Source organism: Streptomyces sp. CC208A (assembly GCF_030010625.1).
In the GTDB taxonomy this organism is placed as follows: domain Bacteria; phylum Actinomycetota; class Actinomycetes; order Streptomycetales; family Streptomycetaceae; genus Streptomyces.
On record NZ_JASCXN010000004.1, the window covers coordinates 1 to 57,671 of the forward strand.

Annotated in this window: 51 protein-coding genes, 1 tRNA gene, 1 pseudogene and 1 riboswitch (1 of these 54 running past the window's edge); of the genes and pseudogenes, 25 read left to right on the top strand and 28 right to left on the bottom strand. The window is 71.6% G+C overall.

Annotated features, from left to right (window positions below; all coding sequences use genetic code 11):
* The 11 genes and pseudogenes from QK442_RS06155 to QK442_RS06205 form a co-directional block, all read left to right on the top strand.
* A pseudogene (locus QK442_RS06155) lies at positions 1 to 477 on the top strand (hypothetical protein); the annotation flags it as partial.
* A gap of 120 nt (positions 478 to 597) precedes the next feature.
* The gene (locus QK442_RS06160; RefSeq protein WP_282692807.1) at positions 598 to 1,113 is read left to right on the top strand and encodes a hypothetical protein; all 516 of its coding nucleotides are present in this window, start codon (positions 598 to 600) and stop codon (positions 1,111 to 1,113) included.
* Positions 1,114 to 1,815: 702 nt separating this feature from the next.
* On the top strand, positions 1,816 to 5,691 hold the full coding sequence (locus QK442_RS06165; protein WP_282692808.1) for an SGNH/GDSL hydrolase family protein: 3,876 nt from the start codon (positions 1,816 to 1,818) through the stop codon (positions 5,689 to 5,691).
* Between the two features lie 70 nt (positions 5,692 to 5,761).
* Complete coding sequence (locus tag QK442_RS06170; RefSeq protein WP_282692809.1) at positions 5,762 to 6,124, top strand: hypothetical protein; 363 nt, start codon at positions 5,762 to 5,764, stop codon at positions 6,122 to 6,124.
* 237 nt (positions 6,125 to 6,361) lie between these two features.
* Complete coding sequence (locus QK442_RS06175; RefSeq protein WP_282692810.1) at positions 6,362 to 6,892, top strand: hypothetical protein; 531 nt, start codon at positions 6,362 to 6,364, stop codon at positions 6,890 to 6,892.
* 117 nt (positions 6,893 to 7,009) lie between these two features.
* Positions 7,010 to 9,253 carry a glycoside hydrolase domain-containing protein gene (locus QK442_RS06180; protein WP_282692811.1) on the top strand — a complete coding sequence of 748 codons (2,244 nt, stop codon included), beginning with the start codon at positions 7,010 to 7,012 and terminating at the stop codon, positions 9,251 to 9,253.
* A gap of 51 nt (positions 9,254 to 9,304) precedes the next feature.
* On the top strand, positions 9,305 to 9,742 hold the full coding sequence (locus QK442_RS06185; protein ID WP_282692812.1) for a hypothetical protein: 438 nt from the start codon (positions 9,305 to 9,307) through the stop codon (positions 9,740 to 9,742).
* Positions 9,743 to 9,962: 220 nt separating this feature from the next.
* Positions 9,963 to 10,499, top strand: a complete 537-nt coding sequence (locus QK442_RS06190) for a hypothetical protein (RefSeq protein ID WP_349239633.1) — start codon at positions 9,963 to 9,965, stop codon at positions 10,497 to 10,499.
* 299 nt (positions 10,500 to 10,798) lie between these two features.
* Positions 10,799 to 11,470 carry a response regulator transcription factor gene (locus QK442_RS06195; protein WP_282692814.1) on the top strand — a complete coding sequence of 224 codons (672 nt, stop codon included), beginning with the start codon at positions 10,799 to 10,801 and terminating at the stop codon, positions 11,468 to 11,470.
* A complete protein-coding gene (locus tag QK442_RS06200; RefSeq protein WP_282692815.1) occupies positions 11,467 to 12,825 on the top strand; it encodes a HAMP domain-containing sensor histidine kinase in 1,359 nt (452 codons plus the stop codon). The genes QK442_RS06195 and QK442_RS06200 overlap by 4 nt, the downstream gene beginning before the upstream one ends.
* Before the next feature lie 83 nt (positions 12,826 to 12,908).
* Positions 12,909 to 14,540, top strand: a complete 1,632-nt coding sequence (locus QK442_RS06205; protein WP_282692816.1) for an alpha/beta hydrolase — start codon at positions 12,909 to 12,911, stop codon at positions 14,538 to 14,540.
* 284 nt (positions 14,541 to 14,824) lie between these two features.
* On the opposite strand, the gene QK442_RS06210 is transcribed toward QK442_RS06205, so the two are convergent.
* Positions 14,825 to 16,210, bottom strand: coding sequence for a cystathionine beta-synthase (locus tag QK442_RS06210; RefSeq protein WP_282692817.1), 1,386 nt, complete (start codon positions 16,208 to 16,210; stop codon positions 14,825 to 14,827).
* A 130-nt stretch (positions 16,211 to 16,340) separates the two neighbouring features.
* On the opposite strand from QK442_RS06210, the gene QK442_RS06215 reads away from it, so the two are divergent.
* From QK442_RS06215 to QK442_RS06225, 3 genes are all read left to right on the top strand, one after another.
* Positions 16,341 to 17,453 (top strand): SGNH/GDSL hydrolase family protein, encoded by a 1,113-nt coding sequence (locus QK442_RS06215; protein ID WP_282693112.1) that lies wholly within the window; start codon positions 16,341 to 16,343, stop codon positions 17,451 to 17,453.
* Positions 17,454 to 17,584: 131 nt separating this feature from the next.
* Positions 17,585 to 18,805 (top strand): acetyl-CoA C-acetyltransferase, encoded by a 1,221-nt coding sequence (locus tag QK442_RS06220; RefSeq protein WP_282692818.1) that lies wholly within the window; start codon positions 17,585 to 17,587, stop codon positions 18,803 to 18,805.
* A gap of 354 nt (positions 18,806 to 19,159) precedes the next feature.
* Entirely contained in the window at positions 19,160 to 19,996 is an 837-nt protein-coding gene (locus QK442_RS06225) for a hypothetical protein (protein WP_282692819.1), read from the top strand.
* 14 nt (positions 19,997 to 20,010) lie between these two features.
* On the opposite strand, the gene QK442_RS06230 is transcribed toward QK442_RS06225, so the two are convergent.
* The 3 genes from QK442_RS06230 to QK442_RS06240 form a co-directional block, all read right to left on the bottom strand.
* A complete protein-coding gene (locus QK442_RS06230) occupies positions 20,011 to 20,340 on the bottom strand; it encodes a hypothetical protein (protein ID WP_282692820.1) in 330 nt (109 codons plus the stop codon).
* 80 nt (positions 20,341 to 20,420) lie between these two features.
* Positions 20,421 to 21,323, bottom strand: a complete 903-nt coding sequence (locus QK442_RS06235; RefSeq protein ID WP_282692821.1) for a Bax inhibitor-1/YccA family protein — start codon at positions 21,321 to 21,323, stop codon at positions 20,421 to 20,423.
* Between the two features lie 180 nt (positions 21,324 to 21,503).
* Positions 21,504 to 21,589: transfer RNA gene (locus tag QK442_RS06240), tRNA-Leu, on the bottom strand.
* A 459-nt stretch (positions 21,590 to 22,048) separates the two neighbouring features.
* Between QK442_RS06240 and QK442_RS06245 the strand changes: the two genes are divergently transcribed.
* Complete coding sequence (locus QK442_RS06245) at positions 22,049 to 22,819, top strand: ABC transporter ATP-binding protein (protein ID WP_282692822.1); 771 nt, start codon at positions 22,049 to 22,051, stop codon at positions 22,817 to 22,819.
* A gap of 162 nt (positions 22,820 to 22,981) precedes the next feature.
* A complete protein-coding gene (locus tag QK442_RS06250; RefSeq protein ID WP_282692823.1) occupies positions 22,982 to 25,513 on the top strand; it encodes an FtsX-like permease family protein in 2,532 nt (843 codons plus the stop codon).
* A 54-nt stretch (positions 25,514 to 25,567) separates the two neighbouring features.
* Here QK442_RS06250 and QK442_RS06255 read toward each other — a convergent pair whose 3' ends face one another.
* The 9 genes from QK442_RS06255 to QK442_RS06295 form a co-directional block, all read right to left on the bottom strand.
* Positions 25,568 to 26,860, bottom strand: coding sequence for a cyclopropane-fatty-acyl-phospholipid synthase family protein (locus QK442_RS06255; protein ID WP_282692824.1), 1,293 nt, complete (start codon positions 26,858 to 26,860; stop codon positions 25,568 to 25,570).
* 173 nt (positions 26,861 to 27,033) lie between these two features.
* Complete coding sequence (locus QK442_RS06260) at positions 27,034 to 28,422, bottom strand: NAD(P)/FAD-dependent oxidoreductase (RefSeq protein ID WP_282692825.1); 1,389 nt, start codon at positions 28,420 to 28,422, stop codon at positions 27,034 to 27,036.
* Between the two features lie 370 nt (positions 28,423 to 28,792).
* Positions 28,793 to 29,707: a Ppx/GppA phosphatase family protein gene (locus QK442_RS06265; RefSeq protein WP_282692826.1), complete on the bottom strand. Its 915-nt coding sequence runs from the start codon at positions 29,705 to 29,707 to the stop codon at positions 28,793 to 28,795.
* The gene (locus QK442_RS06270; protein WP_282692827.1) at positions 29,704 to 30,306 is read right to left on the bottom strand and encodes a DUF501 domain-containing protein; all 603 of its coding nucleotides are present in this window, start codon (positions 30,304 to 30,306) and stop codon (positions 29,704 to 29,706) included. Before QK442_RS06270 ends, QK442_RS06265 begins: the two co-directional genes overlap by 4 nt.
* Before the next feature lie 22 nt (positions 30,307 to 30,328).
* The gene (locus tag QK442_RS06275; RefSeq protein WP_282692828.1) at positions 30,329 to 30,799 is read right to left on the bottom strand and encodes a septum formation initiator family protein; all 471 of its coding nucleotides are present in this window, start codon (positions 30,797 to 30,799) and stop codon (positions 30,329 to 30,331) included.
* 93 nt (positions 30,800 to 30,892) lie between these two features.
* Complete coding sequence (gene eno / locus QK442_RS06280) at positions 30,893 to 32,179, bottom strand: phosphopyruvate hydratase (protein WP_282692829.1); 1,287 nt, start codon at positions 32,177 to 32,179, stop codon at positions 30,893 to 30,895.
* 321 nt (positions 32,180 to 32,500) lie between these two features.
* A complete protein-coding gene (locus tag QK442_RS06285; protein ID WP_282692830.1) occupies positions 32,501 to 33,223 on the bottom strand; it encodes a transglycosylase family protein in 723 nt (240 codons plus the stop codon).
* Between the two features lie 4 nt (positions 33,224 to 33,227).
* A riboswitch (cyclic di-AMP (ydaO/yuaA leader) is annotated at positions 33,228 to 33,404 on the bottom strand.
* A gap of 264 nt (positions 33,405 to 33,668) precedes the next feature.
* Positions 33,669 to 34,796 (bottom strand): transglycosylase family protein, encoded by a 1,128-nt coding sequence (locus QK442_RS06290; protein WP_282692831.1) that lies wholly within the window; start codon positions 34,794 to 34,796, stop codon positions 33,669 to 33,671.
* Between the two features lie 142 nt (positions 34,797 to 34,938).
* Positions 34,939 to 36,225, bottom strand: a complete 1,287-nt coding sequence (locus QK442_RS06295; RefSeq protein WP_282693113.1) for a cytochrome P450 — start codon at positions 36,223 to 36,225, stop codon at positions 34,939 to 34,941.
* Between the two features lie 122 nt (positions 36,226 to 36,347).
* On the opposite strand from QK442_RS06295, the gene QK442_RS06300 reads away from it, so the two are divergent.
* Positions 36,348 to 37,559 (top strand): globin domain-containing protein, encoded by a 1,212-nt coding sequence (locus tag QK442_RS06300; RefSeq protein WP_282692832.1) that lies wholly within the window; start codon positions 36,348 to 36,350, stop codon positions 37,557 to 37,559.
* A 201-nt stretch (positions 37,560 to 37,760) separates the two neighbouring features.
* Here QK442_RS06300 and QK442_RS06305 read toward each other — a convergent pair whose 3' ends face one another.
* The 3 genes from QK442_RS06305 to QK442_RS06315 form a co-directional block, all read right to left on the bottom strand.
* The gene (locus tag QK442_RS06305; RefSeq protein WP_282692833.1) at positions 37,761 to 38,720 is read right to left on the bottom strand and encodes a nucleoside triphosphate pyrophosphohydrolase; all 960 of its coding nucleotides are present in this window, start codon (positions 38,718 to 38,720) and stop codon (positions 37,761 to 37,763) included.
* An 87-nt stretch (positions 38,721 to 38,807) separates the two neighbouring features.
* Positions 38,808 to 39,497, bottom strand: coding sequence for a SurA N-terminal domain-containing protein (locus QK442_RS06310; RefSeq protein WP_282692834.1), 690 nt, complete (start codon positions 39,495 to 39,497; stop codon positions 38,808 to 38,810).
* A gap of 131 nt (positions 39,498 to 39,628) precedes the next feature.
* Positions 39,629 to 40,642 (bottom strand): glycosyltransferase family 2 protein, encoded by a 1,014-nt coding sequence (locus QK442_RS06315; RefSeq protein WP_282692835.1) that lies wholly within the window; start codon positions 40,640 to 40,642, stop codon positions 39,629 to 39,631.
* Positions 40,643 to 40,778: 136 nt separating this feature from the next.
* Here QK442_RS06315 and QK442_RS06320 point away from each other — a divergent pair, with 136 nt between their 5' ends.
* The gene (locus tag QK442_RS06320; protein ID WP_282692836.1) at positions 40,779 to 43,214 is read left to right on the top strand and encodes a YfhO family protein; all 2,436 of its coding nucleotides are present in this window, start codon (positions 40,779 to 40,781) and stop codon (positions 43,212 to 43,214) included.
* Between the two features lie 114 nt (positions 43,215 to 43,328).
* A complete protein-coding gene (locus QK442_RS06325; protein WP_282692837.1) occupies positions 43,329 to 43,619 on the top strand; it encodes a hypothetical protein in 291 nt (96 codons plus the stop codon).
* On the opposite strand, the gene QK442_RS06330 is transcribed toward QK442_RS06325, so the two are convergent.
* The 3 genes from QK442_RS06330 to QK442_RS06340 all read right to left on the bottom strand — a co-directional run bounded on the left by QK442_RS06330 (position 43,612) and on the right by QK442_RS06340 (position 45,148).
* Positions 43,612 to 44,202 (bottom strand): hypothetical protein, encoded by a 591-nt coding sequence (locus tag QK442_RS06330; protein WP_282692838.1) that lies wholly within the window; start codon positions 44,200 to 44,202, stop codon positions 43,612 to 43,614. The genes QK442_RS06325 and QK442_RS06330 overlap by 8 nt on opposite strands.
* Positions 44,199 to 44,708 carry a hypothetical protein gene (locus QK442_RS06335; protein WP_282692839.1) on the bottom strand — a complete coding sequence of 170 codons (510 nt, stop codon included), beginning with the start codon at positions 44,706 to 44,708 and terminating at the stop codon, positions 44,199 to 44,201. Before QK442_RS06335 ends, QK442_RS06330 begins: the two co-directional genes overlap by 4 nt.
* A gap of 80 nt (positions 44,709 to 44,788) precedes the next feature.
* Complete coding sequence (locus QK442_RS06340; protein WP_282692840.1) at positions 44,789 to 45,148, bottom strand: hypothetical protein; 360 nt, start codon at positions 45,146 to 45,148, stop codon at positions 44,789 to 44,791.
* Positions 45,149 to 45,312: 164 nt separating this feature from the next.
* Between QK442_RS06340 and QK442_RS06345 the strand changes: the two genes are divergently transcribed.
* From QK442_RS06345 to QK442_RS06365, 5 genes are all read left to right on the top strand, one after another.
* Positions 45,313 to 46,155, top strand: a complete 843-nt coding sequence (locus QK442_RS06345) for a helix-turn-helix transcriptional regulator (RefSeq protein WP_282692841.1) — start codon at positions 45,313 to 45,315, stop codon at positions 46,153 to 46,155.
* Positions 46,137 to 46,343, top strand: coding sequence for a DUF397 domain-containing protein (locus QK442_RS06350; RefSeq protein ID WP_282692842.1), 207 nt, complete (start codon positions 46,137 to 46,139; stop codon positions 46,341 to 46,343). The genes QK442_RS06345 and QK442_RS06350 overlap by 19 nt, the downstream gene beginning before the upstream one ends.
* An 89-nt stretch (positions 46,344 to 46,432) precedes the next feature.
* A complete protein-coding gene (locus QK442_RS06355; RefSeq protein ID WP_282692843.1) occupies positions 46,433 to 46,996 on the top strand; it encodes a dihydrofolate reductase family protein in 564 nt (187 codons plus the stop codon).
* A 191-nt stretch (positions 46,997 to 47,187) separates the two neighbouring features.
* Positions 47,188 to 47,526, top strand: a complete 339-nt coding sequence (locus QK442_RS06360; protein ID WP_282692844.1) for a hypothetical protein — start codon at positions 47,188 to 47,190, stop codon at positions 47,524 to 47,526.
* 137 nt (positions 47,527 to 47,663) lie between these two features.
* On the top strand, positions 47,664 to 48,362 hold the full coding sequence (locus QK442_RS06365) for an alpha/beta hydrolase (RefSeq protein ID WP_282692845.1): 699 nt from the start codon (positions 47,664 to 47,666) through the stop codon (positions 48,360 to 48,362).
* Positions 48,363 to 48,613: 251 nt separating this feature from the next.
* On the opposite strand, the gene QK442_RS06370 is transcribed toward QK442_RS06365, so the two are convergent.
* The 9 genes from QK442_RS06370 to QK442_RS06410 all read right to left on the bottom strand — a co-directional run bounded on the left by QK442_RS06370 (position 48,614) and on the right by QK442_RS06410 (position 56,970).
* Positions 48,614 to 49,393, bottom strand: coding sequence for an alpha/beta hydrolase (locus QK442_RS06370; RefSeq protein ID WP_282692846.1), 780 nt, complete (start codon positions 49,391 to 49,393; stop codon positions 48,614 to 48,616).
* A 72-nt stretch (positions 49,394 to 49,465) separates the two neighbouring features.
* Positions 49,466 to 49,729 carry a hypothetical protein gene (locus QK442_RS06375; RefSeq protein ID WP_282692847.1) on the bottom strand — a complete coding sequence of 88 codons (264 nt, stop codon included), beginning with the start codon at positions 49,727 to 49,729 and terminating at the stop codon, positions 49,466 to 49,468.
* Between the two features lie 51 nt (positions 49,730 to 49,780).
* Positions 49,781 to 50,719 carry a helix-turn-helix domain-containing protein gene (locus QK442_RS06380; RefSeq protein WP_282692848.1) on the bottom strand — a complete coding sequence of 313 codons (939 nt, stop codon included), beginning with the start codon at positions 50,717 to 50,719 and terminating at the stop codon, positions 49,781 to 49,783.
* 347 nt (positions 50,720 to 51,066) lie between these two features.
* On the bottom strand, positions 51,067 to 51,459 hold the full coding sequence (locus QK442_RS06385) for a hypothetical protein (RefSeq protein WP_282692849.1): 393 nt from the start codon (positions 51,457 to 51,459) through the stop codon (positions 51,067 to 51,069).
* 70 nt (positions 51,460 to 51,529) lie between these two features.
* A complete protein-coding gene (locus QK442_RS06390) occupies positions 51,530 to 52,165 on the bottom strand; it encodes a histidine phosphatase family protein (protein ID WP_282692850.1) in 636 nt (211 codons plus the stop codon).
* Positions 52,166 to 52,257: 92 nt separating this feature from the next.
* Complete coding sequence (locus tag QK442_RS06395; RefSeq protein WP_282692851.1) at positions 52,258 to 52,659, bottom strand: VOC family protein; 402 nt, start codon at positions 52,657 to 52,659, stop codon at positions 52,258 to 52,260.
* Between the two features lie 17 nt (positions 52,660 to 52,676).
* Complete coding sequence (locus QK442_RS06400; protein ID WP_282692852.1) at positions 52,677 to 54,230, bottom strand: serine/threonine-protein kinase; 1,554 nt, start codon at positions 54,228 to 54,230, stop codon at positions 52,677 to 52,679.
* Positions 54,227 to 54,862, bottom strand: coding sequence for a hypothetical protein (locus QK442_RS06405; RefSeq protein ID WP_282692853.1), 636 nt, complete (start codon positions 54,860 to 54,862; stop codon positions 54,227 to 54,229). Before QK442_RS06405 ends, QK442_RS06400 begins: the two co-directional genes overlap by 4 nt.
* Before the next feature lie 50 nt (positions 54,863 to 54,912).
* Complete coding sequence (locus tag QK442_RS06410) at positions 54,913 to 56,970, bottom strand: N-6 DNA methylase (protein WP_282692854.1); 2,058 nt, start codon at positions 56,968 to 56,970, stop codon at positions 54,913 to 54,915.
* Positions 56,971 to 57,186: 216 nt separating this feature from the next.
* On the opposite strand from QK442_RS06410, the gene QK442_RS06415 reads away from it, so the two are divergent.
* Positions 57,187 to 57,671 carry the 5' portion of a hypothetical protein gene (locus QK442_RS06415; protein ID WP_282692855.1) on the top strand. 259 nt of this gene lie beyond the right edge of the window, so 485 of the gene's 744 nt are visible here — the first part of the coding sequence; it begins with the start codon at positions 57,187 to 57,189; the stop codon falls past the right edge of the window.

The window sequence follows — 57,671 nt, forward strand, 5'->3', positions numbered from 1 at the left end:
ACTGCCCTCAAGGGCAAGCAGAACGGCAGGGCGGTCCAGGCCCTCGAAGGGAAGCCCGTCCCCGAAGGGGGATGCATTGGGGAATCACGGCGCCAGGTGCCCAGTCCGGACATCACCCTGGCCGAGGAGCTCTCCGGTCAGAGCTTCACCGCGTCGCAGGAGACCCCCGAGGTCAAGGCCTCAATGGCGGCGTGGTCGGCCTGCATGAAGGAACGCGGGTACCAGGTTGCCACCGTGTGGGACGCCGCCAACCTCACCGATCCCGCCTCCTCGTCCATCAGCGACGCGGAGAGGAAGACCGCGCTCGCGGAGATCGACTGCAAGCAGAAGACCGACCTCGTGGCCATCTGGTTCAAGGCGGAGCGGAAGATCCAGGAGACGCTCATAGCCAAGCACCAGGACGCACTGGACAAGGCCCGGGCCAATACCGTAGCGGGTCTGACGGCGGCACGGCAGGTCACTGCCACCACCCGCTGACCGACTGCGGCCCAACGCTCCTGTCCCGGCCACCGAACGGTGGCCAGGACATCACATCGTATCGCCCCGTGCACCACGCGCATCCCAGCAGAGATCCCCTATATGAAGGGTTTACATATCATGCGTGCATCACGACGTAACTGGGCTCGAATAGTCACCCCTCTCGCCGCCACCGCTCTCTTCTCCATACTCGTGGCGCCCGCGGCCACCGCCGCGTCCTCCACAGAGGCCGGCACCACCGCCACGGCCGTCACATGCTTCGACGACCCCTGCCTCACGGGGATCCGTGCCGCGACGCACCCGGACTACGACCGCCTCGTCTTCGACTTCACCTCCGGCACTCAGGTCACCAACACGTACACGAACACCACGGGCGAGTTCGTCCCGATGAGCGGCAAGGCCGAGTACCTGGACGTCAAGGGCACCTCGTACCTCTTCGTCACCCTGGACCCTGTCCATCCTGCCTCTGAGGCAGTCCTGAACAAGGCCCTGAACCTTCCCACCATCAAGGGCATCCAGCTGACGAGTATTCACGCGGCACGTGCTGAGTTCGGCATCTCCCTTGGCCCCTCGACCAGCTACAAGATCTTCCGCCTGACGCAGCCGGACCGCGTCGTCGTCGACGTCTACCGGTAAACCACCCTCCTCCTAGATGCCTGCCGCAGCACACCAGAAAACGGGCGACCGGGAGATCACCGACCCCTAAGCCTCGCTCACGACGCAGAGAATCCGCCGATCCGCCATGGCTTCTCCGCGGTCACATCCCACGTACAAAGCACCACGTACCGGGAGTGCCATGAATCAGATGTGAGCGTCCCCGAGGGGGTCACCGGATAAGCGCAATGCCTGGTTCACCTGTTCAGGAGCGAAGAGGGCGTGTCGCTTGCCGGATCGGCGAGGGGGAGGACTCGCCCGTTGCCGAGACAATGAGGAGCCGGGCGGGCTTTCCTGCTCCGGTTCCGATTGGTCCCCCCTCTCGCCCGAGCTCTTGAGGCTCCAGCGTAATGAGGCCGTCCGGAATCCAGCCCACGACGGGGCCGCTGCGGATGTCCGCGCCGCGGTCGACGAGGCCCGTTCCGTCCGCCCTCGTGTCCTGTCGGAGTGCCACGGCCTCGACCATGGCACTCCGATTCCCTATGCCCGTACTCGTGGCTGAGGGGCCCCGGTCTCTCCGCCGTTCCAGGAGCGTACAGAGAAGTGAACAGACAGACCCGTACACCCATACGACACATACGCGGCCCGGCCGCTCTCGTGGTGAGCGCCGCGTTAGCAGGAGGGCTCCTCCAGGCGGCCGGCACCGCGACGGCCGCGCCAGCTCCGGGTGACACGCCACGCGCCGTGTCACCATCCGCAGCATCCGGCCAGGGCTTCGCACCCCAGGGGGTCCCGGAGCCGGACAAGAACCTCGGACGGGGCTGGAAGACCTCCACGGACCGTCTCGTCACGACCGCGGCCGACGCCGGCGGGCTGCGTGTCCTGGCCGCGGACGGTTCCGATGCCTACAGCTGGAAGACCGTGGCCGTCCTGGCCGAGCCGGGTATGCAGGCGGACACCTGGATCGGCAACGAGTGCGTGATGGACCGCTCGCACGTGGCGGTCGCCTACGCCCCTCGTACCTTCACCAACCGTCCGGACCTGATGCTGGGCGGCGCGTTCACCGCCATCGTCGACATCGAGTCGGGCCGGGTGACCAAGCTCCCGTTCACCGCCTCCCTGGCGTACTTCGACCCGAGCTGCAACCCGGCGACCGGCACCGCGGTCTTCAGCGCCTTCCGGGACGACCGCAGCCGCCTGCTCACCGTGGACACCACCGGCGGTGTCGTCTCCGACACCGACGTCCTGGGCCAGGTGACCTCCGCCGTGCCCGTCGCGGACGGTACCGTCGCCGCGCGCGGCCGCAAGCTGGTGCACGTGGACCGCAAGGGCAAAGTGAAGAACCTCGCCACCACGTCCGAAGTGCCCTCCGAGATCCGTCCGTCGGGCAAGAGCCAGATCGCCTTCCTCGACCACCAGAGCGGCACCGCGTACGCCAAGCTGTGGCGCGGCGACCGGAACACCGTGGCGACGCTCGCCACCGGAAAGCTCGGCGACCTCGGCCTGAAGCAGGGCCGTGCTGGCAAGGTCTTCCTCACCGGCACCCCCGCCGCACCCCCGCGCACCGCGGGTACCGAAGTCGTCGCTCTCTCCGTGGCCGCCGACGCCGCTGTGTCCGGCGAGGGCCGCCTCGCCGTCGCCCCGGTCCTCTCCTCCACCGTCCGCCGGGGACTGGACCGGATCAAGGGAGCGGGGCGGAACTCCACCACTACGGAACCGTCCCGGCAGGATGCCGAAGACGCCCCGGCCTCTCCCGAGGACGAGCGGCCGGTGACGGTGACCGTCACGGCTGCGGCCACCGGCGAGGAGTTCACCCAGGCGGTACGGAACACAGGCCGCGCTCTGGGCAAGGACACCGCCTCTCCGGCCCTGTCCGGCACCATCACCGCTGCCCCGTCCGCCGCCGGCTCCACCACGTCGGCTGCCGCTTCCGCGGCCAACGACCCCGTCGACACCGATCGCTGGTGTTCCGTCCCTCGCAACGACGTGAACAGCCAGGCGCTGCAGCCCACCCCGAACCAGGTCGAATGGGCCGTCGACATGGCCATCCGCGGCGAGCTGCGTTCCCAGTGGATCACCCAGGGGGGCTGGCGCTCCCAGACGGGCCTGGGCGTGATCGATCCGCAGGGACTGTTTCCACGGCCGGAGCTGAAGACCGGTGGCCGCATCCCGGCCCAGGTCCTGCTCGGCGTCCTCGCCCAGGAGTCGAACCTCTGGCAGGCCGAATCCGGCGCGATCCCCGGCCAGATGGGCAACCCGCTCGCCGCCGTCGCCGGCTTCTATGGCCACAAGGGCACCGACTCGGACTCCTACTGGAAGATCCACTGGGAGAACTCCGACTGCGGCTACGGCATCGGACAGGTCACCGACGGCATGCGCATGGCCGGCCACGAGAAGCCCGGCGAGACCGCCCTGTCCCCGGTCAAGCAGCGGGCCGTCGCACTCGACTACACGGTGAACATCGCCGCCTCGATGTACATCCTCGCCGACAAGTGGAACGAGCTCCACACCGACGGCCAGAAGATCACCGTCAACAACGACGACCCTGCTAAGCCGGAGAACTGGTTCGCCGCACTCTGGAACTACAACCTCGGCTTCAACCCTCCCACCACCCCTGGCGCCCCCTGGGGCCTGGGCTGGTACAACAACCCGGCCAACCCCATGTACCCCGCCTCCCGCGGCCCCTTCATGGAGAACAGCCCCCGCGACGCCGCGACCCCCCAGAAGTGGCCGTACCCGGAGAAGGTGCTCGGCTGGGCCGCCTGGTCCATGGACACCGGCCGCTCCTACTCCACCAGCGGCCGGCAGGACTGGCCCGGCGAGCCCGGCTTCGCCTCCGCCGGCTTCCGGCCCGCCTGGTGGATCAGCGTCGGCGACCGCACGCGGATCAAGCCGCCGCTCAGCGCGTTCTGCAACACCGCGAACAACTGCGACCCGAACAACCCGCCGCAGTGCAGCACCGAGATCTGCTACATGCAGTACTGGTACCGCGGATACAACGTCACCTGGAAGAACGACTGCGCCAGCACCTGCGGCCACGAGGACATCAAGTACCAGACCCTGCGCACCGAACCGGGCCGCGGAACCCGCCTCCAGTACGGCACCCCCACCTGCGAGATGCCCAGCGGATTCCCGTCGAACGCATTCATCGTCGAATCCCTCCCGAACGGGACACAGACATGGAGCGAGTGCGGCCCCTCGCTGTCCGCCGGCTCCTTCCAGTTCAGCTTCAACCCGGACGCCGAGGGCAAGTACGAGGCCAAGGGCGACCTGCACCAGATCGGCGGCGGCTACGGCGGACACTTCTGGTACGCCCACACCCGTGACACCGCGCACCTCGGCGGTCCCGGCGGCCGGATGACCGTCACCGGCACCTGGACCCTGGGCCAGAGCTTCGACAAATGGGTCCGCGTCTTCGCCCACATGCCGGACACCGGGACGCACACCCAGCAGGCCCACTACGTGATCAAGGGCGTCGCGGGCGGCGACCGTCACCGCTACGTCAACACCCACTACAGCGCCAACACCTGGGTCGACCTCGGCGTCTACCACTTCACCGGAACCCCGAAGGTGGAACTGTCGAACACCACCGACGACGGCACCGCCGACGAGGACATCGCCTGGGACGCGGTCGCCTTCCAGCCCCTCCCCGGCAAGCCGAAGCACATGGTCGTCGCCATGGGAGACTCCTACTCCTCCGGCGAAGGCGCCGGCGCCTACTCCCCCGAGTCCAACACCTCCCACGGCACCAGCCGGTGGAACGCCTGCCGCCGCAGCGCCAACTCCTGGGCACGCAAGGTCGTCCTGCCCTCCCAGAGCGCCGGCATCGGCTGGCTCTCCGACGGTTTCAGCTCCGTTGTCGCATTCCAGAACGTGTCCTGCTCCGGGGCGATGACCAAGAACGTGGCCTACGTACCGTCCGGCAATGCTCCTCAAGCCCACGGTGAGGGCCAGTTCCGGGAAGTACGCCAGGTCGATTCCGGTGTCCTGGACTCGAACACCACGCTGGTGATGCTCACACTCGGCGGCAACGACGAGAGTGGCTTCGCCAACGCCATGACAGAGTGCGGAAACCTGACCAACTGCAGCAGCGACTCGACCTTCCTGCCCCGCAACAAGGCCATCGTGGACCGGATGATCCCCGATCTAAGGAGTGTTCTGGAGACCATCGCGGCGAAGGCGCCCAACGCGACGGTCGTGCTCATGGGGTATCCCGAACTCCTCAGCCGCACGGTCAAGTGCTCGGGATCGTTGTACTACGACATGACGGAGGTGGCCGCCCTCGCCGAACTCGTGAACTACGCCGACACGGAACAGCAGAAGATGGTGGATGGCCTCCGCACCGGACTGAAGCTCAAGATTCAGTACGCCAACCCCGTCAACGCGTTCGTGGGACACGGCGGCTGCGACGACCCGGAATGGATCAACAAGATCGTCATAGGCCCGAACGGTGACGGCGACTTCCACGCCGGAGACCCCGCCTCCGAGGCCTGCACATGGAAGTGGCTCGGCGGAGACTGCCTCAGCCGTGAGTCCTTCCACCCGAACAACTCGGGTACGACGGGCTACGCCCAGGTGATGAGCGGGCGCCTGAACGACATCGGATACAAAGGCATCTGAGATGACGCAAGAACCAAGCCCGCGTACCTGGCCGGCAACTCTGACGAGATGGCTGGCCGGGTGCGCGGGCGTGGCCCTCGGCGCGGCCGTACTCGCCTTCGTGGCGGTCGCCCTGGTGTTCAACTACGCCGTACCGGCGTTCTTCGACCGGCCCGATCCAGTTCCGGAGGAGGTAGTCGGCAAGCAGGTAGGACTGACCCGGTACCGCCTCGGCCAAGCGCTGGAGGACGGCACGCTGACCGACCAGGAGATCGCCTGGGCAGCGGGCGAGGAGTGGCGCGCGGAGCGGGACCGCACGCCACCGCGCATCGTGGTGAAGTACCCGGTACCGGGGGAGGACAAGTCCTACCAGTGCCATGCGTTCACGTTTCCAGACGGCCTGAAGACAGGAGCGCTCGTCACGAGCCAGAAACTGAACGACTGTCCCATCTGAGCGCATGATCCGGGCCACGGCAATGACCCCACCGACCACACCCGTACGGGAGAAGGCTGGTTCCACCCGTACGCCGGCCCGGTCAGCATCACAGGAGCGGGCGGTCGCGGCACCGCGACCGCCGGGGACGTCGGAAGGGCAAGCAGCCCCTCCGAACCGAGCTACGGAAAGCCCCACACCTCATTGCGGTTGGAGTACGTGTCCATTCGCCTTCCGGCATCAAGGAGACAAGACGCCATGCACACCACACGCCGCACCCTCGCCCGCATAGTGGCTCCGGCCACAGCCGTCGTCCTCGCCATGCTCGGCGCCGCCCCCATGGCCTCGGCGACGCCGTCCCAGGCAGCGGCCGAGACCTGCGAAGACATCTGTGTCAACGGCGTTCGCGCCGCCACCCACACCGGTTACGACCGCGTGGTGTTCGACCTGGGCACAGGCCCCCTGCCCACCATCGAAACCGCCTACGGCACGTCCCCCGGATACATGACCCCGGGCGGCGAGCCGAGGGAGATGCTCACCCGTGGTTCCTCATACCTGTTCCTCAGCCTCAAGAATGCCGAAAACGGGACCTACTCGGCGACGACCCCCCACGTGAAGTTGTTCAATCTGCCGACGGTCAAGGCGAACCAACTCCTGTTCACGACCGGATCCATCCTCGGGTACTCCCCCGAGATCGCTTTCGGACTCACCCTCGACGGTCCCGTCTTGCGTTACAACGTCTTCACGCTGACCCAACCGAACCGGGTCGTCGTCGACGTCTACCGGTAGCCCGGGGATGACCAACCGCACGATTTAGAGGATGTCTCACGTGCTGATTCCGTGAGACATCCTCTTAGGCTCCTTGCGATCGCGAGGAGGGACCGTTGAAAATTCGGAAGGGGATCGATGGCTGACGAGATGGTGCTTCGCGCCCAGAGGTTCATAAACACTACGTACGGTAACGGCGCCACGCTCGGCATTCCTAAACTGGAAGAGAACGGCCGTACCGGGTGGGTCGTGATGTACGCCCTTACGCGCGCCCTTCAGTACGAGATGGGCATCACTGCGCTTTCGAACAATTTCGGGCCGACCACGCTTTCAACGCTCCAGTCGAAGTACGGAAAGCTCGACGAGACGACGATCCCGTCGGCGAACTTCTGCCGGATCATTCAGTCCGCGCTCTACTGCAAGGGCTACGACGGAGGCGAGATCGACGGGACGTACAACGCCCGTGTCAGGGCCGCGGTGACGAAGCTGAACGAGAACATGGGCGTCAGCGTCACCTACCCGGGCAGTTCCCTTTGGCCGAAGGTGGTCAAGGGTCTGTTCAACATGGACGCATACGTGACCGTGAACAACGGCTCGGAGTCCATCCGCGCCATCCAGCAGTGGCTGAACGGCCGGTACGTCCTACGCAAGGACTACTACATCATCCCTTGCGACGGCCACCACTCACGCGATGTCGCCAAGTCGATGCTCCTGGCCGTCCAGTATGAACTGGGCATGGCGGACGGCGTCGCGAACGGGGCCTTCGGACCCGGCACCCAGGCCGGCCTGAAGAGCCACACCCTGACCCCCGGCTCCTCTGGCGTGTGGGTCCAACTGTTCACCGCGGCCATGGTGCTCAATCGCCGCCCGGTGCCGTTCTCCAGTGGCTTCACGACCTCGCTGGCCGACGGCGTCAGGACGTTCCAGTCGTTCGTGAAGCTCCCCGTGACAGGGCAGGGGGACTTCCAGACCTGGGCGTCGCTGCTGGTCTCGTACGGGGATCAGACGCGCCAGGGCGAGGCGTGTGATGGGATCACGAAGATCACCCCAGCCCGGGCCCAGGCGCTGAAGGCGGCCGGCTACAAGTACGTCGGCCGTTACCTCTACAACCCCTCGACCACCTCCCTGCCTGAGAAGGAGATCCAGCCCGGGGAGCTCGCGACCATCAAGGAGTACGGGCTGCGCTGCTTCCCGATCTACCAGACGTGGGCGCGCTCGGTCGACTACTACAGCGTCGCGCAGGGCGTCACCGACTGTCTGACCGCCGCGTTCAAAGCGGAGGAGCACGGCTTCAAACCCGGTACGCGCATCTACTTCGCCGTCGACTACGACGCGGTGGACGACGAGGTCACCTCGCACATCCTGCCGTACTTCCAGAGCGTCAAGGAACAGATGGACCGCCTCGGGAGCCCCTACAAGATCGGCGTCTACGGCCCCCGCAACGCGTGCTCCCGCATCTCGGCGAAGGGGTACGCGGACGCCAGTTTCGTGTCGGACATGTCCTCGGGCTTCTCCGGCAACCTGGGCTACGCCATGCCGGAGAACTGGGCCTTCGACCAGATCGCCACCAAGACTGTCGGCTCGGGTGGGGGACAGATCGAGATCGACAACAACATCGCCTCCGGCCGGGACACCGGACAGGGTGATTTCTACCCTCCGGCCGCCCAGAAGATGGACATCGGCTTCGACATCTCCCTGTGGTCCGCCATGCAGAAGGAGATCCAGGACTACATGGACTCCATCGGCAAGCCCGGTGGCACCGGGCGCATCTACACCCTGGCAGAGTGCCTCGAAACGATCCTGAGTCAGGATGCCACGATCACCTCGGCCTCCCGCCGGTACCGGATGCGCAAGGCACTCATCCAGACCTCGGCATTCTGGGAGTTCTGTCACTACAGCTACAAGGACGTGGTCGAGGATGCGAGCGTCGTCATGTACCACACAGGGGTCATACCGGACTGGGGCAAGGACCTGCCCGTCATCGAGAAGACGGTCGACAGCAGCACCGGCATCGCCAAGATCTCGGGCCGCACGTGCATTCTGTCGCGGAACAACTCGGTCCGCGTAGGGCTCCTGGAGGGCGACGTCCTCGACCCGACCTCCGACAGCGACCGTTGGGCCATGTGGCAGAAAGTGAACCAGGACAACGTCTTCAACCTGAGCACCGTCCCGCACCTGCACATCTGGGCGGCCGACGGTAAGCCGGGCGACCACGCTGAGACGCCGATCCGCCGGCCGGCCCTCGACTACGACGACACTGAGATCTACGAGATCCTCCGTCGGTATCAGGGCTTCGGCGACTTGGCGGAGGAGCATGCGAAGGAGCGGATGCCGCTCTACGCCATCTTCGAGAAGTACAACCGCATCGTACGAGAGGCATGACCGTCCGTGTTCACGGCAACCGACCCCTGGCAAGGGCACGATATCGGGGGGTTGTTCATCGCCCTGTTCGCCGGAGCGGCGACCCTGCTGGGCCTCATGGGGTACCTGTGCTCACGGCTCTCGCCGCAGATCCTCCGCGGCTACACGCCCGCCCGGGCCTGGCGGGACGTGTCCCTGGCCGCGGTCGCTGTGGGGACAGCCCTGTACCTGTGGGGGCTCCTCCACGTCCTCCTCACGGACGAGCAGGAGCAGGCAGAGGAGTGCGATCTGCGGCGTCCCGGAGACGTACCCCGTCTCGTCGGCCTCCGAGGGGACTTCGTCCCGCTGCGGCTCGTTTGCGAGACGCCGAACGGCCATGACTACAACGTCGTCATCCCCGACTACATCAACCCGTCCCTCACTGTCCTGCTGCTGCTCGCGCTCTTCGGCGCCGCGGTCTCCGGCCTCCTGCATCGCAAGCAGCGCATGTCCGCACGGAAGAAAGGCTGAGCCGTTGAGCAACTCCGGATTCACCCGTAGGCACACTCTCATAGCCGCCGCGGGTGTCACCGCCGCCGCGAGCCTCGCCTCCACCGGTCTTCTCGCGGCCCCGGCCGTGGCTGCTCCACCGACTCCCTTGAGGAACGACGCGCTGAAGGAGGCCCTGCGGAGGGCCGAGGCCCGGCACCGTCGCCTCGCCACCGGCCGCCCGTCCGCCAACGGATGGGAGATGCAGAAGGCCGTCGATGCCGATGGCGACATCGTCACCTGTACGGTGCCCGGCACCGGCCTGACCGTTGCCCTCCGCGGAGGAGACCCTATGACGGTCTTGGTCCATGTGATCCGCCGCTTCCACTACGAGGTCGACGCGCTTGGCAAGAACGGAGAACCGGACACACTCGCAGGGTGGACAGCACCATTGGCTGTACGGGACAGCCGACGCCCCGAGTCCAACCAGGCCTCCGGCACAGCCGTCGTCATCCGCCCGGGCTCCTACCCGGCAGGCGTGCGTGACGGGTTCACCGCGGGCCGGCAACTGATCATCCGCGACATCGTCGCGGACACCGAGGGCGTTGTTCGCTGGGGTGGCGATGACCGCCGCCCGTACGAGGGGCTGTTCTACCTCGACGTTCCACCGGAGGACGCACGCCTGGCAAGGGTTGCAGCCAAGATCCGCGCCTGGGCCGAGACCCCCGGCGCCGGCGCGGGCGCCCTCCCCGACGTGGCGGAACCCACACGTCGGAACCGGGCTGCTCGCTACCACTGAGAGTGCCGGCCGCGATGTCAGGAGACCCCTCGCCGTCGCCCGACGAGCTGGCCGAGTCGGGATCGCCGATGCCTGAGCCGACCCCGCTGGCCAATGCTGCGGGAAACGATCCCCGCAGGCATCTTGGCAGGCCCTGGCCAGCGCGTTTCGCCGACGCCTGCGCACTCTCATTTCCCATGTCTCAGAAGCGCCCTGCTTCGTTATTCATGGAAATAATAGTGCGCAGGTCAGAGGCCATGTCGACTCTCATCTTCGGCGGCGGCTCTCATCCGGGGTGTGCGGCCTCTAGGGTGTCCGGCGTGCGCGTACTGCTCGTCGAGGACGACGAAAACCTTCGGTTCGGGGTGGCCGCCGCGCTGCGGGCCGCCGGGTTCGCCGTCGACGAGGCGGGGGATCTGCCGCGGGCGGACGAGGCGCTGTTCGTCACCGCGTACGACTGCGCCGTCCTCGACCGGATGCTGCCGTCCGGGGACGCCGCCGGGTACGTCGAGGGGCTGCGGCGGGCCGGCCGTGAGGTGCCGGTGCTGTTCCTCACCGCGCGCGACACCGTGGCCGACCGGCTGGCCGGCTTCGCGAGCGGCGGGGACGACTACCTCGTCAAGCCGTTCGCCGTGCCCGAGCTGGTCGCCCGCGTCCGCAGCCTGTGCCGCCGCGCGGCGGTGGTACGGCCGCCGGTGCACCGCGTCGGCGACCTGGAGGTCGACACGGCGCGCCGGCACGTACGCCGCGGCGGGGTGCTTCTGACGCTGACGAGCAGGGAGTTCGCCGTCCTGGAGGTCCTGGCCGCGCGCGCCGACCAGGCGGTCACCCGCGCCGAGCTGATCGAGAGCTGCTGGGACGAGATGGCCGAGCCGCAGTCCAACGTCCTGGAGGTGCTCGTCTCCCAGCTCCGCCGCAAGCTCGGCGACCCGCCGCTGATCCACACCGTGCGCGGGGTCGGCTACCGGCTCGCGCCCGACGCCGCCCGGTGAGCGTCCGATCCCGGCCGGGGAGCGGCTGGCGCCGCCCGGTGGACGGCCGCCGTACGCGCCGGCCGCTCACCCCCACCGAGCGGGTGCTGCGGCTGCGGCGCCGGATCAGCCTGCTGTTCGCGCTGACCAGCGCCGTGGGCCTGATCGCGATGGGCGTGCTCGCCGTACGCAGCGACAGCGGCCGCTGGCGCGAGCAGCTCGACCACGCGATGGACGCGGACACCAGCTGGGCCCTCGGCCTTCTGGAGACCGACGAGGACGGGCGCCTGGACACGGCCGTCCTCGCCGACACCATGAACATCGACTGCCCGCCGCTGACCGTGCTCCTCGCCGACGAGGCCGAGGCCGAGGCCGGTCTCACCGTCCAGCACGCCCCCGCCAAGCCGTGCCTGACCGTGGGCCGCGAGGTCGTTCTGGAGGCCGGCCGTGCGGCGGTCCTGGCCGAGGAGCCGCGCGGCTTCGACCGGCGTACGGCGGACGGGGCGCCGGTACGGCTCTTCGCGCTGCCCTTCTACGCCGCCGAGGCCGACGGCGACGACGTACCCCAGGGCGTCCTGGTGGCGGCGGCCGACGCGAGCGACGCGCAGGCCGAGCACCGGCGCCTGGTGTGGCTCGTGACGGGCGGCTGCGCCGTGCTCGTCCTGCTGTCCGCGGCCGTCGGGCACGTCCTGTCCGGGCGGGCGGTACGGCCCGCGCTCGCGGCGCTCGGCCAGCAGGAGGCGTTCCTCGCGGACGCCGCCCACGACCTGCGTACCCCGGCCGCCTCCCTGCGCACCCTCGCCGAGACCGCGCTGCGCGGCGAGACCGACAGCGCGGACGTGCACCGCCGCACCCTGCGCCTCGCGGAGGGCATGGGGCGGCTCGTCGACGGACTGCTCACCCGGGCCCGCCTGATGTCCGGCACGGCCGTCCCTGCCCGCCAGCCGCTGCGCCTCGACCAGCTCGTCGAGGCGGTCGTCGAGGAGGCGGGCGAGGGCCGGGCGGCGGAGGGGCACCGGGTACGGGTCGAGGCCGAGGAGACGGTCGTGGTCGCCGACCCCGACCTGCTGCGCCGGGCCGTCGGCAACCTGCTCGGCAACGCCCTCACGCACGGCCACGCGCCCGGGGTCCCGGCGGACGTCCTGATCACAGTCGCCCGCGACGGCACGGTGACGGTCGAGGACTCCGGCCCCGGCCTCCCGCCGGAGGTCGCGGACGCCCTCTTCGAACGCTTCCGCAGCGGCTCGGGCTCCACCGGCCTCGGCCTCTCCATCGCCTCCTGGGTCGCCCACGCCCACGGTGGCACCCTCACGGCGGGATCGGGAGAGCACGGCGGGGCGCGGTTCGTCCTCCGCCTGCCGACGCGGGAGGAGTGAGGCCGCCCCCGCACCTCCCTCAGGAAATCCTCAGCATCCGCGCGTGATCCTTTCCCCGACCGACCACCCAAGGGGAGCCCCTCGTGATCCGCGCCACTGCCCGCCGCCGTCCGGCCCTCGTCCTCGCCCTCGCCGCCCTCGGCGCCACCTCCCTGGCCGCCTGCACGACCGGCCCCGGCGCCGGCCCGGACACGGACCGGCCCAGGGCCGCATCCGCCGCGCCCGACCCGGCAGACCCGGCCGACCGGCCCGAACTCCGCCGGTTCTACGGCCAGAAGCTCACCTGGAGGCCCTGCGGCGAGCTCCGGTGCGCCTCGCTCACCGTCCCCATGGACTACTCCCGGCCCGGCGACGGCAGGACCTTCGTCCTGCCGGTGGCCAGGGCCGCCACGGCCACGGCGGACCGGCGGATCGGCTCCCTCGTCTACAACCCGGGCGGGCCCGGCGAGCGGGGCGTCCAGGCCCTCAGGGACGGCCTCGCCGACGGGCTGGGGCAGGGCGTGCGCGAGCGGTTCGACATCGTGGCCTTCGACCCGCGCGGCGTCGGGGAGAGCAAGCCCGCCCTCACCTGCGTCCCCCCGGACCAGGCGGACGACGAGGAGGAGTCGGCGACCGCCGCCGTCCCGCCGCATCCCCGTACCCCGGCCGAGCGCGCCGCCGCCCTCGCCGACGCGCGGGCCACGGCCGAGTCCTGCCGGAAGGCCAGCGGCCCGCTGCTCCCCCACGTCGGTACGGCCGACGCGGCACGGGACCTGGACGTGCTGCGGGCGGCGCTCGGCGAGCGCCGGCTGACGTACGTCGGCTGGTCGTACGGCACGAGCCTGGGCACCTCGTACGCCGAGCAGTTCCCGCGCCGCGTACGGGCGATGGTCCTGGACGGCGCGATCGACCCCGCCCTCGACTGGCGGCAGCGCCTGACGAGCCAGGCCACGGGCTTCCGGGACGCGGTCGACACGTACGCCCGGACCTGCGCGGACGTCGTCGAGGAGGGCTGCCCCGGCACCACCCCCGAGGAGATACGCGCGCTGATCGACCGGCTCGTGGAACGGAGCCGGCGCGAGCCGCTGCCGGTCGAGGACTCCGAGGACGGACTCGACGCGGCCGGCGTGATCTCCGCCCTCAGCATGTCCATGTACACGCCGGAGGACCAGTGGGAGGACCTGTCCGCCGCCCTGCGCGCGGCGGACGACGGCGACGGCACGGAGCTGGCGGCGCTGGCCACGGGGGCGAGCGAGGAGGAGAACGAGGACACCCCCACCGAGCCCGCCGACGACTCCGGGTCTCCCGACGACGTCCCCGAGGACAACTCCGAAGCCGCCCTGATCGCCGTCAACTGCCTCGACGTCCCCCACCCGCGCGACGAACGGGCCTACTGGGACGCGCTCGCCCCCGCCGAGAAGGCCGCCGGTCTCTACGGCACCACCGGCCTGACCGGCGAACTCGTCTGCAAGGACTGGCCGTCCGGCCCTGACCGCCCGCACCGCGTGAACGCGGCGGGCGTCCCCCCGGTCCTCGTCGTGGGTACGACGGGCGACCCGGCGACGCCGTACGCCGAGGCGGTGAGCCTGGCCCGGCAGTTCCCCGGCGGCATGCTGCTGTCCCTCCGGGCGCCGGGCCACACCGCGTACGGCCGTGACGCCTGCGTCGACGAGAAGGTCGAGGCGTACCTGACCACCCTGGAGAAGGTCCCCGCCGGCACCATGTGCACCCCGTGACGGGCCGTCCCGGAAGTCCCGGGAGAAGTGGCGCGGGGACCGCCGCACCCCCATGCGCTGGGGGGCGGGACGACGGCGGTCCCCGCGGGGGACACGGGCCCGGGTCAGGGCCGGTCTCCGCGTCCGCGGCGTCTTCAGAGGTCCGGGAGCCGCTCCGGAGGTTCCTGTGACGCCGACGAGGAACACTCTGCCGGAGGCGTGTTAAGCGGGTGCTGCGCGGACGTGACGCCCTCGTACCGTTTGCGCCAACACCCGCGCGGGGTCCGCCGCCTCCGGCGGGGGGGCTACTTCGCGCCGCCGCCGGCCAGGAAGGCGAGCAGGTCCTGGCGGCTGACGACGCCGGTGGGCTTGCCCTCGACGAGGACGATGGCGGCGTCGGCGTCGCCGAGGACGGACATCAGGTCGGCGACCGGCTCGCCGGAGCCGACCTGCGGCAGCGGCGCGGACATGTGGTCCTCCAGCGGGTCCTCCAGCTTCGCCTTCTGGGTGAAGAGGTGGTCCAGGAGCTCCCGCTCCACGACCGAGCCGATGACCTCGGCGGCCATGACGTCGGGGTGGCCGGCGCCGGGCTTCACGATGGGCATCTGGGAGACGCCGTACTCGCGCAGCACCTCGATGGCCTGGCCGACGGTCTCGTCCGGGTGCATGTGGACGAGGGAGGGCATGACGCCCTCCTTGTGGCGCAGGACGTCGGCGACGGTGGCGGTGGAGGTGTCCTCCAGGAAGCCGTAGTCGGCCATCCACTCGTCGTTGAAGATCTTCGACATGTAGCCGCGGCCCGAGTCCGGGAGCAGGACGACCACGACGTCGTCGGGGCCGAGGTCCCTGGCGACCTCCAGGGCGGCGACGACGGCCATGCCGCAGGAGCCGCCGACGAGGAGGCCCTCCTCCTTGGCGAGGCGGCGGGTCATCTGGAAGGAGTCCTTGTCGGAGACCGCGACGATCCGGTCCGTCACGGTCCGGTCGTAGGCGGTGGGCCAGAAGTCCTCGCCGACGCCCTCGACCAGGTACGGGCGGCCGGAGCCGCCGGAGTAGACGGAGCCCTCGGGGTCGGCGCCGACGACCTGGACCTTGCCGCCGCTGACCTCCTTCAGGTACCTGCCGGTGCCGGAGATGGTGCCGCCGGTGCCGACGCCCGCCACGAAGTGGGTGATCCTCCCGTCCGTCTGCTCCCACAGCTCGGGTCCTGTGGTCTCGTAGTGGGAGCGCGGGTTGTTCGGGTTGGAGTACTGGTCGGGCTTCCAGGCTCCGGGCGTCTCGCGGACGAGGCGGTCCGAGACGTTGTAGTACGAGTCCGGGTGCTCCGGGGCGACGGCGGTGGGGCAGACGACGACCTCGGCACCGTAGGCCCGCAGCACGTTGATCTTGTCGAGGGACACCTTGTCCGGGCAGACGAAGATGCACTTGTAGCCCTTCTGCTGGGCCACGATCGCCAGGCCGACGCCGGTGTTGCCGGACGTGGGCTCGACGATGGTGCCGCCGGGCTTCAGCTCGCCGCTCTGCTCGGCCGCCTCGATCATGCGCAGGGCGATGCGGTCCTTGACCGACCCGCCGGGGTTGAAGTACTCCACCTTGGCGAGGACGGTGGCCTGAATGCCGGCCGTCACGTTGTTGAGCTTCACCAGCGGGGTGTTGCCGACGAGGCTGATCATCGAGTCGTGGAATTGCACCGTGTTCTCCGGGGTCTCCGTAATGGTGTGGCCAGCGTATGCGTAGTCGGGACGCCTTTCGGGGCAGTTAGACCCTGAACGGCTCGAAGACGGCTCGGAGGAGGTGGCGGACCCGGTGTCCAGGGCGAGGGTGGCGCGCCGGATCGCGGCGGGAGCGGCGTACGGCGGCGGGAGCATCGGCCTGATCGGTGTGGCCGCGGTGGGGGTCCTGCTGGCCGAGGCGCAGCTCGCGAAGCGGACGGTGGGCACGGGGACGGCGCCCTTGCCGCCGGCGGCGGACGGGCTCTACGGGCGGGTGTTCGGCACGGAGGATCCGCTGCGGCTGGCCCTTCTGGGTGATTCCACGGCCGCCGGGCAGGGGGTGCGCCGGGCGGGGCAGACGCCGGGCGCGCTGCTCGCCTCGGGGCTGGCGGCGGTCGCGGAGCGCCCGGTGGCGCTGAAGAACGTGGCGCTGTCGGGGGCCCGCTCGGACGACCTGGAGCGGCAGGTGTCGCTGCTGCTCGCGCAGCCGATGGGCCCGCCGGACGTCTGCGTGATCATGATCGGGGCGAACGACGTGACGCACCGGCTGCCGGCGACGGAGTCGGTACGGCTCCTGGCGGCGGCGGTGCGGCGGCTGCGGACGGCCGGCGCGGAGGTGGTCGTCGGCACCTGCCCGGACCTGGGCACGATCGAGCCGGTCTACCAGCCGCTGCGCTGGCTGGCCCGTCGGGCCTCGCGGCAGCTGGCGGCGGCGCAGACGATCGTGGTGGTGGAGCAGGGCGGGCGGACGGTGTCGCTGGGCGATCTCCTCGGCCCGGAGTTCGCGGCGAACCCGCGGGAGATGTTCGGGGTGGACCTCTTCCACCCGTCGGCGGAGGGGTACGCGACGGCGGCGATGGCGGTGCTGCCGACGCTCTGCGCGGCGCTCGGCGTGTGGCCCGAGCCGGACCGGCTGGAGCCCGGCCGCCGGGAGGGCGTGCTGCCGGTGGCGAAGGCGGCGGCCGAGGCGGCGAAGGAGGCGGGTACGGAGGTGACCGGGGTCCGGGCCCCGTGGGCGCTCCTGAAGCACCGGCGCCGACGGCGTCTCGCGGAGCCGGCGGAGGCGGGAGGGGCGCCGGGAGAGGCCGGGGAGGCGGCGGGGACGGGAGGGACACTGGGAGAGACCGGGGAGGCGGTGGAGACAGGAGGGGCACCCGCGGAGGCGGCGGGCGCCGCGGACCCCCGGAGGGAGCCCTTGCCGCAGGACGACCCCCGACCCTGACCCCGCCCCCCTCCTCTGAGCAAGCGCTTAGAAAAGAGGCCCGCATCACACGGTGATCCCGATGACCCCGTGCGGTACGTACAGGTAACTTCCCCTTGAGTCCGACCGCCCACCAGCCCCCTGGAGCCGTGATGCCCGAAGCCGTGATCGTCTCGACCGCCCGTTCCCCCATCGGCCGGGCCTTCAAGGGCTCCCTGAAGGACCTGCGCCCCGACGACCTCACGGCCACGATCATCCAGGCCGCGCTGGCCAAGGTCCCCGAGCTGGACCCGCGCGACATCGACGACCTGATGCTGGGCTGCGGCCTGCCGGGCGGCGAGCAGGGCAACAACCTGGGCCGGATCGTCGCCGTGCAGATGGGCATGGACCACCTCCCCGGCTGCACCGTCACCCGCTACTGCTCCTCCTCGCTGCAGACCTCCCGCATGGCCCTGCACGCGATCAAGGCGGGCGAGGGCGACGTCTTCATCTCGGCCGGTGTCGAGATGGTGTCCCGCTTCGTGAAGGGCAACTCGGACTCGCTGCCGGACACGCACAACCCGTTCTTCGCCGAGGCCGAGGCCCGTACCGCCGAGGTCGCCGCCTCCGAGGGCTCCACCTGGCACGACCCGCGCGAGGACGGCCTCGTCCCCGACGCGTACATCGCCATGGGCCAGACCGCGGAGAACCTGGCCCGCTGGAAGGGCGTCACCCGCGAGGAGATGGACGAGTTCGGCGTCCGCTCGCAGAACCTCGCCGAGCAGGCCATCAAGAACGGCTTCTGGGAGCGCGAGATCACCCCGGTGACCCTCCCGGACGGCACGGTCGTCTCCAAGGACGACGGCCCGCGCGCCGGCGTCACCCTGGAGGGCGTCTCCGGCCTCAAGCCGGTCTTCCGCCCCGACGGCCTGGTCACCGCCGGCAACTGCTGCCCGCTGAACGACGGCGCCGCCGCGCTCGTCATCATGTCCGACACCAAGGCGCGCGAGCTCGGCCTGACCCCGCTGGCCCGGATCGTCTCCACCGGCGTCTCCGGCCTCTCCCCCGAGATCATGGGCCTCGGCCCGGTCGAGGCGTCGAAGCAGGCCCTCCAGCGGGCCGGCCTCACCACGGGCGACATCGACCTGGTCGAGATCAACGAGGCCTTCGCCGCGCAGGTCATCCCCTCCTACCGGGACCTCGGCTTCGACCTCGACAAGGTGAACGTCAACGGCGGCGCCATCGCCGTCGGCCACCCCTTCGGCATGACCGGCGCCCGCATCACCGGCACCCTCATCAACAGCCTCCAGTTCCACGACAAGCAGTTCGGCCTGGAGACGATGTGCGTGGGCGGCGGCCAGGGCATGGCGATGGTCATCGAGCGGCTGAGCTGAGCCGCAGCGGAGGGTAGGGGTCATCCGAGGAACGAGGGTGACATCTGCCCGCGGCGGAGGCGAAGCTCAGCGCGACCAGAGAAGCGAGCGGCTGAGCCAAAGCCCCCGGGCCGGGCCCGGTCTCCATCCGCCGAGCGCGTCAACCGCCCCGCGTCCGAGCCGTGACCGAATCTCCCCCAGGATGTGACATACATCCCGGGGGAGATCGTTTTCGCAGGTCAGAGCGGTTCCGGGACTAAACACCCGGACGAAATACCTGTCCGTTTCGTGACGTAATGCACTGACAGGGGGTCCCGCCCCACGACAAGCTGATGTAGGAAGTCGGGGGATCGACTCGAAACCGGGAGTACGTCAGTGAGCGCCATGTCTCTTGCCCTGCTGCTGACCACGGCCACCGCCACGGCCGTGGGCGCTGCTGCCCTGCACCACGTGCGGGGTCTCCGCAAGGAGGTCACCGCCCTGCGCACCGAGCTGGCCGCCGGTCACGGCGTGACGGTCCCCGCGGCCCGCACCACGCCCGCCGCCGAGATACGGGCCGCGGTCGCGGACGCGCTGGCCGAGGAGCGGGAGCGCGAGCTCGCCGAGGCGCGGGCCTTCTGGGCCGCGCAGGAGGCCCGGGACGCGGCCGACGCGCCCTCCGCCCTCCTCGGCGGCGCGGCGGGCGAGGAGACCGGCGGTCTCTTCGTGCCGCGCCAGACGGACTTCGTGGGCCTGGAGGCGATGGCGCTGGAGGCCATGGAGGCCGAGGCGGCCGCCCTGGACGACGTCCTCGACCCGGCGGACGACTTCCCCGAGTACCCGGAGGACTCCCCCGAGCTGGCCGCCGCCCGCCGCCGGCACCCCTCGCACCCGGACTTCGTGCCGGTGCAGACCCCGGTGGTCACGGACCACGAGCGCACGGTGGCGCGCCTGGAGGAGCTGGCCGACACGGCCACGGCCCTCACCGACGTCCGGCCCGGCCCGCTCGGCACCCTCGACGTGTACGTCTTCGCCGACGGCACCACGCTCTGCATGACCCCCGGCCACCGCGAGACCGCGGAGCGCCTCGCGGAGGCCCTCCGCGACGGCCACGCCCCGGTCCTCCTGGGCGGCTCCGGCGTCTCCGGCGCCTTCGCCCTGACCTTCTCCTACGGCGACACCGACGAGGAGAACGTCTACATCCTCGCCGACCGCGTGATCGCGTCGCTGTAAGAACCCCGAAGGGGTCACAGCCCCGAGCGCTCCTGCGCCTCCCGCACCAGCCTCACGGCCTCGTCCAGCTCCTGTTCCCGGGAGCCTGCCGGGGCCGTTCTCAGGATCTCGGCCAGGTCGTTGCCGGCGACGGCGAGCTGGTCGGCGACGGTGAAGACGCCCGCGTCGGGGAGGATCCGGGGCTCACGCCCGGGATCCTCGGCGCGCTGCGCGCGTACCGCGAGCTCGCGTGCCAGGGCCAGGCCCTCGGCGGCGGCGCCCCGCTGGAGGCGGCTCTGCGGGGCGGCCCGCAGCCGGTCGGCGAAGCGTTCCACGGCGGCGGTCAGGTCACTCGTATCCAGCACGCGGCCGACCCTACCCGGGACGCGGAAGGGCCCGCCCGGCGGATGCCGGACGGGCCCTTCCCCCTGGTTCAGGAGGTGCGTCAGTCGTCGCCCTGGAGGATCGACAGCAGGCGCAGCATCTCCAGGTAGATCCACACGAGGGTCATGGTGAGACCGAAGGCGGCCAGCCAGGCCTCCTCGCGCGGCGCGCCGTAGGTCACGCCGTCCTCGACCTGCTTGAAGTCGAGGGCGAGGAAGCAGGCGCCCAGGATGACGCCGATGACACCGAAGAGGATGCCGAGGCCGCCGCTGCGGAAGCCGAGGCCGTCACCGCCGGCGAAGACCGAGAACAGCAGGTTGACCACCATGAGCAGCATGAAGCCCATGGCCGCGGCCATCACGAAGCCGGTGAAGCGCCGGTTGACCCGGATCCAGCCCATCTTGTAGGCGGTCAGCACACCGGCGAAGACCGCCATCGTGCCGAGGACCGCCTGGATGACCACGCCGTCGGCGATGTACGTCGAGACGGCGGCGGAGATCACACCGAGGAAGACGCCCTCGAAGGCCGCGTAGGCCAGGATCAGCGCCGGCGACGGCTTGCGCTTGAAGGACTGCACGAGCGACAGGACCAGCGCGACCAGGAAGGCGCCGATCGCGATGCCGTACGACTTGTTGATGTTCGCGGGGTCGACCGGCAGCAGCAGCCAGGACAGGACGGCGGTGAGCACGACCGTGCCGAGCGTCATGGCCGTACGGCTCACGACGTCGTCGATCGTCATCACGTTGCCGCGCACCTGCTGCGGGGCGCCCGTCTGGACGTCCTGCGGCGCGTAGGGGTTGGTGGCGTACGGGTTGGTGGCACCCTCGGCGTACGGGTTACCGGTCGCGTACGGGTTCGTCCCGACGGCGGGGCCCCCGGCCTGCGGCTGCTGCGCGTTGGCGCCCGCATAGCCGTTGTCGCGGCTGAACCCCCGTCGCGAGAAGACCGGGTTGCTGCTCCTCATCTCACTCCTCCATGGACGGCCGCACGGCGCAGCCTCGCGTCAAGAGTAATAGGTAGGCAAAAGAAACTCTCTAGTGCCCGGGGAGGATCTTTATAACGGTCGGGTGCGGGGAGGGCGCGGTCACGCGGGGGTGAGGAGGGGCGGTTCCGCCGGGCCGCAGGCGTCTCCTGGGGCCCGGGGTGGTGCCCGGAACCGGACTTGAACCGGTACGGCCCGAAGGCCAGCGAGGTTTAAGCTCGCCGTGTCTGCTATTCCACCATCCGGGCTTGCCGCGAAGCTCCGCGTTGGCACAGGAGCCTATCGGGGCGCTTCCCTCGTTCAGCGGAACGAGCGACCGATGTTGTCTTATTTTATTGAGGCCTGAGGGTGCGTCAGTGCAGGTGGGCGCGGTTTTGGCGAACTGTGACAGGGCTCGCGGGCGCAAAGCCGTCACCCCCGGATTGACCAGATCTCGCCGCATCTGTGTCACGTCCGGCGTCGGGGTCGCCGTCATACCTGAGGAGTAGTCGAGGGGGGCGGGGTCCGACCCGAGAGGGCCCCGGGAACGGGCACGTGGAAGGACGACCGGGGCGCGGACGTTCGAAACGATGGAGGGGTTCCCGGGACGCCCCGGGTGACCGGTCGGCCGCCGATGCCTCGCGGGTCCACCACGGATCCCCCGCTGGTCCGCCGCCGGTCCTTCGCCGATCCACCGTCGTTGCCACCGTCGTGACAGGAGCCCCCTCGTGACCACCATCCCCACCGTGCCCCGCACCACCGCGGTGGCCGCCCGCGCCACGGAGCTCACGAAGGTCTACGGGGCGGGCGAGACCCAGGTGGTCGCGCTCGACCGGGTCAGCGTGGACTTCCGGCAGGGCGAGTTCACCGCGATCATGGGCCCCTCCGGTTCCGGCAAGTCGACGCTCATGCACTGCGTCGCCGGACTCGACTCCTTCTCCTCCGGCTCGGTCCGGATCGGCGACACCGAGCTGTCCACCCTCAAGGACCGGCAGCTCACCCAGCTCCGCCGGGACAAGATCGGCTTCATCTTCCAGGCGTTCAACCTGCTGCCGACCCTGACCGCCCTGGAGAACATCACGCTCCCCATGGACATCGCGGGGCGCAGGCCCGACCAGCGGTGGGTGCAGCAGGTCATCGACATGCTCGGTCTCTCCGGCCGGCTCAAGCACCGCCCCACCGAGCTCTCCGGCGGCCAGCAGCAGCGTGTCGCCGTCGCCCGTGCCCTCGCCTCCCGGCCGGAGATCATCTTCGGCGACGAGCCCACCGGAAACCTGGACTCGCGCTCCGGCGCCGAGGTCCTCGGCTTCCTCCGCAACTCGGTCCGCGAACTCGGCCAGACCGTCGTCATGGTCACCCACGACCCCGTCGCCGCCTCCTACGCCGACCGTGTGATCTTCCTGGCCGACGGCCGGATCGTCGACGAGATGCTGCGCCCCTCCGCCGACGGCGTCCTCGACCGCATGAAGGCCTTCGACGCCAAGGGCCGTACGAGCTGACGGCGCGCCCGCGCCCCCTCGCCCGCCTCCAGGGGCTCCGGCCCCGGGCCCCCGCGCCGACCGACGCTCCGGCCCTGCCTCAGGGTGCCGGGTCCGGGCCCCGCCCCCACCTCGGGGCCGCGCCCGCACCGGCCCCGCCCGACTTCCTCCAGGACCCCATTCATGTTCCGTACCGCCCTGCGCAACGTCCTCGCGCACAAGGCGCGGCTGCTGATGACCGTGCTCGCCGTGATGCTCGGCGTCGCGTTCGTCTCCGGCACCCTCGTCTTCACCGACACCCTCTCCCAGGCCTTCCGCGACCAGTCCGCGAAGAGCTACGACGACGTGGCCGTCGCCGTCAGCCTGCGGCCGTCCCCGGAGGAGGCCGCCAAGAACCCCGGCCTCTCCCAGGCGGCCGTCGACAAGGTCGCGAAGCTCGACGGCGTCACCGGCGTCCAGCCCCGCGTCGACGGCTTCGCCGGCGTGCCGGACGAGAACGGCAAGCTGATCGGCTTCGGCTGGGCCAACAAGGGCACCAACTTCGCCCCCGGCCCCGACGGCAAGGACCCCGCCCTCGCCTTCACCGCCGGACGCGGCCCCGCCGGGGCCGGGCAGATCGCCCTCGACAAGGCCACCGCCGACGAGGGCGGCTACCGGGTCGGCGACCGGGTCCGCGTCGCCACCAACGGGCCGGTGAAGGAGTACGTCCTCTCCGGCGTCTTCACCACCGAGGACGGCGCCGTCAACGCGGGCGGCAGCCTCGTCGTCTTCGACGCCCCGGTCGCCCAGAAGCTGTATCTGAAGCCGGGGTACTACTCCGACCTGAACGTGGCCGCCGCCTCCGGCACCGACGCCGACAAGCTCCTCGACGAGGTCCTGAAGGTCGTCCCGAAGGCCGCCACCGCCCAGACCGGCCAGGCCCTCGCCGACCAGCAGGCCCGTGACATCGAGGCCGGGCTCGGCGCCCTCAACCAGACGCTGCTCGGCTTCGCCGGCATCGCGCTCTTCGTCGGCGTCTTCCTGATCTCCAACACCTTCACCATGCTGGTCGCCCAGCGCACCAAGGAGCTGGCCCTGATGCGCGCGGTCGGTGCCGCGCGCAAGCAGATCACCCGCTCCGTCCTCACCGAGGCCGCCCTCGTCGGCCTGGTCGCCTCCGCCGTCGGGTACGTCCTCGGCATCGGGCTCGCCGTGGGCCTGCGCGGCTTCATGAGCGTCTTCGAGATGAAGGTCCCGGACGGCGAGCTGGTCCTCGGCGCCACCCCGGTCCTCGCCGCCTTCGCCGTCGGCGTCCTCATCACCATGCTGGCCGCCTGGCTGCCCGGCCGCCGCGCGGCGAAGATCCCGCCGGTCGCCGCCATGAACAGCGTCCACGCCACCCCGAACGCCAAGTCGCTCGTCGTGCGGAACGCGATCGGCGCCGCCGTCACCGCGATCGGCGCCGTCCTGATCGTGCTCGGCGCGAACACCGGCGGCGACGAGGGCCGCATGACCATCGCGGGCGGCGCCTTCGCCACCCTCATCGGCGTCATCGTCCTCATCCCGTTCCTGTCCCGGCCCGTGATCGCCCTGATCCGCCCCTTCTTCGTGAAGGCCTTCGGGATCTCCGGCAAGCTCGCCGGCCTCAACGCGGTCCGCAACCCGCGCCGCACCGGCGCCACCGCCTCCGCGCTCGCCATCGGCCTCACCCTGGTCACCGGCCTCACCGTGATCGGCGTCAGCGCCGGGCAGGCCATCGACAAGATGACGGTGGACGGGATCAAGGCCGACTACATGGTCACGATGGCCAGCGGCGAGAGCCTGTCGAAGGAGGCCCTGACGGCCCTGGAGAAGGCCCCGGGCGTCACCGCGGTCTCCCCGGACCAGGCCGGCGCCCTCGACCTCAAGGGGAAGTTCGCCTCCGCCTCCGGCGTCACCCCCGGCGACATCGAGAGGGTCCTCAAGGTCGAGGTCGTGAACGGGTCACTGGCCACCCTCGCCGACGGGCAGATCGCCGTCGCGGAGAAGACCGCCACCAAGCACGGCCTGAAGGTCGGCGCCTCCGTCCCGGTCGAGTACCTGGACAAGAAGAAGGGGACGCTGACCGTCGGCGCGGTCTACAAGGACAGCGAGTTCCTCTCCCCCGTCCTCATCGACGCCAAGCTCCTCGACGCCCACGACCCGCAGAAGTACATCCCGCGGATCTTCGTCTCCACCGACGGCGGCCCCAGCGACACCCACGAGCGGGCGCTCGCCAAGGCCATGGGCGACAACCCGGCCATCACCGTCCTCGACAAGAAGGACATCCGCGACACCTTCGGCGGGCAGATCAACCTGCTCCTGAACATCATGTACGGCCTGCTCGCGATGGCCCTGATCATCGCCGTCCTCGGTGTCGTCAACACCCTCGCGATGTCCGTCTTCGAGCGGCAGCAGGAGATCGGCATGATCCGGGCGATCGGTCTCGACCGGCGCCGGGTGAAGCGGATGGTCCGTCTGGAGGCCGTGGTCATCTCGGTCTTCGGCGCGGTCGTCGGCATCGGCCTCGGCACCTTCCTCGCCTGGGCCCTCGGCAAGACCTTCGAGGACGGCCTGCCCGGCTACGGCCTGGTGCTGCCGTGGGAGCGGATCGGGGTCTTCCTGGTCCTGGCCGCCCTGGTCGGCGTCCTCGCCTCGCTCTGGCCGGCCCGCAGCGCCGCCAAGCTGAACATGCTCACCGCCATCAAGGCCGAGTAGAGCTGCTGAAGAGGGGGGCCGGTGTTCCGGGACGGAACACCGGCCCCTTTCCCTCTACTCCGTCCACTCCCGGGTGCGCAGCGGCAGTCCGCTCGTCCCCGACGGCGGTGTCTTCACCGCCAGGAACTGGTTCACCCCGATCCGGTTGCGCTCGAAGGAGACCGCCGAGGCCGCCATGTAGAGCCGCCAGATGCGGGCCCTGGCCGGGGAGCTGAGCCGGACCGCCCGGCCCCACTCCTCCTCCAGGTTCGCCACCCACCGGCGGAGCGTCAGGGCGTAGTGCTCGCGGAGCGCCTCCACGTCCCGGACCTCGAAGCCGGCGTCCTCCAGGGTCGTCAGGGTGCGGCCCATGGGGGCGAGTTCGCCGTCGGGGAAGACGTACGCGTCGATGAAGGCGTCCACCCGGTACGCCTCCTCGTCGGGCTCCGGGCGGCGCGAGATCTGGTGGTTCAGGAGCCGGCCGCCGGGCTTCAGGAGGCCGTACAGGATGTCGGCGTACTCCCGGTACTTCACGGCGCCGACGTGCTCGGCCATGCCGATGGAGGAGATCGCGTCGAACGGGCCGTCGGGGACGTCCCGGTAGTCCTGGACGCGGATCTCGATCCGGTCGGTCAGGCCCTCCTCGGCGATCCGCTTGCGGGCGAAGGCGGCCTGTTCGCGGGAGAGGGTGATGCCGACGACCCGGGCGCCGTACTCGCGGGCCGCGTGGATCGCCATCGAGCCCCAGCCGCAGCCCACGTCGAGCAGCCGGTCGCCCTCCTTCAGGGCCAGTTTGCGGGCGACGAGGTCGAGTTTGGCCCGCTGGGCCTCCTCCAGGGTGCCGCCGTCCGTCCAGTAGGCGCACGAGTAGACCATCGACGGGCCGAGCACCAGCGCGTAGAAGTCGTTGCCCACGTCGTAGTGGTGACTGATCGCCTGCTTGTCGCGGCGCCTGCTGTGCCGGCCTCCGCTGCGGCCGCGGGCCTCCTCGGCCGGCGGCGGCGGGGGCGGCAGCGGCCGGGCGAGCCGCAGCAGGGTCCCGGCGGCGGCCCGCACCCGCGGGTCGCGTACGGAGGCGAGCAGGCCCCGGGTCTCCTCGCCGCGCTCCCAGACGATCCCGGAGAGCCGGTCGAGCGCCTCGTACAGGTCCCCCTCGACGTCGATCTCGCCGGCCACCCAGGCGCGGGCCAGGCCCAGTTCGCCGGGCTTCCAGACCATCCGGCGCAGCGCCCTGCGGTCCCGGACGACGAGGACGGGGCCCTCCGCCGGTCCCGTTTCGCTGCCGTCCCAGGCGCGCAGGCGCACCGGGAGGGGACTTCCCAGCAGATCCTCGGCGAGAGTCGCGAGCCGCGTCGCGGCGTCGGCCATGGTGAAACACCTCCGTGGTCCTTGCCCCAGACTTGTCCGTCACCAAGGGAACACCGTCGGTGGGGGTTTCCCATCCCGCCGCGACGCAAGGACTCGGCAAAGCGTGCCGAGAACACGCCGAAGGGCCGCCCGCACCACGGATGACGGACGGCCCTTCGGTACTGCCGGGGGTGTTACGACGCCTTGGCCTTCTCCGGGGCCGGCGCGGCGGCCGCGGCGGGAGCCGGGGCGGGCTTGGCGGCCTCGTAGAACTCCTCGCGCGGCGTCTCCATGGCGCCGAGCGAGACGACCTCGCGCTTGAGGAACATGCCGAGGGTCCAGTCGGCGAAGACGCGGATCTTGCGGTTGAAGGTCGGCATCGCCATGCCGTGGTAGCCACGGTGCATGTACCAGGCGAGACGGCCCTTGAGCTTGATCTTCATCTTGCCCATGACGATCATGGCGACGCCCTTGTGCAGACCGAGTCCGGCCACCGCGCCCTTGTTGGCGTGGCTGTACTCCTTCTGCGGGAAGCCGCGCATGCCCGACACCACGTTGTCGCCGAGGACCTTGGCCTGGCGCAGGGCGTGCTGGGCGTTCGGCGGGCACCAGGCGTTCGGGTTGCCGGCGCGGCGGCCGACCATGTCCGGGACCTGGGCGTTGTCGCCCGCGGCCCAGACGTAGTCCATGCCGTTGACCTGGAGCTTCTCGTTGCAGTCCACGTGGCCGCGGGGGCCGAGCGGCAGACCGAAGCGGGCGAGCGCCGGGTTGGGCTTGACGCCGGCGGTCCACACGATGGTGTTGGAGTCGACCTCTAGGCCGTTCTTGAGCACGACGTGGCCGTCCACGCAGGAGTCCATGGAGGTCTCCAGGTAGATCTCGATGCCGCGGCTCTCCAGGTGCTCCTTGCCGTACTGGCCGAGCTTGGGGCCCACCTCGGGGAGGATCTTGTCGGCCGCGTCGACCAGGACGAAGCGCATGTCCTCGCGCGAGACGTTCTTGTAGTACTTCGCGGCGTCGCGGGCCATGTCCTCGACCTCGCCGATCGTCTCGGCGCCGGCGAAGCCACCGCCGACGAAGACGAAGGTCAGGGCCTTGCGGCGGACCTCCTCGTCGGTGGTCGAGTCGGCCTTGTCGAGCTGTTCGAGGACGTGGTTGCGCAGGCCGATGGCCTCCTCGATGCCCTTCATGCCGATGCCCTGCTCGGCGAGGCCGGGGATCGGGAAGGTGCGGGAGACGGCACCCATCGAGATGACCAGGTAGTCGAAGGGCAGCTCGTACGCCTCGCCGACGAGCGGCGCGATCGTGGCGACCTTGCGGTCCTGGTCGATGGTGGTGACCCGGCCGGTGAGCACCTCGGCTCCGCGCACGACGCGCCGCAGCGGGACGACGACGTGGCGCGGCGAGATGCTGCCGGCGGCGGCTTCGGGGAGGAAGGGCTGGTACGTCATGTACGACCGCGGGTCGACGACCGTGACGGTCGCCTCGGCGTAACGCATCTTCTTGAGGATGCGCCGCGCGGCGTACAGGCCAACGTACCCGCCGCCTACGATGAGGATCCTGGGACGCTCCGTGGTGCTCATGGCATCGAGTATCCACCCACCCCGAGGAGTGACCTCGTGCGCCCCTTCACAAGGTTCCCGGGGCACTCTGCTACACTCCGCCGCCCACGTGATCCATGTCATGGTCGTGCAAAGGAACCGGAGTGCAGTGGTGAACGTTGTTCACCCCTACTGAACTGGCCTGGAGAGCCCCCGTTAACGCGGAAGCAAGAGGCGCGTTCACACGATGGAAACTTCGAGCGAAGTGGCCTCCGCGCCTGCGAAAGGACCCTGGAGACCCCCTCGGGAGCCCCAAAGACCTCCCTCCGGGGCCACCAGGGCCCTTTTCCTTGTGAAGAACTTCACGAAGCTTTTCCGACAGGCTGTCGCCGGGTGCCTCGATAGCTGCCCGCTATGCCACGGATAGGGCGATCCCATCGAGGATGTCGTGCTCGCTGACGACGACCTCGGCGGCTCCGACCCGCTCGACGATCTCCTGGAGGACCAGCGCGCCGGCCACGATCACGTCCACCCGGCCGGGGTGGATAACGGGCATCGCGGCCCGCTCCTCGTGGGTGGAGGCGAGCAGCCGGCTTGTGACCTCGGCGACCTGGGCGGCGGAGATCCGGGAGTGGTGCACCTTCTCGGAGTCGTACTCCGGCAGCCCGAGGGCGAGGGCGGCGACGGTGGTGACCGAGCCGGCCAGGCCGACGAGGGTGTCGGCCGTGGTGATCGGCACGGTCCCGGCGGCGAGGTCGAGGGCGGCGCGGACGTCGGCGCGGATCGCCTCGGCCTCCTCGGCGGTCGGCGGGTCGTGCCGGACGTGCCGCTCGGTGAGCCGGACGCAGCCGATGTCGACGGAGCGGGCGGCCTCGACCTCGCGGCGGCCGGTGACGAACTCGGTCGAGCCGCCGCCGATGTCGACGACGAGGTACGTCTCCGAGCCGGGCAGCTCGCCGGTGGCGCCGGCGAAGGAGAACGCGGCCTCCTGGTCGCCGGTGATCACCTCGGGCTCGACGCCCAGGATCTCCACGACCCCGTCGACGAAGTCCTGCCGGTTCTCGGCGTCGCGGGAGGCGGAGGTGGCGACGAAGCGGAGCTTCTTGACGCCGAGCTCCTCGATGACGGCGGCGTACTCGCGGCAGGCGGCGAAGGTCCGCTCCAGCGCCTCGGGGGCGAGCCGGCCGGTCTTGTCGACGCCCTGCCCGAGCCGGACGATCGTCATCCGCCGGTCCAGCTCGGTCAGCTCCCCGGTCTCCGGGTGCACGTCGGCGACGAGGAGGCGGATGGAGTTCGTACCGCAGTCGATTCCGGCGACCCGGGTCACGAGGCGTCCCCCTCGTCGACGGGCTTGAAGGCGAAGTGGCCGTCCTCGCCGCCCTCGACCGTCCAGCCGTCCTCCTCCTTCGGAGGCGCGACGGAGACGCACGGGCCCTTCGCCCACCACTCCGGGAGCATGGCCAGGGCCTCGTCGCCGAAGGGGTTGACGCCGGGGCCGGCGGCGAGGGAGTGGCCGACGAGGACGTGGAGGCACTTGACCCGGTCGGGCATGCCGCCGGCGCTGGGGAAGCCCTCCAGGACCTCGATGGCGTCGCGGCGCGCGATGTAGTCCTCGTGCGCGGCGCGGTAGGCGGCGGCGAGCTCGGGGTCGGTGGCGAGCCGGGCCTGCATCTCCTTCATGACCCCGTTGGCCTCCAGGGTGCCGATGGCCGAGGCCGCCCGGGGGCAGGTGAGGTAGTACGTGGTCGGGAAGGGGGTGCCGTCGGGCAGCCGGGGCGCGGTCTCGACGACGTCCGGGTTGCCGCAGGGGCAGCGGTGCGCGATGGCGCGCAGGCCGCGGGGCGGCCGGCCGAGCTGCGCCTCGAAGGCGGCGACGTCCGCCTCGGTGGGCTCGGTGCGTTCGGTCTGCGGAGGGGGCGTTTCCATCGTGGATCCTGAGTCGGGTCGGTCAGCGGCGGTCGGCGTTGTCCACGCCGTCCCAGAGGTTGTCGTACCAGGGCCGGTCGGCCGCGCCCTGCTCGGCGCGGGGGCGGTCGGCCGCCCCGGGGTCGGTCACGGTGAAGCCGGTCTCGCCGGGCAGCACGTAGTGGAGGTGTTCGCGGGCGAGGCGGCGTACGTAGGCGGGGTCCTGGAGCCGGGCCTTCTCGTCCCGCAGCTCCTCGACCCGCCGGGCGGCCTCGGCGGCCTTGCGCTCCTGGTCGGCGATCTCGCCCTGCTGGGAGACGTAGCTCCTTATGGGGTAGGCGAGGGCGACGACGAGGGAGCAGACGACGAGGGCGAGGAAGGCGGCGCGGCCGGTGAGCCGGGAGCGCCGCGCCTGGCGGCGGGTCTGGGAGCGGTAGACGCGGGCCGCGGTCTGCTCGCCGAGCAGCCTGATCCGGGTCGCGGTGGAGAACCGGTCCCCGTTCTTCACGGCCATGTCGTCCCGCCTCCCCTGTTCATACGTACGTCCCCGCACACGGTACGGGACCGGGTGCGGGGACGTACGGAGGCTGCCCTGCCGGGCCGGATGTCAGCCCTTGAAGCGCGGGAAGGCGCTGCGGCCGGCGTAGACCGCGGCGTCGTCGAGGATCTCCTCGATGCGCAGCAGCTGGTTGTACTTGGCGACGCGCTCGGAGCGGGCCGGGGCGCCGGTCTTGATCTGGCCGCAGTTGGTGGCGACGGCGAGGTCGGCGATGGTGACGTCCTCGGTCTCGCCGGAGCGGTGGGACATCATGCACTTGAAGCCGTTGCGCTGGGCGAGCTCGACGGCGTCGAGGGTCTCGGTCAGCGAGCCGATCTGGTTGACCTTGACCAGGAGGGCGTTGGCGGACTTCTCCTCGATGCCGCGGGCCAGGCGCTCGGGGTTGGTGACGAAGAGGTCGTCGCCGACGAGCTGGACCTTGTCGCCGAGCTTCTCGGTGATGATCTTCCAGCCGTCCCAGTCGTCCTCGAACAGCGGGTCCTCGATGGAGACGAGCGGGTACGCGGAGACGAGCTCCTCGTAGTACTCCGTCATCTCGGCGGCGGAGCGCTCCTTGCCCTCGAAGAGGTAGGCGCCGTCCTTGTAGAACTCGGAGGCGGCGCAGTCGAGGGCGAGGGCGACGTCCTTGCCGGGGACGTAACCGGCCTGCTTGATGGCCTCCAGGATGAGGTCGAGCGCCTCGCGGTTGGAGCCGAGGTTCGGGGCGAAGCCGCCCTCGTCACCGAGGCCGGTGGACAGGCCCTTGGTCTTCAGGACGCCCTTGAGGGTGTGGTAGACCTCGGTGCCCCAGCGCAGGGCCTCGGAGAAGGACTCGGCGCCGATCGGCGCGATCATGAACTCCTGGATGTCCACGTTGGAGTCGGCGTGCGAGCCGCCGTTCAGGATGTTCATCATCGGAACGGGCAGCAGGTGCGCGTTCGGGCCGCCGAGGTAGCGGAAGAGGGGGAGGTCGCTGGCCTCGGAGGCGGCGTGCGCGACGGCGAGGGAGACGCCGAGGATGGCGTTGGCGCCGAGCGAGGACTTGTCCGGGGTGGCGTCCAGGTCGAACATGGCCTGGTCGATCAGGCGCTGCTCGGTGGCGTCGTAGCCGACGAGCTCCGGGCCGATCTGCTCGATGACGGCGAGGACGGCCTTCTCGACGCCCTTGCCGAGGTAGCGGTTCTGGTCACCGTCGCGGAGCTCGAGGGCCTCGAACGCACCGGTGGAGGCACCGGACGGGACGGCAGCACGGCCGGTGCTGCCGTCGTCGAGGCCGACCTCGACCTCGACCGTGGGGTTGCCTCGGGAGTCCAGGATTTCCCGGGCTACGACGACGTCGATGGACGGCACGAGCATCTCCTTCTGGGATGTGACGCTAGGTGTGACGCATGGGTCGCAAGGTCTCGTTCGCCTTGCGACAAGAGCCTAACCGGCTCCGGCGCTCCGGCCAGCCGACCGCCCGTCCCCTGGGACGAAAAAGGGCCCAAGGATACGCATCAGGGGACGAAAGCCCTCGGGTTCTGTCGAAGATCTCCTGAGATCCCCCGCGATCTACTGAGCGGTAACGGCGGAGCCCCGGTCCGGAGCCACGGGGGAAGGGGGCTCGGGACCGGGGTGGTCACCGCGGGAGGGTCGCCGGGTACCGGTGAGCCGCCGGACTCACCGGGACCGCGGGGGTCACTTCAGGTGGAGCTGCTGACCCGGGTAGATCAGGTCGGCGTCCTCGACGACGTCCTTGTTCAGCTCGAAGAGCTTCTCCCAGCCGCCCTCGACGCCGTGCGCCTGGGCGATCTTGCTGAGGGTGTCGCCGGCGACGACCTCGTACTCGCCGTCGCCCTTGGCGACCTTCTTGCCGGTCGGGGTGGTGACGGTCTTCTTGGCGGCCTTCGGGGCGGCCTGGGTGGCGGGCTTCGGGGCCTGGCGCTGCTCGCTGCGGGTGGCCGGGCGCTCGGCGGAGCGCTCGGGGGCGGCCTGCCGGGTGCTCTGCTGCTGCGGAGCGGCCTCGGCGGCGGCGCCGCCGTCGTAGGAGGCGCGCGAGAGGCCCACGCCGCAGCTCGGCCACGCGCCCTTGCCCTGGCCCGCGAGGACCTTCTCGGCGATGGCGATCTGCTGGGACTTGCTGGCCTGGTTGGCGGTGGGGGCGTAGGCGGTGCCGCCGTACGCGGCCCAGGTGGAGGCCGAGAACTGGAGGCCGCCGTAGTAGCCGTTGCCGGTGTTGATGGACCAGTTGCCACCGGACTCGCACTGGGCGACGCGGTCCCACTCGGAGGCGGTGGCGGCCGAGGCGGTGCCGGCGGCCATCAGCGGAGCGGCGACGGCCGCACCGGTGACGCCGACGAGGGCGACGACGCGGCTGGCCTTGGAGGGACGACGACGCTTGCCCGTGCCGGAGAACAGCATGGAGTTTCCTCTTCACCGACGCCTGTGAGGTGAGCTGTCGGGTTCGGGCTTGAAGAGTCGCCCGGCCGCGCGTCCTTGCACGCGGCTTCACCCCTAGCCGGTCGAGCGGCCGTCCTCGACGGACGGCCGGGACCGGCACGAACCTTGGGTCCCCCACTCCTGCCTGCGGCGCTTTCGCGACGACAGTTCCCGGCGGCCGACGGCAGGACTCGGCGTTTCGGTCGACGGGGCCCGCGGTGGCGAGCGGTGAAGACCGTAGACACACACCTGCGCGAAGTTCAAAGAGGCTTACGACGGACAAAACACCCGTACTTGCACTCCGTCAGCCCTCGTTTGCGCAGGTGAGGGCTGACGGAAGCAAACTTTCCGGACGGGACACGCCAGTTGGGACGAAGAGACCCATGTCTCACTTTCCCAAAATCGGACATATACCCCTGAAGCGGCCTCACTTCTCCGTCGGAGTGGCCGTCAGTTCGAGGCTCTGACCAGGGAGGATGAGATCCGGGTCGGCCCCGACCGTCTGACGGTTGGCGTCATAGAGGGCGTCCCACCCGCCGGGAAGATCGTTCTCCTGCGCGATCTCCGACAGACTGTCACCGGGCCGCACGGTGTAGGCGCCACTTCCGTCCGCCTTGGCGGGGGTTGAGGCGACCTTGCCCTCTGCTGCGGCATGACGACCGGTTTCCTTGGAACTGTCCGTTACGCCGCTTTCCTCCGGCGCGGCCTCGCCACGGTGCTTGCCCGTCCCGGGCGTGGCCGACGTCACGTCAGACCCGTCCGTACCGGGGGTCACGGGGGTGGTGGGCGCCACGGGGCTCACGGGGGTGCCCGTGGAGGCGTCGGGGGTGCCCGTGGAGGCGTCTGGGGTGCCGGGGGTGCCGGGGGTGGTGTCCGGGGTGCTCGGGGCGCCCGGGGTGACCGTCCCGGTGGGGGCGGGCGTCGTCGGCGCGGCGGGAGTGGTGGGCGTGGCGGGCGCGGTGGTGGTCGCCGCTCCCCCGGTCACCCTCTCCTCCTTCTCGGCCCGCTCCGTGACCGCGGAGGCGGACGGGGCCGAGGGGGTCGCCCGGGTCTCCTCGGCGGCTTCCGGCGCGCCGGCGCCCGTGCTCGCGCTCGTACCCGAGGTGCGGTCGGACTCCGGCGCCACTCCGCCCTCGTCCTCCTGCTGCACGGCCGGGCCCGGCTGGACGCCCGGCGCCACGCCGTCGTTCTTCAGGCCCGCGATGGGGGCGCAGGTGGCCCAGTCCGTGCTGCCGGCGGCGAGCGCCTTGTCGGCGACGGTGATCTGCTGGGCGCGGCTGGCGAGGTCGGGGCTGGGGGCGTACGCGAGCCCGCCGTGCCGCTCCCACGCCTCCTGCGTCATCTGGAGGCCGCCGTACATGCCGTTGCCGAAGTGGGCGCTCCACTGGCCGCCGGACTCGCAGGCGGCGACCCGGTCCCAGGTGGCCGCGTCGGCGGCGGAGGCGGAACCGGCGGCGAGCAGCGGCAGCGCCATGGCGGAGCCGGTCACTCCGGCGGTGACGACGATCGCGGGTGCCTGGCGGGGTCGACGGTGTCGTCCGTTTCCGGAAAGCATCTCGGGGCCTTTCGCGTGACGGCGGGGACGGCGGGGACGGCCGAGGCGGGGCCGAACATGGGCGCGAACGTAGCCGCATTCGAACGTCCATCACAAGTCGATGGCACCGCGATCACGTAAAGATCACATTCCTGACGCGACGTCACCCGGTATGCAGGGGTGCGGAAGGGGTGAACTCCACTGGAAGCGTGCGCAATCCCCTCATGATGAGCCCGCCGCGCCACCGCAGTTCGTCCGGATCGACGCCAAGTCGCAGGTCCGGCAGGCGGGTCAGGAGGGTGGCGAGCGCGGTCTGCCCCTCCAGGCGGGCGAGCGGCGCGCCCAGGCAGTAGTGGATGCCGTGCCCGTACCCGAGGTGCTGGTTGTCCTTCCGGGCGAGGTCGAGGGTGTCGGGGGACCCGAACCGCGCCGGGTCGCGGTCGGCCGCCGCGAGCACGACGAGGACCGGGTCGCCGGCCGGGACGGCCTGCCCGCCGATGGTGAGGTCGGTGGTCGCGTACCGCCAGGTCGCCAGCTCGACCGGCCCGTCGTACCGCAGCAGTTCCTCGACGCCGGTCTCCAGGAGCCCGGTCTCGCCGGCGGCCAACGACGCCTGGAGCCGGGCCCGTTGCTCGGGGTTCCGCAGCAGGGCGTAGGTGCCGTTGCCGATGAGGTTGATGGTGGTCTCGAAACCGGCGAACAGGAGTACGAAGCACATGGCGACGGCCTCGGCCTCGGTGAGGTGGTCGCCGTGGTCGGAGGCGCGGATGAGCCCGGAGATGAGGTCGTCCGCCCCGTCCTGCCGCAGGCCTTCCCGCTTCCGGTGGATCAGTTCCGCCAGATACCCCCGGATCTTCTTCACCGACCGCGCCACCCCGCCGCGCGGCCCGCCGCCGTGCCGGATCATCATCCCGGCCCAGTCCCGGAAGTCGTCCTGGTCCTCGGCGGGCACGCCGAGCATGTCGCAGATGGCGTAGATGGGCAGCGGGAAGGCGAACTCGTGGATGAGGTCGGCGCTCCCCCGCTCCGCGAAGGAGTCGATGAGCCGGTCCGTCAGCTCCTGCACGCGCGGCGCGAAGGCGGCGACCCGGCGCGGGGTGAACGCCTTCGACACGAGCCGCCGCAGCCGGGTGTGGTCCGGCGGGTCGATGTTGAGGAGGTGGGTCATGAGCCCGGCGCTGCGCTCGCCGGGGATGCCGGTCTTGCCCGGCTCGGCGTGGTGCGCCGGATTCTTGGAGAGCCGCTGGTCGGCGAGGGCCTGCCGGGCGTCCGCGTACCGCGTGACGAGCCACGCGTCGACGCCGCTGGGCAGCGTGGTCCGGTGCACGGGCGCGTGCTCCCGCAGCCAGGCGTACGCCGGGTACGGATCGCTCGCGAACTCCCACCCGAACAGCTCGGGCACGGGACGGGAGCCCGGAGCCGCACCAGGAGAATCAGGCGTACCGGGCACAGGGGAGGGTCCTTCGCTCACTCCCCGACCGTACAGTCCGCCCCTCGGAAGGCTTTCGGCGGACCTGACGTGGTCACCGCCCGGTGACCGCGCCGTAACGGCGCGTGCCCTACATTTCCCGCGTGGATCTCGCCTTGCTCAGAAGCACGTTCGCGGTCGTCGAGAGACGGGCCGAACACGCCGTCACGTATTTCTACTCGCACCTCTTCTGGCGCAACCCCGGCGTGCGCGAGCTCTTCCCGGCCGACATGGCCCCGCAGCGCGACCGCCTGTTCGCCGCGCTCGCCCACGTGGTGACCGGTCTCGACGACCCCGGGCTCCCCGCGTACCTGGGGCGGCTCGGCCGCGACCACCGCAAGTTCCTCGCGACGCCCGCCCTGTACGCGGCGGTCGGCGAGAGCCTGCTCGCCGCGTTCGCGCACACGGCGGGCGCGGTGTGGACGGTCGAGGCGGAGAAGGCCTGGTCGGAGGCGTACGGGGTGGTCGCGGAGCTGATGCTGCGGGGCGCGGAGGAGTCCGCGGCGGCCGGGGAGCCCGCCTGGTGGGACGCGGACGTCGTCGGGCACGAGCGGCACGGCGGGGACCTGGCCGTCCTGACCCTCCGACCCCGGAGGCCGTACCCCTTCCTCCCCGGCCAGTACGCCGGTGTCAGCTCGCTCCGGGTGCCGCGGGTGTGGCGTACGTACTCGCTCGGCAACGCCCCGCGCGAGGACGGCACCCTGGACCTGCACGTGAGCCGGATCCGCGGCGGGGCGATGAGCACGGCCCTGGTGGAGGAGGTCCGGCCGGGCGAGACGCTGCGGCTGAGCGCGGCGGGAGGGGCGGCGACCTCGCACACGGCGCCGGGCGGGCTCCGTACGTACGTCTGCGCCGGTACGGGCTGGGCGCCGGTCAAGGCCCTCCTGGAGGAGGCGGCCGCGTGCGACCCGGGGGCGGAGGGCCGGATCTTCATGGTGGCCCGCTCGCGGGAGTACCTGTACGGGCGGGAGGACCTGGACCGGCTGGCCGCGCGGCTCCCCGGCCTGAGCGTCACCCCCATCACCTCGGCCCCCCGCCACCCCCGCGACCAGGCGACCGAACGCCTCCTCACCGCGCTGCGGTCCTGCGGCCGCTGGCCGGACCACGACGTCTACCTGGCGGGCCCACCCGGCTTCCTGACCGAGGTCACCGAGGTCCTGACCGAACTGGGCACGGACCCGTCCCGCCTCCACCACGACGCCCTCCCCCCGGCCGGCCGCTTCGCCGCCCGCCCGTCCTCCCGCGCCGAATGGCTCCTGCACCGCCCCGCGGTCCACTGGCACGACCCGGCGGCGAGGGCGCCGCGCGAGGACTAGGCTCCGCGTCTCTCCCGGCGCCGCCGGAGCGCGTCCCGCAGGAGCACCCCCACGGTGGCGACGGCCAGAGCGCCGGAGACCCCCGCTGCCAGGGGGCGTACCCACTGCTCGCCGCCGTCCAGACGAAGGAGATCAGGGGGAGTGCCAGCCAGCCGGCCCCCAAGTCGCGCTCCCGCCAGGCCCCGTCCTCCCCCGTCCCGCTCACAGCCCCTCCGCCGCCCGGATCGCGTCCCGGTACGCGCGGGCCGCCGCGCGGAGGGCCGCCTCCGGGTCGACGCCCTCGGACTCGGCGCGGGCCGCGAGGGCCAGCAGGTCGTAGCCGATGCCGTGGCCCTTCGGGAGGGGCACGTCGAGGCCCGCCGTGCGGACGCGGCTCGCGAGCTTCGCGGCGAGCGCGAGGCCCGGCTGCCCGACCGGCACGCCGTCGGTCACGGACTCCCGCCCCTTCTCGACGGCCTTGGCGCGCAGCCAGTGGGCGCGGACGTCCTCGGGGGTCTCGGCGGTCTCGTCGCCGAAGATGTGCGGGTGGCGCTGGATCAGCTTCTCGACGAGGGTGCCGGCCACGTCGTCGACGGAGAACGGCTCCTCGGCGTCCTCCTCGGCGATCCGCGCGTGGAAGACGACCTGGAGGAGGACGTCCCCCAGCTCCTCACGCAGCTCGTGCCGGTCGCCGGCCTCGATCGCCTCGACGAGCTCGTACGCCTCCTCGATGGCGTACTTGGCGAGCCCCTGGTGCGTCTGGAGCGAGGACCAGGGGCACTGGCGCCGGATGACGTCCATGACCTGGACGAGGTCGAGGAGCCGGGCGCCGGGGAGGTCGTACGAGCCGGGCAGCAGCTCCAGGTCGGGCATGGCGGTGCGGCCGGACCCGGCGAGCCGCGCGAGCCCGTCGGTGAGGGCGCGGTCGCCCTCGCCGGAGGGCAGGACGAGCACGGTACGGCCTCCGGCGCAGGCGGCGACCAGCTCCTCCGCGGCGGGCCGGGCGTGCTCGACGGCGACGCCCGCCTCCCGCAGGTACGGCAGCTGGGGGTGGTGCTCGTCCGGGCAGAGGACCCGGTCGGCGCTCCGCAGCGCCTGCCAGGCGGGCCAGGACAGCAGCCCGGGCGCCACCCGGTGGCTGGCGGTGAGCAGAACGACGCGGCCGGGATTCTCGGAAGTCACCCTCCGAACCTACCTCGGGCGCGGGCACGGGCCGGGGGCGGTTCGCACGCCCCCTCCGGCCTGGGCGCCCCGGCCCTGCGCGCGGCCTCAGCCCGGAAGCTGTTCCGCCCCCTGGTCCTGGGTGACCCGCAGCAACCAGGGCGTCGTCCCGGTGCCCGCGTCGAGCTGGACCTTGGCGTCGTCCCAGGCGCCGTAGCGGGGGTTCACGTCGATGTCGAGGGACTTCGACGCGGCGGCGAAGAGTTCCTGGAGCTTCTGCTGGCCCTCGGGGGTCTCGGTGATGCCCAGCTTATCGATGATCTTCGTCATGAGGACGTTGCGGCGGACGACGTCGTCGATCTGGCCGGGGGCGACGCCCTGCTGCTGGAGGAGGACGGCCTCCAGGCGCTCCTCGCCGCCGTTCTCGCGGACGAAGGCCGCGCGGGTCTCCTGGAGCTCGGCGCGGCTCGCGGTGACGCCCTGCTCGTCGGCGACCTTCGCGAGGATCCGGTCGAAGATCATGCCGTTGAGCTTCTGCCGGCCGAGATCGCCGGTCGCGGCGATCATCTGGGCGGACTGCGGGGACGTGGCCTGCGCGTCCCGGGCCGCCTTGACCTGGGCCTGGAGGCTGGAGACGTCGATCCGCTCGCCTCCGACGACGGCCGCGGCCCCTGGGTGGGCCTCGCCGCCGCACGCGGTGAGCAGGGGGGCCGCGGCGAGGAGCGCGGCGGAGAGCGCAAGCGCGGTGCGGCGGCGTGCGGGGCTGTCGTGGCGGCGGGCGCGGTCGCGGCGGTGCAAAGGAGCCTCCCGGGCTGGTCGTGCGTCAGTTGGACGACCTTGCGGTGATCGATGGTAGGGAGTCGCCGGGTCCGTAGCCACCACTTCGCAGCGACAACTTGCCCGTCACCGCGTCACGGGGGCCACGGCGGTCACTTCCGGACGACCGTCTCCCACAACGACGCACCCGCCGCCCGGGTGTCGCCCCGGCCCCCTTCCGTCTCGCGGCCCCCTTCCGTCTCGCGGCCCGCGTGCGTCTCGGCCACCAGGTAGTGGGGCCTGCGCTTCACCTCGTAGTAGATGCGGCCCACGTATTCGCCGATCAGGCCCACCATGACCATCTGGACGCCGGCGAGGGCGGTGACGGCGACGAGCAGGGTCACGTAACCGGGCGTGTCGACGCCGTGGGCGAGCGCGTCGACGACGATCCAGCCGGCGTACGCGAAGGCGACGGAGACGAGGAGGAGCCCGAGGTAGACGGCGGCGCGCAGCGGCTTGTTGTTGAAGGAGAGCAGCCCGTCGAGCCCGTAGTTGAGGAGCTTGCCGAAGGTCCACTTGGACCGGCCCTCCTCGCGCACCGCGTTCTCGTAGGCGAAGGTCGTGGTCCGGAACCCCACCCAGGAGAAGAGCCCCTTGGAGAAGCGGTTGTACTCCCCGAGGCCGAGGACCGCGTCGACCGTACGCCGGGACAGGAGCCGGAAGTCACCGACGCCGTCGACGAGTTCGACGTCGACGAGCCGGTTGATCGCCCGGTAGTAGAGGCGGGCGGTGAGCGTACGGGTCACCCGGTCGCCCTCGCGGGTGCGGCGGGCGACGACCTGGTCGTACCCCTCGGCGTGCAGCGCGACCATCCGGTGCACCAGCTCGGGCGGGTGCTGGAGGTCCGCGTCCATGATCACGACGGCGTCCCCGGCGGCGTGCCGCAGCCCGGCGAGCATCGCGGCCTCCTTGCCGAAGTTGCGGCTGAAGGAGACGAAGCGGACCCGGGCGGGGTCGGCCGCGGCGAGGTCCCGCAGGAGGGGGAGGGTCCGGTCGCGGCTTCCGTCGTCCACGTAGACGATCTCGAAGTCCCCTTCCAGGGAGCCGAGTTCCCGCGTCACGTGACGGTGGAAGCGGGTGAGGACGTCCTCCTCGTTGAAACAGGGGACGACGAGAGAGAGCAGCACATCCGACACCCAAGGGCGGCCCGGTGACCCGCCCGCCCCACGGGGGTGACGGGGAGGCGGCCATCGCGTGAACTGCCCCGCCGGACGCCCGTCGGACACCGGTTCTCCACGCCGGCGCTGCCATATTCGAATCGCCATGCGACAGCTGATGCCAAGACCCGCCACCCCGCCGCAGGAGACTCCGCAACAGGGGGCCCCGCCGCGCCAGGGCCCTCCTCGCCCCCGCAGGGCCACCGCCGCCGCCTCCGCCCTGGCCGCCCTGCTCACCCTCGCCGCCGTCGTCACCGGTGACGCGATCGCCCGGACCTTTCCCTTCGGCCCGCGCCACCGCTCGGTGAACGACCTGGCGAACCAGTTCGTCCCCTTCCACGCCCACCTGTGGGACCTGCTGCACGGCCGCGCCGACGGCAACCTCCTGCTGAACTGGCAGGCGGGCTGGGGCACGGCCTTCCTCCCCGACTACGGCACCTACCTGTCGAGCCCCCTGGCCCCGCTGGTGGCCCTGGCCCCCCGCGCCGACATCGAGTACGCCGTCTACGCCCTCACCCTCCTGAAGACGGCCCTGGCGGCGGCCGCGACCGCGTTCCTCCTCCGCCGCCTGTCGACCGCCCCGGCCTGGTGGTGGCCGGCGGTCCTGGGCGCGGCGTACGCCCTGTGCGGCTGGTCGCTGGTGGAGGCCACGTACAACCCGATGTGGCTGGACGGCCTGATCGCCTTCCCGCTCCTGTGCCTGGTCGCGGAGTGGTCCCGGGAGGGCGTCCGCCCGCTCCTCTCCGTCCTGACGGTGACGGTCTGCTGGACGGCGAACTTCTACACCGCCTATATGGCGACCCTGGGCGCGGCCCTCTTCCTCCTGGCCCGTCTGGCGACGACGGACCGCTTCCGTCCCGTGGTTCCGCTCCGGGCCGCCGCCACCACGCTCCTCGGCATCGGCCTGGCCGCGCCCCTCCTCGCCCCCGTCCTCCTGTCGACCCGGCAGGCGCACCCGGGCGTGGTACGGGACTTCGTGCCGGCGGACACGGCCGACGTACTGGCCCGGCTGCTGCCGGGAACGTACGGCTTCTCCACCCCGGCCGCCTTCATCGCCACACCGGTCCTGCTGCTCGCGGCGACGCTCGCCTTCCGGCGGGAGGTCCCGCGCCGGGAGCGGTGGGTGTGGCCCGGCCTCGTCCTGGGCGTGGCCGTCTCCCTCCAGTGGGGCCCGACGCACCTGGTGTGGCACCTCTTCGCCACGCCGAACGGCAGCCCGTACCGCCAGACCTTCGTCCTGTGCGGCCTGCTGACGGTCGCCGCGTACGCCGCCCTCACCCACGGCCCGCCCACCCGGCGCCCCTTGGCGGCGGGCAGCGCGGTGGTCCTCGCGCTCACCGCCGCCGCCCTCCCGAGCGACCTGGCCACCCGCCCGGCACTCCTCCTGGCCGTCACCGGCCTCGCGGCGGTCACGGCCGCCCTCGCACTCCCCCGCCGAGGCCGGTACGCAGCCCTCACCGCGCTCCTCATCACAGGCACGCTCCTGGGCCAGGCCGCCGCGACGACGGCGTACGCGGACCGCGAACGCCTGGGGCACCTCGACGACTACCCGCCGTACGGACCGGGGCAGGAGCGCCGCGCGGCGACCCTGGCGGCGGCCGACGCCTGGCCCGCGTACCGCACGGACCCGGGCCTCCCCGGCGTCGCGGGCAACGACCCGCTCCTCCTGGGCGGCCAGGGCGCCGCGTACTACAGCAGCCACACCCCCGCCGTCCTCACCGAGCTCCTCACCGCCCTCGGCGGCGGCTGGACCTCCCGGGGCCGCAACCTCCAGACCCTCGACAACCCGGTGACGGACGCGTTGTTCGCGGTGGGCGCCCGCTGGCGAGCGGGAGAGCTGGTCCGCACGGACACGAGCCTCCCCCTGGTGACGGTACGACCTCCGGCCCCGACCCCGGCGCCGACCCTGGACCGGGACCCGTACCGCAACCAGGAACTCCTCCTGGGCGCCGAGGTGTACACCCACCCAGCACCGGCCGCCCCCTGCCCCGTGGGCACGGAGGTCTTCCTCTGGGCCCCGGAGCGGACGGGGGCGGCCCGCCTGGGCGCGGCCGCCCCCGTCCGCCTCCTCGGCGGAGGCCCGAAGCGCCGGGCGGCGATGGTGTCCCTGGGCTTCCAGAAAACCCCCGCCACGCGCGCGTACGCCCCTCCCGGCAAGGGCCCGGCGCAGATCGGCTGCCTGGACCACACCCGCCTGCGGGCGGCCGTGGAGACCCTGCGGAAGCAGGCCGCGGTCTCGGTGGACGTCCACGGCACGACCCTCACCGCCCGCCTCCCCGCCGGCACCGACGGCACGGCCGTGGTGGCCGCCCCGGCGATCCCCGGCTGGACCTGCCAGGGCCGGGAGCCGGAGTCGTACGCGGGCCTGCTCGCCGTCCGCCCGGCCGGAGCGACCACCGTCAGCTGCACCTTCCGCCCACCGGGCCTGACGGCCGGCCTGGCGGCGGGGGCGGCGGCGCTGGTGGTCCTGGTCCTGTGGTTGCTGTGGGTGCGGGTGCGGGCCGACGGCGGGCGGGGAGGCACCCGCGAGATGACAGGATGACCGGCGAGGCGGAGGCCCGCCCGGTCTCCGTCCGTATCCGATATCCAATATCCGGATCCAATATCCGATATCGGATATCCGACATCCGATATCGGCCGGCTTCGGAGGGGGCGCATGATCCTGATCGCGATGATGCTGGTGGGGGGCGGGGTCACCCTGGCCGGGCTCGCGCTGCTGGCCGACTGGCGCGGCGTCACCTGGCGGATCGTGGACACGTATCTCAACCCCGCGTTCGCCGAACCGTCCCTCCTGCGGGTCTTCGGCCGGCTGGGCCTGGGGAACCCCGCTATGGACGCCTACCGCCGCAGGCCGGAAGCCCGCGCATACATACGCGTCTGGGGCGGGGTGATCACCCTCTTCGGGCTCGGCTTCCTGACCGTGTGCACCACGCTCCTCCTCACCTAGGAGGCGCCTCCTCCAGGCGGTCGAAGAGCCGGACCTCGGGGGCGAAAGCCCGGACCGCCGCCTTCAGCCGGACGGAGTCCACGGGCCACAGGGTGGTCACGCGGCTGGACAGGACGGTGCCGCGGAACGCCTCCACGAACTCGGCGGGAACATGCGTGGCCAGGTACGCGTCGATCTGCCGGAGCACGGGCACGTCCGACGGAGGAACGGGCGGGGGCTCGGATCCCGTCCTGTGCCGCACCCCGAGGTACGGCGTCTTCAGCACGCGGTGCGACCGCTCCGTCCACAGCTCGACGGACGCGACCTCCGCCCAGGCCAGGTACTCGGTCCGGCCGCCGAAAGGCATGCCGCCCAGCGTCACGCCTTCCGGGCCGACGCGGAGAGCCGCCCGCCGCGAGCAGGCCGGCACGGCGATCGCCAGGAAGCACACCGCCCCCATGACACCGAGCACGGCGGCGGCCCAGCCCGGAGGCCCCGGGACGAAGGCGAGCCCGAGGAGGAGCAGGGACAGCAGCGCCCCTCTCACCGCCGGGGCACTCCAGCCGTGCCGGACCTCATAGGCGCCGCCGGAGACGCCGCTCACCTGGTGGCTTGGGAGTCGTTGGCGGAGAAGACCTGCCCGGTGGCACACGGATGGTCGGCGAACCCTCCCGCGAACCCGCCGCCCAGGCCCACCGTGTCGCCCTCCCGGCCGAGGAGTCTGCCGTCGGCGTCGTACACGGCCGCCTTGCCGTTCTCCTCACGGGTCGACCAGCCGTGCCCCCAAGCGATCGGCACCAGCTCCCCGCTCTGGGCGGTCCTCACTGCTACGCACTCGCCCTCGGTGACCACGAGGGTCCCGGAAAGGTGGGCGTAGAGCCCGGGGAAGGGGTCGTCGGCCCCTCGGGTCATCATCACGGCGGGAGCCGCGTCGACCGCCTTCTCGGCACTCGCAGGCTTCACCGCCACGGGGGCGGCCTCCTCGCCCTTCGGCCCCTCGGCCCCCGCGCAGGCGGCAGTCGCCGTGGCGAGGAGCAGACAGCCTGCGAGCGCGACCGCGCCCCGCCGACCTCGCGCCGAACTCAGCTCCCGCTCAAGCTTCTTGGACATCGCGCCTCACTCCCCCACATGATGTGACCGCCCCGAACACTACGCGCGGAGGACGACGGCGCCCAGGCCCGGATTCCCCGTCAGTCGGCTCCCCCGTCCCCGGCCTCCGGGTGCTCCTCCCGCAGATGCCGCCGCAGCAGGACGTTCACGTCCGTCTCCGCGCTCCAGTCGAACGTCACCCGCGCCTTCCGCCGCTCCCGCACCAGCAGCAGGCACGCCGTGCAGTGCGGCACGCCCTGCGGGGCGCCGCTCAAATCCGGTACCAGTACGCGCTCCGCCTCCGCCCGCGCCCGCTCGTTCGCCGCGCGCACACCGGCGCGCATCCGCTCGCCGGGGGTGGCGGGCCGGAGATCGGCGGGATCCGCCTGCCACTCGCGCCCGCCGTTGAGGGGGCGGAGCATCGCGTAGGGCCCGGCGAGTCCTCTGAACTCCCCTACCATGCCCGCCACTTTGTCGTACACGAAAGCGCCGCATTCCATGACAACTGCTCCTGCCGTTGGATTACCCTCCGTGATGGGGCATGTCGAGGATGGACCCGGGGCAGGCTGGGGAGGCCGGTTTCGCGGTCGTAGTTCCCCGTCGTCGTTCCGGTAAGGAGTGCGCGATGCCGCCGAGGCGGGTGGTCACGGGCCGCAGCCAGGAACCGAGGAAGCGTTTCGCGGAGGAGCTGAAGAAGCTCAGGCTGGAACGCAAGCTGAGTTATCGGGCGCTGGGCGCCGCGCTGGGCTGGGACGCGACGCTGTTCTCCAAGATGGAGAAGGGCGAGACGATCGGCGGACCGGAGGTCGTACAGGCGCTGGACACGTATTACGGGTTGCCGGGACTGTTGCTCGTGTTGTGGGAGCTGGCAGCGGGGGACCAGTCGCAGTTCCGGGCGAAGTACCGCCAGTACTTCGAGCTGGAGGCAGAGGCGGCCAGCATCTGGAACCACGCGGCCGGCGTGTTCCCGGGCCTACTTCAAAGCAGGGCCTACGCACGCACGCTGATGGGGACAGGCACTTACGAGGGCGACGAACTGACACGCCACGTCGAGGCACGCATAGGGCGACAAGAGCTGCTGACAGGGCCCAACGCCCTCGGCTTCCGTACGATCCTGCCAGAGGCCGTGCTGCGCAGGCCGCTGCCGGATCAGGCGCAATGGCAGGAGCAACTGGAACATCTGCTCACGATGGGCGACCGCCGGAACGTCACCATCCAGGTGGTACCGCACTCCGCCGGGCTGTACGCGCTGAACGGCACCGATGTGACGTTCCTGAGGCTCGCAGACGGCCGCGTGGTGGCCTGGGTGGAGACCAGTTTCTCCGGAACTCTGATCGAAGGAACGGCCGACGTGGACCTGTTGCAGCTCCGCTACGATCGAGCTCGCGATCTGGCCCTTTCCCCGGCGGATTCACGGAAGTTCATCATGCGCGCGTTGGAGGAAGCACAGTGCGAGCCCTCGATCTGAGCACCGTCACTTGGCGCAAGAGCTCGTACAGCAACGATGAGGCCGGCTCCTGCCTCGAAGTCGCCGACAACCTCCCCCTCGTCCCCGTCCGCGACAGCAAGACCCCTACCGGCCCCGCCCTCCTCTTCGAAGCCGGAGCCTGGGGCTCGTTCGTCGCCAGTGTCAAGGAAGGCCTCGCCGCCGCCTGAGCCCACCCTTCGAGGGATCCCGCGCGGCGCGACGAGCCCCGCCGCACCGGCGGCCGTACGGTCGAATCCGTCACCGAGGAGGGCTTCTGATGCGCAGCGTGACCTATTCGATGAACGTCTCGCTCGACGGCTACATCGTCGGGCCGGACGGCGGCTTCGACTGGACGGCGCCCGACGAGGACCTGTTCCGCTTCGCCACCGACGAGGTGCGAGGGGTCGGCGTCCATCTGCTGGGGCGGCGGCTGTACGAGACGATGCTGTACTGGGAGACCGTCGACCAGAACCCGTCGATCGACTTCTCGACGCGCGAGTTCGCCGCGCTCTGGAGGGCGCTCCCCAAGGTGGTGTTCTCCACCACGCTGTCGGCGGTGCGGGGCACTGCCCGCCTGGCCTCCGGTGGCCTGGCGGAGGAGATCGCGCGGCTGCGGGCCGAGCCGGGGGAGGGCGACATCGCGATCGGCGGTGCGGCGCTCGCCGCCGAGGCGGCCGCGTCGGATCTGATCGACGAGTACCGGCCCAGGGTCCACCCGGTGCTGGTCGGCGGCGGCATTCCGTTCTTTCCTCAGCAGGGGCGCCGAGTGGATCTCGAACTCGTCGGAACCCGCACCTTCAGCTCGAAGGTCGTCTGCCTCCGCTACCGCGTGGTCCGCTGAGGGTTGTCCGCCGTGTCTCCGGGGATCGTCGGGGGACGGGTCCGGCGCGGGCCGGAGGAGTGGACAGCGGCGGTGGTCGCGGTGCTGTGGAGGATGAGTACGTACCCGCCCGTAGATAAGAGGTCGTCCCCATGGCGCGGGGTGCTCCGGACCCGAGCATGGGAGGGCATCTTGCTCTGAAGGAGACGACCGTGAATCCCGATACATACGCGACCCTCTATGGCACCCGCCGCCCGGCACCGCGCCGTGGTGGAACCGGCATCGCCGTGATGGGGGGTGTGTTGTGGGCGCTCTCCCTCCAACTGCTGGGCCTCTTGGGGTTCCTGGAACTGTGGGCGAAGGCCGACATCGGGCCGACGGAGGGAATCCCGCTCCGTCGCTGGGGGCTGACCTGCATCGGCATCGCGGCCGTACCGATCGGCCTGCTCCGCACGCCCGTCGTCCGTCGCCTCTCCGTCCCGGCCCGCGTGCTCGTCACCGGCCTCGCGGTCTGCTCGATCGTGCTCGGCCTCGCGATCCGAACGTTCTAGACCTGCCGGCCGATCATGCGGCGTCGGTCACGGCTCCGGAAGATGGCAGCCGGTCGCATCGGCACTCGCAGCAGCCCGAAGCGCGTATCGAAAGTATTTCCGGAATGGTTGTCGGGCCGCTCCGGTACGGTGCGGCCATGGCGAATTTCGTACTCATCGCGGGCGCGCGGCTCGGATCGTGGGCATGGGACGACGTGGTGCCGCATCTGCGTGCGGCCGGTCATGGCGTCCACCCGCTGACGCTGTCCGGTCTCGCCGAGAAGCAAGGCGTGCCGGCTGGGCAGCAGACCCATGTCCGGGACATCGTCGATGAGGTCGAGCGCCAGGACCTGCGTGAAGTCGTTCTGGTGGGGCACAGCTACTCGGGCATCCCAGCCGGTCAGGCCGCCGAGCGGATCGGCGACCGGCTGGCGCGGGTGGTCTTCCTCGACTCCGGTGTTCCGGCCGATGGTGAACCGTTCGTCTCCGCCTGGCCGGACGGCGGGGCGATGATGAGGGCGTCGATCGCCGAGAACGGAGGCTTCTGGCCGGTCGCGAGCGCGGCCCACTTCGAGGGCCACGGGCTCACCGCCGAGCAGATCGCGCGGATCGTGGACGGATCGACACCGCACCCGGGTGCGACGCTGACCGAACCCGCCGAGCTGGAAAGGCCGCTCGGCGACCTCCCCGCGACGTACGTCAAGTGCACGCTCGGTGACCCCGAGCCGAGTGACGACGTGGCCGAGCTGTTGGCCGGCGAGCGCTGGCGGCTGGTCGAGATGGACACCGGCCACTGGCCGATGTTCTCCCGGCCGCGCGAACTGGCGCAGGTCCTCCTCGACATAGCCGGGGCGTGATTGCCAGGTCCATGTCGAGTGAGGTTGTGTCAGGCGATCAGCCTCACGTGGACGTGGACGACGGTGTCGAGATCCCGGTGCCCGGCGAGGGGGAGGCCTGGGCGGTCGGTGCGGTCGGTGCGGTCGGTGCGGTCGTCCTCGATCGGGACGGCAGGGCCTTCGCCCGGAAGCGCGGTCCTGATCGCCGGATCTTTCCCGACTGCTGGGACCCGTCGCCGAGGCCCTGCGGAGCGGTTCCGGGTCGGCTCGGGTCAGGAGGCCAGGAACGGTGTGACGGTGGCCGTCAGCGCCGGGTGGGCCAGGATGTCGTAGTGGCTCGCGCCGGGCAGCACGGCCAGTTGGGCGGTGGAGCGGTCCGAACCGTCGAAGCCGGCGTCCTTCAGGCCGCCGCCGAGCAGGGCGTAGAACTCCACCATGTGCGCGGGGCGGATGGCGTCGGCGTCGGCGAAGACCAGCAGGGTCGGCGCGGTGACGGCGGGGATCTCGGCGCTCCAGTCGTAGTCCCGCTGGACCAGCTCGGCCGTCTTGCCGACCAGTACGGGCCAGTCCTGGGGCCTGGGCGCGAGCCGGGAGTACGCCTCGTAGGCCGGGGACTGCTTCATCATGACGGCGGCCTGGGCACTCGTCCGGTCCATCGCCGCCACGACTTCCGGGTGCCAGCCGTCCCGCCGGCAGGGCATGGAGACGACCACGAGTCGCCGCACCACCCGCGGGTGCTGGACCGCGACCCGCAGTGCGACGCCCGCGCCCATGGAGTAGCCCAGCAGGTCGGCTTGCTCGGCGCCGAGGTGCTTGATCAGAGCGGCGATGTCGTCCGCCATCAGTTCCGGGCGCAGCGGGCGGTCCACGTCCGCCGTGCGCCCGTGCCCCTGCAGATCGACCAGGATCACCCTGCGGTGCTCCGACAGCGCCGGCACCAGCGGTGCGAACATCTCTCCCGCTCCCAGCCCGCCGTGCAGCAGGATCAGGGGTTCACCGGAGCCGTGCTCCTCGAAGTACAGGGGCAGGCCGTTGACCTCTGCGTAGCTCATCACATCGCCTTTCGTCACGATCGCTGTGGGGTGGACCGCAGCGGGCCGTGAAACTCATCGGTGCGGTTCGGATCAGCTCTCCCCGTACAGGGCCGTGGTGGGGACGTGCCGGGCGTGGCCGTACGCCTGGCCGTCGCGGCTCGCGCCGATCAGCGTGCGGGCGGTGTCGCCGATCGACGAGTGGCTGTGGGGCACGTCGAGTTCTTGCGGGACCAGGATCAGCCTGCCTTCCAGGACCTGTCGTTGCACCAGGAGGGTAAGGACCGAGACGGCGCCGGGGCCGTAGAACCGGGCGGCTCGTACCTCGGTGACCTTCGCTCCTGAGGCGGCGGCCACTTCCCACGTCCGCGCTGTGGTACGACCCTTGGGGCCGGTCGCCGTCCGGCCTCAGGCCGCCTGTGCCTCGGACCTGGCTTCCGCGCAGGCGCGGCAGAGGGCGGGACCCGGGGCTCGAATGGCGCGTTCGCAGCCGTCGCAGCTCTGGAAGGGGTGCTCGGCGACGGGTTGCGGGGTGGCTGTGCCTGGGGCGGTCGGGAGGGTAAGCGGGGGCGGGGGCTGGAAGTTGGCCAGGCGGTGGGCGAGCAGGCCGCTCGGATGCGTCATCGGCTCCGGCAGACAGGTCGTGAGCGCGCGGGTGATGGCCTCGGCGTCCAGCCGCTGCGCGAACCACCGCTCGACGGCGGGCGCCAGCCGCGCGATGTCCCGGGCCGACAGCATCAGCCGGGGATCGACGCGGCACAGCCCTCGCAGCAGGCGGGTGGCGCGGTTGTCGGGCAGGGCGGAGGTTGGGGCAGCGGTAGGGGCGGGGGCTTGCGGGGGCGTGGGGGCCGCCTGCGCAGGGGTCTCCGGCGCAGGGGTCTCCGGCGCAGGGGTCTCCGGCGCAGGGGCGGGGATGCGTACGAGGGCGGGCTCAGGCTCCTCGGGGGCGGGCTCCCGGCCCGGGTCGGGGTCCGGGTCGGGGTCCGGCTCCGGGGGCTCGTTCTCCGCCGTGCGGGGCACGTTGTACGAGACCGTGCGGGTCATCAGGCAGCCGCCGGGGAGGCGTACCCGGGTGCGTTCGAGGTAGCCGGCGGCTTCCAGTTCGCGCAGGGCGGCGGCCACGCGGACCTCGCCCTCCGCTGCGGCTTCGACCAGGGCGCGGATGCTGATGTTCGTTCCGGCGGGCAGCGACTGGATGAAGCCGCCGAGGCCGCGCGCGACGAAGGAGAGGCGCGGGTCCTGGAGCAGGGCGTTGCTGATGCGGGTCGATTCGGAGTCCGGCAGGGGGACGTTGTCGTGGATGACTCCACCGCGCGCGGAGGGCGCGCTAAAGTGCTGGTTATCCATCGGGAAGCCTCTTTCTTCCTCGTTGGTCAGGCCCTCGATCGGGATGCCAGTCCCGGCCGGGGGTCGAACTTTTTCAGTTGGGGTCGGCGTGAGCATATGCCACGCAACCACCCTGAAATCCAGCCCAGTTGGTGAGGTTCCCCCGGGAGAGTGACGCCGCGGTTTCGGCTGACGTGGGAGGGTTGGGGGGTGGGTTGGTCCAAATGGAGGGTCCTTGATTGGCGTGGACGTGATCAGACGCGAACGCTACAACCCGCAAAACAGACAATCGGGATTATGGGGTTTCCCTTTCCCTTCACGTTGTGGAGTCGTGATCCTGACGGGGCGTCCGCCCGCCCGCCGCCCCGTCAGAAGAGCTCGTCGCCGTTCGCCAGGCGGGCGAGGACCTTGGCGTACACCCGCGTCGCCGCCCCGACGACGCTCGTGATGGTCGCCAGCGCGGCGATGCCGAGCAGCGCGGGCCACTCCCGCAACGAGTCGCGGCACAGGACGTCGCCGGACGGCGGGCCGACCAGCGGGGCCCGGCACTTGGCGCTTTCCCCGTACGTGGGGCCGTAGTCGGCGAGCATCAGGAAGGCGAACCAGCCCCAGAGCAGCAGGGCCAGGATCAACCACGCGATCGACCACGTCGTGACACGGCTCGCGTGCCGCCGCTCCCGCTCGGAGAGCGCCTGGACGGCGGTCGCGGGGTCGGGCGTCGCGGGATCGGACGTCTGCGGGGCCGACGCGTCGGCGGTCATGTTTCCCCCTCTTGGGCAGTCCTTGACGGACGGCAGTTCATCACATCGGGTGATCCCGGTGCGGCTGCCGTCAGACGTGGAGCTCCGGAGGGAAGCCGGTCCAGCGGAGGTCGGCGGGGAGGTGGCCGGTGTCGTTGAAGAGGAGGAGCGCCGGGGGGCGGCCGGGGGCGTAACGGATGACGGTCAGGGCCGCGTTGGCGTGGTTGATGCCCATCCAGCGCCAGGCGGGGGCGTCGAGGGTGGCGCGGACGAGCCAGCCGATGAGGAAGTTGTGGGTGACGACGAGCTCGTGGCGCGGTTCGTCGCCGTCGACCGGACCCGTGAACCGCGCGGCCGCCTCCGCTGCCAGCGCCGGGCCCTGCTCGCGCTGCTCGGCCGGGAATTGGTGCAGGAAGCCGAGCATGGCGTCGGCGGTCTCCGGCGGCAGTTCCTCGCGGGCGGGCGTGTACGGGACATAGTCGCCCGCCGCCTCGGAGGCGTACAGCGGGACCCCGTCGAGCCGCTCGCCGATCAGCCGCGCGGTCTGCTCGGCCCGGGCGAGCGGCCCGTGGTGGATCGCCGACAGCGGTACCCCGCGCAGCCGCTCCCCCAGGAGCCCGGCCTGCCGCCGCCCCGCCTCCGTCAGCTCGCTCTCGTCCGACGACGCCTCGCCGTGCCGGGTCAGGTAGAGGTAGCGGGCGGCGGTGCTGGTGGTGGTGGCCGTCATGGCGGGTGCCCTCCGGGAGCCGGGGCGATCTTGTGGACTCCCCCGAGGACGTCGCTGTCTCCCGGGGCGGTTCCCCGGCCTCCCTGCGCCCCCTACGCGCGCGCGTACGGGACGGTCATGATCTCCATGTTGTGGCCGTCGGGGTCGTCGAAGTACGCGCCCCGGCCGCCGAAGAGGTCGTTCACCTCGTTCGGGCGGGTGTGGTTCGGGTCCGCGTAGTACGTGATGCCGGCCGCCTCCAGGCGGGCGATCATCGCGTCGAAGTCCTCGTCCTGGACGAGGAAGGCATAGTGCTGGCTCTGGATGGGGTGGCCCTCGGCATCCTCGACCTCGTAGAAGTCGAGGGTCACGCCGTTGGCCAGGTCGACGGGGAGGAAGGGACCGAAGGGGGCGTCCACCTGGAGGCCGAGGATGCCGGCGAGGAAGCGGGCGGAGGCGGAGCGGTCGGAGGAGTGGACGATGGTGTGGTTCAGCTGGACCTGAGGATGCGTCACCCTTCCGACCGTACACCTCAGCCCATGCGGCCCAGTTGGCGTTGGTGCTCCAGTGCTCGGCGCAGGTCCGCCGCCAGGGGGTGGTAGGGGCCGTACAGGCGCTCCGCGTCGAGGAGGAGGCGGTCCAGTTCGGCTCTGCCCTCCTCGTGGCGGCCGGTCGCGGTCAGCAGCAGGGCGGCGCGGCGGCGGATGTCGAAGGCGCGGCCGGGGTCCTGGGCGGGGCCCTGCTCGAAGGCGGGGAGGACCGCGCGGAACTCGGCGAGGGCGGCGGCCGTCTCGCCGAGCTGTTCCAGGCAGAGCGCGATGTCGTAGCGGAACTGGGCGTTGCCGGGGTCGTCGGCCGCGAGCCGGCGCAGCTCGGGCAGGGCGCGCCGGTACTGGCCGTCGTCCATCAGGGTGGAGGCGTACTGCTTGCGCAGGATGCGGACCACCGGGGAGCCCTCGCCGTGTTCGGCGGCGGCGGCCGGCAGGATCCCTCCGAGGATGTCCACGGCCTGGGTGAGGGCGCCCTCCCCGAGGAGCCGCTTCACCTCGTCCACCGCCGCCGCCACGTCCACGCCCCGGGGCGCCGGGGACGGGGGCGGCGGGGCCGGGGCCGGGGGCGCGGTCGAGACCCGGGGGTCGGGGACGGCCGCGCGGGCGGCGGTCCGCGGCGGGCGGGGCGCGGCCGGCCAGGGGGCGTGCGGGCGCAGGAACGGCCGGGTGGGGTCCATGGGGCCCGACGGGGTGCCGCGCGCGGGCAGCAGCGGCAGCAGCGCCTCGTACACCTCGTGCGCGCCGGAGGGGCGGGCGGCCGGGTCCTTGGCGAGGAGGCGCAGAACGAGGGCCTCCAGGGCCTCGGGGACCTCGGGGCGGATCTGGCGGAGCGGGAGGGGCGGCTCGTGCAGGTGGCGGTGGAGGACGCCGAGGGCGGTGGAGCCGGCGAACGGCACGTTCCCGGAGAGGAGTTCGTGGAGGAGGATGCCGAGCGCGTACAGGTCGGTCCGGGGGCCGACGGCACCGCCCATGGCCTGCTCGGGCGCCATGTACGCGGGGCTGCCGATCGGTTCGCCGGTGTGGGTGAGGCGGGTGGTGTCGGCGTCGAGGACGGAGGCGATGCCGAGGTCGAGGACGGTGACGGTGCCGTCGGGGCGGACCATCACGTTGCGCGGCTTGAGGTCGCGGTGGACGATCGGCACCGCGTGGACGGCGGCGAGCACCGCGCACAGCTGGGCGGCGACGCAGACCGCCCACTCCCAGGGGTACGGGTCGTTCTCGGCGAGGTGGTCGGCGAGGTCGGCGCCGTCCACGTGCTGCATGACCAGGTACAGGTCGTCGCCGTCGCTTCCGGCGTCGTGGACGGTGACCAGGCCGGGGTGGTCGACGTGGGCGGTGACCCGGCACTCGCGGACGAAGCGGCGGCGCAGTTCGTCGGCGGCGGTCGCCGGGCCGGTGAGGGTGGCGGGGCTGAGCAGCTTGACCGCGACCCGGCGGTCGAGCCGGGTGTCGTATCCCGTCCACACCTGGCCCATGCCGCCCTGCCCGAGGACGGCGGCGAGCTCGTACCGGCCCCCGATGACCCGGCCGTTCACCTGTCCCCTTCCCGTTCCCGGCGGAGGAGGTCGCTCAGCTCGTCCAGTTCGGCGCGGACCTGGTCGATGCGGGGGGCGGGCGGGGGTGTGGGGGCGTTCCCCGGGGTGGGCGCGGGCGTGGGGGTGTTCACGGGGGCGGCCGGGGCCGTCGGGGTGGTCGCGTACGGGTTGGGGGGCGGGGGCTGCTGTGTGTAGGGGCTCGGGGTGGTGACGGCCGTCGCCGGGTTCACCGAGGGGTTGACCGGCGGGTACCCGTACGCGGGCGCGTGCGGCGGGTACGGCACCGGGGGCGGGGTCGTGCGGTGGTGCTTGACGTCCACCGCCAGGTAGCGGCCGATCACACCGGCCGCCATCGCCAGGATCAGGCCCGCCCCGAGGTTGACCTGCCAGGAGTTCTCGTCCTCCTCCTGGAGGAGGACGAAGCAGCCGACCGTGGCGGCCAGCTGGGCCCAGAAGAGGACCCAGTCCAGGAGCGTGCGGCGCATGATCGCGAGGCGGAGCATCGCGACCCAGGCGAGCAGGCCGAGGGAGAGGACGACGGTGGCCGTCAGGAGCACGCGGACGGCGACGGTCCCGGCGGACGGGCCGCCGCCGGGTCTCGGTGCGGGAGCGGCGGGCATCTGTCCGTACATGCGAATTCCCCCCAGGGACGGCTGATCTCGGTACGAGAGTAGCCCCGCCGCTAGCCGGGCTGAACGCTTCCGTCCGCGAGGCCGTCGTACAGGCCCTGGACGAGCTGTTCGCCCAGTCGGGCGGTGAGCCTCAGGGCCTCCTCGAACTCGGCCAGGGACCGGTACCGCTCGCCGTGCCTGCGCTGGTCGGCGAGGGGGAGCCGGGGCAGCTGGAGGCGGCGTACGTCGAGGCGGGTGGCGGTCGAGGCGAAGCTGCTGGCCTGCCGGTTGTTGGCGGTGCCGCGCAGGAAGCCGGCGAGGAACCAGGGGTCGAGGGCGTCGGGGTCGGGGCGCAGCAGCTGGAGGCTGCGGCCGAGGGCGGCGCCCGCGATGGCGGCGTCGACGACGCGGGCGGACGGGCCGCCGCCGAGGACGGGCACGACGACGTCGCCCTCGCGGACGAGGACCGGCTCCTCCGCCTGGCCGCCGGCCGCCTCCGGGAGGGTGCCGGAGGGGGCGGCGCCGGTGAGCACGTCGTGCTCGGTGAGGACGGGGATCTCGCGGCCCGCGGGGGCGGTGCCCTGGCCGCCGGTGCGGAGCTGGAGGGCGCCGGTGCGGGCGAGTTCGCCGACGGTGGTGAGGGGGCGGGGCGCGGGGCGGGCGGGTTCGGGGGCGGGGGCGAGGGCGAGCGTACGGCGCAGGGTGGCGTCCAGGCGCTCGCGGACGGTGGCGAGTTCGGTGGCGGAGCCGCCCGCGTCGGGGGCGGTGAGGTAGCGGGCGGGGGCGAGGTCGACCTCGTCGTCGAGGAGGTCGATGACGGGAACCGCGCGGGCGAGGCTTCCGTCGGCGGCGCGGCCCGCCCAGGCGTCGAGGACCGCGTTCTGCAGGGCGCTCCAGGGGAGCTTGTCCCGGCCCGCGTCGGGCACGAGTCCTGCGGTGTCGACGAACAGGGCCTCGGCCGGAGGGCGGCGGTCGGCGGCGGGGCGGACCAGGACCCAGAGGTGGAGCGGGATGCCGTACGGGGGTGCGGCGCCGGCCGGGAGGGCGACGACGGCCCGCAGGGCGCCCCGGCGCAGGAGGTCGGCGCGGATGCGTCGGCCGGAGCGGCGGGAGGCGACGGCGGGGGGCATGAGGAGGACGGCGGTGCCGCCGTCGCGGAGGCGGGCCAGGGCGTGCTGGACCCAGGCGAGTTCGGACTCGGTGCGGGCCGGGAGGCCGTACTCCCAGCGGGGGTCGTAGGCGAGTTCGTCGTGGCCCCAGGCGCGCTCGTTGAACGGCGGGTGGGTGAGGACGGTGTCGGCGCGCAGCTCGGGGAAGGCGTCGGCGCGGAGGGTGTCCCCTGCGGCGGAGCGGATGTCGGCGTCGCCGTGGAGGGCGAGGCGGAGCGCGGAGAGCGCGGCGAGCTCGGGGTCGGCGTCCTGGACGGCGAGCGTGGCGGGGTGGGCGGCGGCGCGCAGCAGGCCGCCGGTGCCGGAGGCGGGGTCGAGGAGGACGGCGGCGGGCGGGTCGCCCGCGCTCGCGGTCGCGGCGGCGGCGAGGGCGGCCATCAGCTCGGCGAGGGGCGGCGGGGTGAGCGTGTACTGGCGGGGGTTGGCGTCCAGGTGGCGGCCGAGGAGGAACTCGAACGCCTGCCGGGGACCGCCCAGTTCGGCGGCGAGCTCGACGGCGGCGCGCAGCAGGGGCGCGGCGGGGGCGAGCTCTCCCGCGCTGGGGGTGGGCACGGCCCTCGGGGTGCCGAAGCGGGCGGTGAGGACCTCTTCGAGGGGGCCGGGGAGGGCGTCGGTGAAGCGGGGGTCGGGGAGGGCGCCGAGCGGGGCGAGGCCGGTGGGGCGCTCGCGGAGGAGGAGCAGGACGCAGCCGGTGTGGACGAGGCCGGTGAGGGTGCCGGCGGGGTGTCCCGCGAGCTGCTGCCAGACGCGCTCGCGGAGCGGGACCTCGGCGAGTTTTCCCTGCTCGCGGAGCCACTGCTCGACCTCGGCGAGGGAGAAGGAGGGGCTGGTCTCGGTGCCCCCCACGGGCTTGGGGAAGTCGGCGTGGCGGCGGCGCCAGTTGCTGACGGCGGCCCTGCCGACGCCCGCGAGCCGGGCGATGCCGGCGGCGGTGACCTCTGTAGCGCTGTCCTCGGGCACCTGCACCCTCCGTTCTCGTGTCCGCGCTCGTACGGCCTGACCTCGTGCTCGTACGACCTGGGGACGCTGAGCATACCGATCGCACCCGTTCACGGCGTGAGCCGAGTCGAACTTTGTGAACATGGTTGACTCGGTTCACAGTCTCTGCTGTGATTACGGCAGCGAAACACCGAGTCCGTAGGAAATTCCCTCGACACCCGAAAGGTGTTCACAGCCATGTCGAAGTCTCAGACGCAGCGCAGCCGGTTCACCCGTCACCAGGCCCTCACCGCCGCCGGAGCGGCCGTGGTCGTCGTCGCCCTCGGTGCGACGCTGAGCGGATGCGGGACTGGGGACGGGGGCACGCCGGAGGCGAAGAACTCCACCCCGGCGGCGTCGGGTTCCAAGGACGCGGGCGCGGCGGGTTCCGGCGCGAAGGGAACGGAGTCGAAGGCCCCGGAGAAGAAGGAGGAGAAGAAGGCCGCCACGATCGACGGGGACGGCGACTTCGAGGTCGGCTCCGACGTCACGCCGGGCCTCTACCGCTCGACGGGCAACAAGGACGCCGAGTGCTACTGGGAGCGCCTGAAGGACGCGACCGGCGAGCTCGACTCGATCCTCGCCAACGACAACGTGACGGGCACCGCCTACGTCGAGATCAAGAAGAGCGACAAGTTCTTCAAGTCCACGAGCTGCGGCACGTGGGAGGCCGTGGACCCCAA

Coding starts and splice junctions, on each gene's coding strand:
- QK442_RS06160 (WP_282692807.1), top strand. CDS start 598: ATGCGTGCATCACGACGTAACTGGGCTCGAATAGTCACCCCTCTCGCC.
- QK442_RS06175 (WP_282692810.1), top strand. CDS start 6,362: ATGCACACCACACGCCGCACCCTCGCCCGCATAGTGGCTCCGGCCACA.
- QK442_RS06180 (WP_282692811.1), top strand. CDS start 7,010: ATGGCTGACGAGATGGTGCTTCGCGCCCAGAGGTTCATAAACACTACG.
- QK442_RS06190 (WP_349239633.1), top strand. CDS start 9,963: ATGCAGAAGGCCGTCGATGCCGATGGCGACATCGTCACCTGTACGGTG.
- QK442_RS06220 (WP_282692818.1), top strand. CDS start 17,585: ATGCCCGAAGCCGTGATCGTCTCGACCGCCCGTTCCCCCATCGGCCGG.
- QK442_RS06235 (WP_282692821.1), bottom strand. CDS start 21,323: ATGAGGAGCAGCAACCCGGTCTTCTCGCGACGGGGGTTCAGCCGCGAC.
- QK442_RS06250 (WP_282692823.1), top strand. CDS start 22,982: ATGTTCCGTACCGCCCTGCGCAACGTCCTCGCGCACAAGGCGCGGCTG.
- QK442_RS06255 (WP_282692824.1), bottom strand. CDS start 26,860: ATGGCCGACGCCGCGACGCGGCTCGCGACTCTCGCCGAGGATCTGCTG.
- QK442_RS06260 (WP_282692825.1), bottom strand. CDS start 28,422: ATGAGCACCACGGAGCGTCCCAGGATCCTCATCGTAGGCGGCGGGTAC.
- QK442_RS06270 (WP_282692827.1), bottom strand. CDS start 30,306: ATGGAAACGCCCCCTCCGCAGACCGAACGCACCGAGCCCACCGAGGCG.
- QK442_RS06275 (WP_282692828.1), bottom strand. CDS start 30,799: ATGGCCGTGAAGAACGGGGACCGGTTCTCCACCGCGACCCGGATCAGG.
- eno (WP_282692829.1), bottom strand. CDS start 32,179: ATGCTCGTGCCGTCCATCGACGTCGTCGTAGCCCGGGAAATCCTGGAC.
- QK442_RS06285 (WP_282692830.1), bottom strand. CDS start 33,223: ATGCTGTTCTCCGGCACGGGCAAGCGTCGTCGTCCCTCCAAGGCCAGC.
- QK442_RS06290 (WP_282692831.1), bottom strand. CDS start 34,796: ATGCTTTCCGGAAACGGACGACACCGTCGACCCCGCCAGGCACCCGCG.
- QK442_RS06320 (WP_282692836.1), top strand. CDS start 40,779: ATGCGACAGCTGATGCCAAGACCCGCCACCCCGCCGCAGGAGACTCCG.
- QK442_RS06325 (WP_282692837.1), top strand. CDS start 43,329: ATGATCCTGATCGCGATGATGCTGGTGGGGGGCGGGGTCACCCTGGCC.
- QK442_RS06335 (WP_282692839.1), bottom strand. CDS start 44,708: ATGTCCAAGAAGCTTGAGCGGGAGCTGAGTTCGGCGCGAGGTCGGCGG.
- QK442_RS06340 (WP_282692840.1), bottom strand. CDS start 45,148: ATGGTAGGGGAGTTCAGAGGACTCGCCGGGCCCTACGCGATGCTCCGC.
- QK442_RS06345 (WP_282692841.1), top strand. CDS start 45,313: ATGCCGCCGAGGCGGGTGGTCACGGGCCGCAGCCAGGAACCGAGGAAG.
- QK442_RS06355 (WP_282692843.1), top strand. CDS start 46,433: ATGCGCAGCGTGACCTATTCGATGAACGTCTCGCTCGACGGCTACATC.
- QK442_RS06365 (WP_282692845.1), top strand. CDS start 47,664: ATGGCGAATTTCGTACTCATCGCGGGCGCGCGGCTCGGATCGTGGGCA.
- QK442_RS06370 (WP_282692846.1), bottom strand. CDS start 49,393: ATGAGCTACGCAGAGGTCAACGGCCTGCCCCTGTACTTCGAGGAGCAC.
- QK442_RS06380 (WP_282692848.1), bottom strand. CDS start 50,719: ATGGATAACCAGCACTTTAGCGCGCCCTCCGCGCGCGGTGGAGTCATC.
- QK442_RS06385 (WP_282692849.1), bottom strand. CDS start 51,459: ATGACCGCCGACGCGTCGGCCCCGCAGACGTCCGATCCCGCGACGCCC.
- QK442_RS06390 (WP_282692850.1), bottom strand. CDS start 52,165: ATGACGGCCACCACCACCAGCACCGCCGCCCGCTACCTCTACCTGACC.
- QK442_RS06405 (WP_282692853.1), bottom strand. CDS start 54,862: ATGTACGGACAGATGCCCGCCGCTCCCGCACCGAGACCCGGCGGCGGC.